Source organism: Propionispira raffinosivorans DSM 20765, assembly GCF_000381065.1.
Taxonomy (GTDB): Bacteria; Bacillota; Negativicutes; order Selenomonadales; family Selenomonadaceae; genus Propionispira; species Propionispira raffinosivorans.
Genome location: NZ_KB905855.1, coordinates 1 through 57,671 on the forward strand (window position 1 = coordinate 1; position 57,671 = coordinate 57,671).

Sequence of the window (57,671 nt, forward strand, 5' to 3'; positions counted from 1 at the left end):
ATTGCAGGCTGCAACTCGCCTGCATGAAGTCGGAATCGCTAGTAATCGCAGGTCAGCATACTGCGGTGAATACGTTCCCGGGTCTTGTACACACCGCCCGTCACACCACGAAAGTCATTCACACCCGAAGCCGGTGGGGTAACCGCAAGGAGCCAGCCGTCTAAGGTGGGGGCGATGATTGGGGTGAAGTCGTAACAAGGTAGCCGTATCGGAAGGTGCGGCTGGATCACCTCCTTTCTAAGGAGACACGAGACTTGAAATACAGTTTCAAAGACTACTTCGGTAGTCGGATGTCATTCTAGGTCGTACACATTTGGCCTTTCTACATTGTCTAGTTTTGAGGGAATGCCTTCGTTTGTTTAAGTATCTGCTATTAAGAATTGTTGCAGATTCCTAATAATAAAAGATATTTAAAAAACTTGTGGGTGTATAAAAATTCCCGTAAAAATCGCGTATGATGAGTGTCGCTTAGCAACAAAGCGAGTGTGAGTCGAGATATCGCGGTAGATGAATGGGCCTATAGCTCAGCTGGTTAGAGCGCACGCCTGATAAGCGTGAGGTCAATAGTTCAAGTCTATTTAGGCCCACCATTCAGATTAGCCGAATTCAATGAAATATATCGATAATTGAGTATAAAGGAACCTGTATAAACTGAAGAGTTTATACAGGTTCCTTTATTAGGCTTTATATTGCTTTGCTTGAATCCGTTTGATGCAGTAGAAAGGTACTATATGATGTGTTATAATGAATTCATATAAGTGTTGGTACTTACTAAGGAGAATTTCAAATTAATGAAAAATGTATATGACGAAATTCAATTATTTTATGATGAATGTATAGATTTTGATGGCATTATCGAACAGGCATCCATTGAAAAATATTTGCGCAAAAAAGCTTGGCGGGGAAATTCAGATGCGGATTTAAAGTGTATATGGAAAAATTTACAATGGTTTATTTATTATTTGGATTATATTGATCTGTATGATTTAAATGAACTTTCGGATTTGGATTATGCAAAATCATTGTTTTGGATTGCGGAAAACAATGATACAATGGTTCTTAATGAAGATAGCGTAAAAGATTTTTTTGCGATATTAGAAGACTTTTACCGTTATTTGTTAAAAGAAAAACAGATTTCACAACTTGAAAGTTTGCGTAATGGAAAAAAATATTTTTTTGTCGAAGAGCAATTCACGCTTCCCGAAATCAAATCAACGGATGAAGAGTTTTATGAAAATCTTCATACAACAAAAGAACTGTCCATGAAAGATGCAAATAAATTAAATGTTTTACTCGAAAAACTTTTAAATAAAATTGGACTTTATTACAAAAATGAAGAATTTTCTTTTGATTTTAACCGTGCTTTATCACTTTATTCCGGGCCGTTTAACGTAGTTCCCGACGAAGATGGGGAAGAATTTTGGCTTGGATTTTGGGATTATTATTTATTTGATTATCATTTAGTCAAGAATGACAGTACACCGCTGCGGTATTTTTATGAAAGCAAAAAAGATGTGTTGACGGCTGATGAAAAGCATATTCTTAATGATTTATTAAGAGCTAAGTTTACAGTTTTTTATATTAATCGTTTGGTGAATGAATCTGTTGTTGAATGCACAAACTTGTTGACGGACGAAAAAATTCAATTACCGACACCAGATTATGGATTACATGATTATAAAAAAGTAATCCTTTATGGTCATATTTATCTCGATGGTGTTGTTATGCTAAATTATATTACGAGTATACCAGCTAGTACTATTTTACGAAAACGGATTAAAGAAGAGATTATGCGGCAGCAATGCTTGTATAAATATCAAGATCCAGAAGTAAATATTGAACAGTTTTTTGAACGTCATGCGATTATGGTTCGCCACACGATTGATATTCTAGTTCATTTGGCTAAAGTAAATGTTGTTGCACCAGAGCTCCTGCTGCATCAATTTCCGACAATAAAGCAAGCAATTGAAAAGCCCGATGAATCGGTCACATTGCTTCTACAGTCATTGGCAAAACGTTATAAATTTAGTTTGCATGCTACTGATTTATTACTCAAGATGTGGGGCAGCTTTTTTAATAGTTTTAAATCAACAGATCGAGCGGAGTTTATAGCAGCTGGGATTTTTCTTTCGTTTGCGACGATCAATGGCGTAAATTTTATTAATAAAAAGAATTTTTTGAAAAAACTAGCTGTATCAGATAAAGAATTTTCTAATTCTTGTAAGAAGATTGCAGAAGCATTGCAGCTGCGTGTTTTTGATCCAAGATATTTAACGGAAGAAGGCTTTGTGCTTTCTTTATATGCATTTTAGGTAAGGGGGGATTTTCATGCGTTGTTCGAAATGTAATCGAGAAATGGATGAGACCGGTAAATGTTCCTATTGTGACTTAGCGGGAGATGATCCTGTAAGGGTAATGTCCCAAGAAGAACAAGCAACATATCATGGTGTTACGATTAATGATAAGGTCAATGAACAGGCGGAGCAGCCATATATGCATATTCATAATCCCTATCAAAAGGTTTATGTAAAAAATGTCAATATGGGACATTCAAATTGGGTAACAAAATTGGTTATAGCGCTGGTTGTAATGGCAATTGCTGCTTTTGTTTTGTTGGTAGCTTTACCGGTAGCTTTAATCGGTATAGGTATCGGTATTGTAGTTTGGCTGATATTGACGTTTATTCGTGGATATATGTAGTATATATCTATGCTATTGTTGACAAAAATATATGATTTTGTTATACTAAACAAAACTTCATAAAATAATTTTGATGATTAGGAATAGTACTCATAGGAAGATAAGTTCAGCGAGTCGGAGGCGGTGGGAGTTCGATACAAGTCGATATGAAGAATGGACCTAAGAAATGCAGCTTTGATCCGTTTTACGGGGTAAGGGCTGCCGGAAATATTCTGCCGTTATTTTAAGAATCGGGTATCAGACGTTTCGTTGATCTATAGGTCTCGTACTTTGACTGAGTTGGACTGATTTTTAGTCAACAAGGGTGGCATCGTGAGTATAGTAACCTCTCGTCCCTTTTATAGGGGGCGAGAGGTTTTTTAGTGTATTTAAGAATTTTAAGGGGCTGAAGGCAATGCAGGAAAAATCAATACGGTTTAGAGAAAAAGTAGATGGTAATTTACGGTGGCTGACAATAACCATATTATTGTTGGCAATTGGGGTGATTTTGCGGATGGTTTCGCCCAATATAGGTGGAATATCCTTAAACTGGAATATATTGATGTATACAATGGCGATTATGCTGTGTCGGCCAACGGTTGGACAAGGGTTGGGAATAGGGATTGTTTCAGGACTTGTCGCAACGATGTCATCAAAAGCGGCTTTACCCTATGCAAATCTCATCAGTGATCCGCTTGCGGCGTTTATTTGCGCCTATATTGCAAAAAATCATTTTTTTGATTTTAAATTTCGTAAAGTTAATATAGAACCGGCACTTTTAGTTTTTGTCACAACTTTTATTAGTGGTGGTACATTCGTTTTTATTACCAAAGTTGTTTTGGATCTACCCATTCCTGTTTTTTTATTTGTCATGCTGCCAACGGTCCTTATTGTTGCTTTGTTCGGCTTGGCCGTGGGCCAGATTTTATATCAGCCGGCTAATACAATTTTCAATTCGAATGTCAATGCCCAGCAAAAAGATAAATATAGTTTACGGAACATCCATCTTTTTGTTCCAAAAGGGTCTTTTTCTGTATTAACTGGTGTCAATGGGGCTGGTAAAACTTCTTTATTGCTCACGATTGCCGGAGCGCGGATGGATTATTTTGATGATATATATGATAGTGAAATTAGTATAAATAATATTAGTGTATTGAACACGAGACGGCGTGAACTCAATCGCAAAGTGGGGATGGTGATGGACGATTACGAGGGTCAGCTTGTTACCGAGACCATTGGCGATGAAATTGATTTTTCTCTTGAAAATGCAGGGATGCCTCCAGAAAAGATTATGAAACGGCGTGCGGAAGTACTGCAGATGGTAGGACTTAACGGGCTGGAAAAAAGAAATATTTCTTCTCTTTCTGGTGGGCAGAAACAACGCTTGGCTATTGCTGTTATGTTAGCGATGCATGCGGAAATTCTGATTTTAGATGAGCCGATTGCTGCGATTGATCCTGAAGGCGCCATTGAAATCTATCGCTTATTGAAGAAAATTAATAAGACATATCATACGACTATTTTAGTGGCGGAACATGATTTGAAATATGTTGCGGATTTAGCAGATCAGTTAATTGTTATGGATGCTGGAGAAATGAAATTTGCCGGGTCTGTTAATGATTGTTTAAATTATATGCATCAAGAGAAAATATACCCGGAAGCAATCCCGTTGCGGTGGAAGATTTATTTGGAAATGGGTGATACCACATGCTAAAATTAAAGGATATTGCGTTTTCTTATGATAGAAAACATAAGATATTGACGGATATTTCACTTACAATACGACAGGGGGAAATTATTGCCCTTGCCGGTCGTAATGGCAGCGGGAAGACGACGCTGACGCGTCTGATTATGGGACTTCTCAATGCCGAGGCGGGTAGTATTGAAATGAATGGACAGGATGTAACGAAATGCCAGGCGGCAGATATGGCGAAACATATTGGCTATGTATTTCAAAATCCAGATCGGCAGCTTTTTGCGAGTACGGTTCGGGAAGAAATTATATATGGACCTATGCAACTTGGTTTTACTAAAAAAGAAATTGAACTGCAGCTTGAGGTAGTCTTGCAGGCAACAGATTTAGCTGCTTTTGCTGAATGGGCGCCGCAGACTCTGCCACGTGGTATCAAACAGCGTTTGTCGATCGCATCAGCACTCGCTGCACAGCCGCAATTGCTAATTTTGGATGAACCGACAACGGGACAGGATTGCCGAGAACGGACCAAGCTGCTGCGTCTGATGCGAAAGCTGAACCTTGAAGGGCTGACGGTTTTGATTGTGAGTCATGATATGGATATCATCGCGGAACACGCAAAAACAATGATTGTTTTAGAAAATGGTAAAATAAAATTCAATGGTGCGCCAAAAGAATTGTTTGCAAATGAAAAAAAGACCGTGGAGTTAGGCCTTGAATTGCCGGAAGCGGTTCGAATCAGCCGCGATTTGGGGCTCGATATTTGTATGACTCCGGCAGATATTTATCAAAAAATGCAAGGGCGGAGGGATTTGCATGTTTAGCTTTGCAGCGTTTACGAAAATTGTTTTTGCAGTTTGTATTTCTCTTGTGGCTTTAATAACAAATAATATACATGCATTGCTGCTTTTTTTCGGTCTTGAATTACTGGCTGCGGTAGTGAGCGGGAAATTTAATCAAATTGGTAAAGCCGTCTTATTGCTTGTTTTATTTGCAGTTTTTTTATTTGCAGTTCAAATGATCGCGGGCAGTTCTTATACGGTTGCGTTGGTGTCAGCGTTGCGGATGTTAAATATGGCTGTTTCCATTTTGTTGATGCTTATAACAACGAAAACGCAGCAAATCACAGCCGCACTAGTAAAGCAGTGCTGTCTTCCTTATCAGTATGCTTTTATGGTTACGGCCGTTTTCCGTTTTGTGCCGGATTTACTGGAGGAAAGTAAAGCTGTGCGTGAAGCACAGGCTTGCCGCGGCTATAAAAATACAGGCAGTCCGCTAAAGCGTATTATTGGCTATATGGCAATTATCAAGCCCATGGTTTTTCGGGCGATTATGCGCAGTGAGAACATGGCGGTTAGTTTAGAAATGCGGGGTTTCTCGGAAAGCAAACAACGTACTTTTATGGCTGAAACGAAATTGCAGCTCATTGATTATATAGCAATTCTAGTTTTTATCGGTCTGTGCAGTAGTATTCTTCGATTTGCTTAGTTCTTCTATATGTTTTTGGAATGAAAAATAGCAGGCAGCTTTATCTAATAAAGCCGCCTGCTATTTTTTGCGAAATTAGTTCAGGAGTTCCTGCTTGAGTTTTTTATACTTTACGGTATAGTAAGGACCGTTTTGTGATTCGCGATGGTCAAAGCCATAGGCACGTCGGCTGATGGCCAAAATTGGTGGAGCCTGGATTCGCTTGGCGACAGCAATACCGGAATATAGATTCCACCAGCGCTCCAAATCCTCAATGAATTCCTGAGGGGTCGGGAAATATTTTTTAACTAAACCGGCTTTACACCCGATTTCTTTTTCCAGTCGGTTTTCTTTATACCACTGTAAAATATCCTCTGGCGTTGCTTTTTTCCAACGTTCGACAAAAGAGCGGAACAGATAGTCGTGATAAGGGTATTTGATAGGGTCGCCTTTTCCTTCATCGACTGCTTGGTTATGGGAAAGTTCGGCACTTGGTACGATATCGATTGTAGCTTGCGGAATTACTTCTTTATGAAAAACTTCTTGATTTAGATAATAAGCCAAAGCGTACACTTGGTTTTTCCATAAGTCAGCTAAAGCTGCCAGAAAACCAGATTGATCACCATATAAAGTCGAATATCCAACCGTCGTTTCGGCTTTATTGGCATTACAGGTGAAACCGCCGCCAAAACTAGCTGCCATGCCGGCTAAAATGCGGGCAGAACGGTCACGAGCCTGAATATTTTCGGCAACAAACGATGATACATGAAGATTGGATGCCGATGAATCTGCTAAATTGATAACAGGCGTTGTTTCAAATTGTTTAATGCTGTAATCAACGACTTCTTGAATCGGTAAAATTGCATAATTACAGCCAAGATTTTTGGCAAGTTTAGAGGATAAATCTTTGGTGGTGTTTGAATTGTAGATACTCGGCATATTAATCAATAACACGTTTTTCGGACCGAGGATATTTACATATAAAGCGGCAGCGACGGCTGAATCAATGCCGCCGGAGATGCCCAATACGACTTTTTCCATATGAATGTTTTGTAAAAATTTACGAATTCCATATGTTAGAGCTTCAAAAATAGCGGCCGTTTCTTGTTCCTCTTGAATGGAAATTGGCAGAGGCTGGCTATTTTTAGCTAAGTTAATACAGATAAGGCTTTCTTCATAAGGTTTTCCATAGGCAATTATATTGCCGTCTGCTGCATACACGGTACTGGATCCATCGAAGGTGTAAATTGTTTTGCCATTGTTTTGAATGCCTGTATTGTTAACGTATAGAAGAGGTATTTTGTTTTCTTTAGCTTGTTTGGCAAATACACGATTACGCTTGTTGTTTTTACCAAGGGTATAAGGGGATGATGAAATGTTGACAAAAAAATCAATATCATATTTTTTATGAAGAATTTCAAGTGGTGCCAGCTGGTAGTCATCGCTCCAGCCATCTTCACAAATCAGTGTGCCGACCTTTTGTATTTTCCCATTTATGTGAAGCTCAATAGGGGCCAGCAGATCTTCGGCAGGACAGTTTAATTCAGCTGCTAGTTTTTGCAGGCTGAAAAAATGTCTGGTATCGTCGAATTCACGATAGTTTGGCATAAGTGCTTTTATACCAAAATCATAAGGAAGTTTCGGATGGGGAAGAAGCTTACCCTGATATGCGGTAAAAAAAGCATTGTATTTTCGTACACGCCCGTCGTTGTTAAACTTTGCCCAATCCACGGCAATATTTCCAAACATAATATAGATCGTATCCGATGCTTGAATAATTTGTTGACCATGATATTCACAGTCTTTTAGAAAGGATGATTGTTCCCACGTGTCACCAAGTAGATAACCAGGAATGGACATTTCAGGGAAAATGATGAGATCTATATTTTTTTCTTTTGCCTCATGAATCATAGACAGCATTTTTTGTGTATTTAAGTCAGGACGGCCAGGTTTTACTTCAAACTGTCCCAAGGCTATGTTTAACATGGTGAACCCTCATTTCGTTTGCTTTTATGTATTTTAATTTACACTAACAATAAAGTATTATGCAATTCTATATAAAAATAAAGAATAGTGTAAAGAATGGTGTTTTTGAGGACGACAAAATAGTTAAAATCTATATTTTTAGCTTTCAATATATGGTATAATAATTACTAGTTTGCGGTATCGCCGCTAATAAATTTAATTCTAGACTTAGTGTGAGGCAGTAAAAATGAAAAAAACGAATGCAGCAAGAATTTTAGATACTTTGAAAATTAAATATGAAATTAAAGAATATGCCGTCGATATCAATGATTTAAGTGCAGTTCACGTTGCCAGCCAGGTTGGTATGCCCGTTGAAAAAATTTTTAAAACATTGGTCGTTCGTGGTGATAAAAACGGCGTTTTAATGGCCTGTATCCCCGGTGGTGGTGAACTTGACCTGAAAACGCTGGCGGTTGTCAGCGGCAATAAAAAAGTTGAAATGGTACATCTTAAGGAAGTACAAGGATTAACAGGTTATATTCGTGGCGGCTGTTCTCCCATTGGTGCAAAAAAAGAATATCCGGTATTTTTAGATGAAAGTGCAAAAAAATGGGATATCATTGCTATTAGTGCCGGTGTGCGCGGTGCACAATTTCTTTTAACTCCGGCGGATCTTATTCGCGCTGTTCAGGCGAATGTGCATCCGATTTCGCGTTAACAGTATTTATTTTAGCATAGTATGGATGGATTTTGAAATTTAATTTTGTAAAGTAGAAGATGGAGGTTTACATGAAATATAGAAGTACAAGAGGAAATGAGCAGATCTTAAAGTCCGCAGAGGCAATTATTGCTGGTATTGCCGAGGATGGTGGGTTATTCATACCAACGGAGCTGCCTAAAATAAGTCCTGATTTTTTAAAAAGTTTACTTTCTGCAACGTACCAGGAGTGTGCAGAGAAAATATTGGGTCAATTTTTGACAGATTATACACCAGCGGAGCTCAAACAATGTGTTGAAAAAGCATATGGAAATTCAAAATTCGATACAGATTTGATAGCGCCTTTGCAAAGCTTTGTCGATCATGAAAATATATTAGAACTTTGGCATGGTCCAACGAGTGCTTTTAAGGATATGGCTTTGCAGTTATTGCCGCAACTCATGTCAACCGCATTGGTGAAAACTGGCGAAAAGTCTGAAATTGTGATTTTGGTAGCAACATCCGGTGATACTGGCAAGGCGGCTTTGGAAGGCTTTAAAGATGTAGATCAAATTCGGATTATGGTTTTTTATCCAAAGGCAGGCGTTAGTAAAATACAGAGGCAGCAAATGGTTACGCAGACAGGTGAAAATGTTGCTGTGGCAGCCGTGACGGGGAATTTTGATGATGCGCAGACAGGCGTTAAACGAATCTTCAATGATGTAGACTTTAATAAAATGCTCAAAAATCAGGGCTTTCAGTTATCTTCAGCAAATTCGATCAATTGGGGCAGACTTGTACCGCAGATTGTCTATTATTTCAATTCCTATGCGCAAATGGTGTCTCACAATAAAATAAAATTCGGTGATTCAATTAATTTTGTTGTACCGACGGGGAACTTCGGAAATATTTTGGCGGGGTTTTATGCAAAGTGTATGGGACTGCCAATCAATAAACTCGTTTGTGCATCGAATGCGAATAATGTTTTGACAGATTTTTTGCGTACTGGTATTTACAATCGACAGCGAGATTTTTTTAAGACCATTACACCCTCGATGGATATTCTTATTTCTAGCAATCTAGAACGTCTTTTATATCATATTGGCGGAGGCGATTCAAAACAGATTTGCAGATGGATGAGTCAGCTTGCTGAAGTAGGAAGCTATAATGTTGGAGCTGATTATCTGGCAAAGATTCAATCTACTTTTTGGGCCGGCTGGGCAGATGATAAACAAACCGCAGCAAAAATAAAGGCTGTTTATCAGCAGCATAATTATATCGTAGATACGCATACGGCCGTCGCTTGGCAAGTATCTGATGCATACAAACAAATAACAGAGGATACGACTCCTACGGTAATTGTATCGACGGCAAGTCCATATAAATTCAATGATAGTGTTCTCGATGCTTTAGCAATTGATAAAAAAAATGCCGATGAATTTGACTTGCTTGATACATTGGCAAAATATAATTCGGCTCCGATTCCAATCGGTTTAGCGAATTTGCGAACGGCAAAAGTTTTGCATCAACAAATCTGTACAAAGGAAGATATGATAAATATTGTAAAAACAATTTTATAAGTAAATTGTATCATTCTAGAAATAGAGACCGTCTTGTGACGGGCTCTATTTTTATCTGCAAGAAAATAGAGAATATATTGAAAACTTGAAAAATTTAGCAGGGATTTACTTCTTAATGGAGAAAACTTAACTATATAATACATGTGAGTAATCGTATTATGACTATATTATTAGATATGAGGGGTTGACTGACATGGGAATTAGTTTATCAAGACAAAAATCAAGCCACGATCTTTTAGCTGGGGCGCGTAGAGTTTCGCATGATTTAAGCGTAGTCGAGTTAATCGAAGAAGCCGTTAAAAATCAGGAAGGGGTACTTTCCGACACAGGCGCGCTTTGTGTTACGACAGGGAAGCATACTGGACGTTCGCCAAAAGATAAATTTATTGTCGATACGCCAGCTGTTCATGAATTGATTAGCTGGACGAACAATACGCCTTGCAGTGAAGATACATTTAATCGTTTATATGCGAAGATGAAAAAGTATGGGGAAGATCATCAGCTTTATGTAACCGATGTTTATGCTGGTGCTGATTTGGAAAATCGTTTACAGGTTAAATTTATTAATGAATTAGCCTGGCAGCATTTATTCATTAAACAGCTGTTTATCAAACCGGAAAAGAAACCGAGTGAAAAAGAAGGCTTTACGGTTGTTTGTATGCCGGGTGTTATGGCAGATCCTGTTGAAGATAAAACCCATTCGGAAACTTTTATCATTTTAAATTTTGATAAAAAAATGGTGCTTATTGGTGGTGGTCGTTATGCTGGTGAAATGAAAAAATCAATTTTCTCGGTAATGAATTACATATTACCACAAAAAGGGATTTTATCGATGCATTGTTCGGCAAATGTAGGCAAAGATGGAAATTCAGCCCTTTTCTTTGGTTTGAGTGGTACAGGAAAGACTACTTTATCAGCAGATCCAAATCGTAATCTTATTGGTGATGATGAACATGGTTGGAGTGATGAGGGGATCTTCAATATTGAAGGTGGCTGTTATGCAAAATGTATTAAATTAACGGAAGACTCCGAACCAGAAATTTTCCGTGCGATAAAGTATGGTACAGTTTTGGAAAATGTTCATATTCAGGATAAAACAAGACATGCAGATTATTTTGATACACGCTATACGGAAAATACAAGAACGGCATATCCACTCGATTTTATTCCGAATGCTGTCCATCCAAGTATTGCAGAGCATCCGACAGCCATTATTTTCCTTACAGCAGATGCTTTTGGCGTGCTGCCACCAATTTCAAAACTTACGAAAGAGCAGGCTATGTATCATTTCTTATCAGGATATACGAGTAAAGTAGCTGGTACAGAACGCGGTATTACGGAACCTCAGGCAACTTTCTCTATTGGTTTTGGTGAACCGTTTTTACCATTGTCACCACTTAAATATGCAAGATTATTAGGTGAAAAAATCGATAAATTCAACACCCATGTATATCTACTAAATACTGGTTGGTCTGGTGGTCCCTATGGTGTAGGTCGCAGGATGGACTTGAAATATACAAGAGCTATGGTTACGGCTGCACTCGATGGTAAGCTGGATGATGTGGACTGGGAAATAGATCCGATCTTCCAAGTGGCTATCCCGGCATCTTGTCCGGATGTGCCAACAGAAATATTGAAACCATCGAATACTTGGAATAATAAGAAAGATTATAAGATCCAGGCAAAAAAACTAGCAAAACGCTTTGCCGAAAATGTTGAAAAATTTAAAGGTGCAATGCCGGATGATATATTAAATGCTGGACCTAAAGTAGAATAGAGGAAGAGTAAGATATAAAAAGACGATGCCGTCAATTCAGCATCGTCTTTTTATATCTTACTCTTATATTTGGGCGAAAAAAAAGACCCGAAGGTCTTTTAAATTTCAAAAATTAACGTCTGCCCTGGAAGCAATCGCGACAGTAAACAGGTTTTCCTTCAGTAGGTCTGAAAGGAACTTTAGTTTCTGTGCCACATTCGCTGCAGATAGCAGTGAACATTTCACGTTGTGGACGTGCATTACCATTTGATGCTTTTCTTGCTGCACGACACTGTGGGCAGCGAGCAGGTTTATTTTCAAAACCTTTTTCAGCATAAAATTCTTGTTCTGAAACTGTGAATGCGAATTCTGTTCCGCAATCTTTACATGTAAGTTGTTCGTCTTGGTAGGCCATTATATAACCAACCTCCTATTTTTTATTAGTCACCATAAATGTGCTGGTAAGTTGGTTGGGTAATTGAGCTACACAAGCCATCTAAAAGCAATTCATTGAGTTACTATAATTTAGTATAACGTAACAGGTATAAAATGTCAAGGAATTCTTTTAAATAAAATTGACTGCTTATTATTTAGTATCATTTTAGTAAAAATGTTTCGAGTTCATCGAGTCGTTTTGAAAATTTTTCTAGTGTGATTTCAAGCGGTTTTGGTGTCGTCATGTTAACACCGGCCTGACGTAATAAATTAATGGAGTAATCAGAGCCACCACTTTGTAGGTATTGTAAATAACGTTTTTGTGCAATAGGTCCTTCTGTTTGTAATTGCTCTGCTAAGGTTGTTGCCGCAGCATAACCTGTAGCATATTGGTAGACATAAAATGGACGGTAAAAATGTGGGATACGCGCCCATTCGATTTTAAGTTCAGGGTCGATTATGATATCATTACCATAATAAGCAGTATTGAGTGCTGTCCAGATCGTCTCAAGAGCATCTGCTGTAAGGGCTTCACCAATTTCTGCTTTTGCATGTGCGATTTTTTCGAATTCGGCAAAAAGTGCCTGACGATATACCGTTGTGCGGACTTGTTCTAAATATTGGTTAATAAAATAAATCCGTTTTTCTGGTTCTTTGACGATATGGAGCATATGATCCAAAAGTAGATTTTCATTGGTAGTAGAAGCGACTTCCGCACAAAAAATAGTGTATTCTGAGTTGATATAGTCTTGCTTTTGGCTGCTGTAAAAACTGTGCATGGCATGTCCGAGCTCGTGTGCCAGTGTAGAAACAGCATTATAACTGTCATCGTAATTTAGGAGAACAAATGGATGCAGACCGTACACTCCCCAAGAATAAGCACCATTGCGTTTCCCTTGATTTTCGTAAATATCGATCCAGCCGTTATTTACGCCATTTAATAAATCTTTGATATAGGTTTGTCCTAGTGGCTGTAAACTGTCAATGACGAGACTTAGACCGTCTTCATACGGAAATACAGTTTTTAGTTCAGGAACAATCGGTGTATACAAGTCATACATATGAATTTGATCCAGTTGCAAGACTTTTTTCTTTAATGCAACATAACGATGCATTTGGGCAAAGTTTTTGTGAATGGTATCAATTACGTTTGTATAGACACTAGCTGGAATGTTGTTGTTATCAAGGGCCGCTTCCAGTGTAGACTGGTATTTTCGCGTTTTTGCTTGAAACATAGTACTGTTTATATTGGCACTATATGTCGTGGCGAGCGTATTACGGAAAGATGAATACGTATTGAATAGATTTTTGAAAGCATCATGACGGACTTCACGATTGGTTGAACGAATCAATTGATTGTAGCGACCTTCCGTCAGGGGTGCTTTTTGACCGGATTCGGTTATTGTTTCAGGAAATTTAAGATCCGCATTTGTGAAAATAGTAAAAATATTCATGGCAGATTGGCGCAGCTCACTGGTTTTCGCGAATAATTCTTCTTCTATTGGAGATAATATATGACTTTTTTGTCGCAGCATATTCTTTATATAGAAAGAATATGCTGAAAGTTCGGGTCTGCTTCCAATTAGAGTAAGTAAGGTTTCGGCTGGTAGCGCTAAAAGTTCTGGTTCAATAAATGCCTGTGCGCTGGCGTCATCACTGAGTAGTGTCGTTACTTGAGCCGTCATTGCTTGATAAGCGGCATTGGTGGCATCCGTATCGCGATTCATACGAGCATAAGCAAATAAAGAGCTGAGTTTGATATCGACTTCATCGCGCAGCCTAAAGCATTGTAGTAAATCGTTAGCATTGTTGAGTTTACCTTTAAAAGCCTCAAAGTGTAGGATTTGTTCCTTTAGTTTTTCATAATCAGCTTGAAAAGCTTGATCATTTGGATAAATATCATGTAAGCTCCATTTGAATTTTGCTTCGATTTTATCGCGTGTTGCTACAGGTGCAGCAGATGTCGTATCGGTCGCAGACAAGTTCATTCGGTCGCTGAGTTTATATAGTAGATTCATAGGCTTCTCCTTTTATTATAGAAATCAAAATTTCAACTGTCATTAATTATATCACCAAATAGCTGGTAATATTATTTTTTTCTCAGTATAATTGTAGAAGTGACATTTGCAATCGTAAAATTAATGAGGTGAAAAATTGAAAGTTCTTTTAACGACGTTGAATGCAAAATATACACATTCTTCGTTAGCACTGAGGTATTTGAAAGACTATTGTCAAGATGTTTGTGAACTGGAATTGTTGGAATTTAGTATTAATAATCAGCTTTTAGATATGCTGGGACAGATTTATGAGACAAAACCAGATTGTATTGGCTTTGCTTGTTATATATGGAATATTGATCTTACGCAAAAACTGATTCAATTGGTGCATAAAACATTACCAAATTGTAAAATTATCTGCGGCGGTCCAGAGGTCTCATATGAGCCGCGTGAATTTATGCTGGGTATGCCTGAAGTGGATTATGTTATCCAAGGAGAAGGCGAAGTTACACTGCATACATTATTGGATCAATTAAAACATGGCGAAGTCTCAGAGGCTATAACGGCCGTTACGCGGCGTGATAGAAATGGTGATGTTTTGGAAGGACATGCTATTGTTGTGGATGATTTGAATACATTGCCTTTTCCGTATCATGATCAAGATATGAAAGCTTTAGCCGATAAAATTATTTACTATGAAAGTTCGCGCGGTTGTCCTTTTTCTTGTCAATATTGTTTGTCTTGTGCGACAAAAGGGGTTCGTTTTTTAGATATAGAGCGGGTGTTGGGGGAGTTACAATTTTTTATTCGACATAATGTACGGCAGGTTAAGTTTGTTGATCGTACTTTTAATGCAAAAAAGTCACACTTTATGCCTATTTTAGAATTTTTGGCACAAGCGGACTGTCAGACGAATTTTCATTTTGAAATTGCTGTAGATTATATGGACGCGGATGTTTTAGCGGTGCTCAAACAAATGCCTGTCAGGCGAGTGCAGCTTGAAATTGGTATTCAGTCGACAAATGAAATTACCCTAAAACAAGTTTGTCGTGTGAACCATTGGGATGATATTGTGCATAATATTACAACAATACTTGGTTTTCACAATATGCATTTGCATGTTGATTTGATTATTGGTTTACCAAATGAAGACCTGGTGTCTTTTGCTCGTTCTTTTAACGAAGTCTATGCATTAAAACCGGATATGCTGCAAATTGGATTCTTGAAAATGCTTAAAGGTGCAGGTATTACTGCCATGGCAAAAGAACATGGTTATGTATTTATGAATATGGCACCATATCAGGTCTTGTCCAATACGTATATGTCCTATGGAGAAATCCGTATGCTGCATACATTTGAAGATGTTTTTGAACGGTATTATAATGCGGGTCGGTTTCGAAATACGATCCAGTATGTTATTTCAATGCTAGGCGGAGACGCTTTTGCTTTTTATGAAAAATTGACCTGCTATTGGGAAAAGAGACAATTCCATCTGATTGCTCATACAACAAAGTCACTGTATCAATATCTGTATGATTTTTGTCAGACTCTGGATTTTTTGTCGATTCAACCTATAGAGCAGCTTTTATTGTTTGATGCATTGCTAGCAGATCATGGATCGATAAGACCTTTGTTTTTGCCCTGGAATCAGGATACGTATCAAGAAGAAACTTCTGCTTTTTGGCGTGGCGATGAGGCCCAAAACTATATTTTAGAATATGCTTTTACAAATTGGCGTGATTTGAAGAAAAAATACCATATTGAAGTGTTTGCGATTGATATAATAATGTTGATCAATTCAGGAAAAGTAATTCAAGAGCCAACTGCAGTGTTATTTCGTTTTGCTGAAGGCGAGACTTCTTATCAAAAAATTGTATTGTAAATTGAGGAGATTGATTGTAGCACATGGTATATAATGTTTATTCCGATTATTTAAAAGATCGTTATGGTGAAAAAGTTTATAAGCTGCCGATTGGTCTTCCTGTAACTTGTCCCAATCGGGATGGTGCTTGTGGTATCGATGGCTGTACATTTTGTGGGGAAATCGGTGCAGGTTATGAAAATTTACCGGCTGACATGACGGTAACGCAGCAAATTGATATTAATAAAGCCCATATTATTCCAAAATATAAAGCGAAAAAATTCATCCCTTATTTTCAGAATTTCAGTAATACGTATTTGCCGGTAGAAGAGCTGAAAAACTATGTAGAAGAAGCTTGTCAGGATGATGTAGTGGCGATTTATATTGCGACACGTCCAGATTGTATCCATGATACGTATTTGGCGATGCTACAAAAAATAAAAGAAGAAAGACATGTTGATATTTGTCTGGAACTTGGGCTGCAGAGCGTTAATTATCATTCGCTGCAAAAAATCAATCGTGGGCATACGGTGGCTGAATTTATTGATGCAAGCCTTCGGATCAAAAACTATGGACTGGACACTTGTGCACACTTGATTTTAAATCTGCCGTGGGATGATAAACTGGATGTGATTGAAGCGGCCAAAATACTTTCGGCCCTTAAAATCGATCAGGTTAAACTGCATGCTTTATATATTGTTAAAGGCACTAAAATGGCGGAGCAATATCAAGCAGGGCTATTGAATTTAATTTCCTGTGAAGAATATCAAGAACGCGTAATTACTTTTTTGGAATATCTGGATAAGAATATTGTTATTCAGCGGATCATTGGCCGAGCCCCAGAGGCGAATACACTTTTTAGTAATTGGCATACTGGCTGGTGGAAAATCCGTGATACGATTATCAAGACCATGGAAGATCGCGGCATTTCACAAGGGCAGTGCTGTACTTATTTAAATGGGGCAGCTGTGCGAAAATTTATATAAGAATGGAAAAACGGCGGAATACATTGTAGCTATACGATGTATTCCGCCGTTTTTGTGTAAAATAAAAGACCAGGAAAAGTCCCGGTCCTTTATTGAAATTTATGAATTAAGCTTTGCCGTTAGAACCAAGTACGTTTACGATTTTAGCTTTTACTAATTCTTTAACGTAGGCTCTAGCAGGAGATAAATATTGTCTTGGGTCGAAATGGTCTGGGTGAGCAAATAAATGTTCACGAATACCAGCAGTTAATGCAAGACGTAAGTCGGAATCAATATTGATTTTGCAGACAGCCATTTTAGCAGCCTGACGCAACATATCTTCTGGAATACCAATTGCATCAGCCATTTTACCACCATTTTTATTGATGATATCGACATATTTAGGAATAACAGAAGAAGCACCATGTAAAACGATTGGGAAATTAGGAAGACGTTTTTCAACTTCTTCTAATATATCAAAACGTAATTTTGGTTTCTGACCAGGTTTGAACTTAAAAGCGCCATGGCTTGTACCAATAGCAATTGCTAAGGAATCTACACCAGTGCTTTTAACAAATTCTTCAACTTGTTCAGGTTGTGTGTACGAAGCATTTTCAGCAGATACATTGACATCATCTTCGATACCTGCTAATTGACCAAGTTCACCTTCGACTGTTACATTGTGTTTATGAGCATATTCAACAACACGTTTTGTTAATTCAATGTTGTCTTTGAAGCTGTGATGGGAACCATCAATCATAACGGAACTAAATCCGCCATCGATACAAGATTTGCAAGTTTCAAAATCTGCACCATGGTCTAAATGAAGAGCGATAGGAAGATTGGTATCTTCTAAAGCGGCTTCAACCAATTTTACCAGATAAATATGTTTTGCATATTTTCTTGCTCCAGCGGAGACCTGTAAAATGATAGGAGCGTTTTCTTCTTTAGCTGCTTCTGTGATTGCTTGGACAATTTCCATGTTGTTAACATTGAAAGCACCAATCGCATAACCGCCTTTGTATGCTTTTTCGAACATTTCTTTTGTTGAAACTAATGGCATTTTATTACCCCCTAAGTAAAATATATATATATTACTAACAAATTCATTATACCACATTCTTGGGAATTTGTAGTGCATACTTAACTTAAGATACCGTAAAATCAAATTATTTTCAATAGAAAATCAAATAAGTTCTTGAAAAAATTACAAATAATAGAAAATAAGCTATAATGTAGATATAATACGCTGCATATCAAGTGGAATATCACAAACGACAGTGATGTTTTTGTGTGTAACAGGATGAATAAAAGTTAATTTACTGGCATGTAAAGCCTGATGATTAATTAAGTCAAGTGAACCGCCATAAAGATCATCCCCGATAATTGAATGACCGATGTATGCAAGATGTACGCGGATTTGATGGGTTCGTCCAGTTTCAAGTTCTACTTTTAGCAAAGAATAGGTACCATTTGTTTGGAGAATTTTATAATGGGTTCGAGCAATCTGACCGGAGGCTGTGACCATGCGTTCAATGATGCTGGTTGGTTTTCTACCGATTGGTGCATTAATCAGACCCGAATCGTTGGCTGGTCTGCCTGCAACAATGGTTTGATATGTCCGTTTAAATAGTTTGGTACTGCCAGTGGAAAGTAAATGCTGAATTTGCGGCATTTTGGCAATCAAAACAAGGCCGGAAGTATTTTTATCAAGTCGATGCACCGGATGGTACATTAGCTGTAGGTTGTTTTGTTTATAATAGTATAAAATAGCATTAGCAAGTGTGGTTTGACGTTCTTTTGTTGTTGGGTGAACAAGCTGACCGGCTGGTTTATTTACAATGAGGAGATAGTCGTCTTCATAACAAATTTCTAAGGGCAGCGGGGTTGGCTCAATGGTTGAATGCTGGGCTAAGGTATAGCAGATTTCGTCATCTGGCGAGACAGTCGCCAAACCAGGGTTCTCTTTTTTATGGTTGATGTAGAATTCATCATTTTGTTTAATTTTTCGCCATAAATTTAGCGATATACCTTCTTTTTGACGTAAAAATTCTTTAGCAGATTGTGGCGCTGTGGTATGTGGTACAATAAATGTTGTCATAAGTTCTCCTTATAATTCAGGTATTAACACTTTTCTTTTTTTGGTATTTCTATTATACTTAGAGTTACTATTATGTACAATGAGTTGGATTACATATCCAGTAATGATATTGTGATAGATAAGCTTTGTAATAGGAGATGTTTTTAGTATTATGGAATTCACACAGTACATGGGAACCATGGCGATTGGATTTATCGTATGGTTGTTTATGGCACCTAAATTAAACAATCCCAAATGCGGTGAACTTTTTTTAGCGTATATGGTGACGTTGATGTGTTGTTTAGTCGGTACAGCCGAAGTTATTGTATCAAAGCCGATTGCGTTTTTCTTTACGATTGGTGGTGCTTTGGCGTTTTTTGTAGTTGTAGTTGTTCGTATGTTTCAAATTACAATCAAATTTGATAAAAATTAAAATAAGAATATGAGTTGGAGTGTGAGTATACATGGCAAAAGATTGTTCCTTTGATATTGTATCACAAACAGATTTACAAGAAGTAGATAATGCAGTAAATCAGGCAATGAAAGAAATCAAACAACGTTTTGATTTTCGAGGTACTAAGTCCAATATTATACGTGAAGAATCGGTACTCAAAATTACGAGTGATGATGATTTTAAACTGGAAAATGTAATTGATATTTTGAAGGGAAAGGCCGTTAAACGTAATATTTCACCGAAGAGTTTTGAATATGGAAAAGTGGAAGCAGCCGCGCAAGGTACGGTTCGTCAAAATGTAACGCTTAAAAGCGGAATTGATAAAGATAATTCGAAAAAAATCATTACATTGATCAAAGAATCTAAATTAAAAGTACAAACGCAAATTCAAGATGATCAGATTCGAGTATCGGGTAAAAATCGTGATGATTTACAACAGGTCATTGCCAAACTTAGACAGTTAGAACTTGAAATTGATCTACAGTTCATTAATTTTAGGTAAGAATACATAAAATTAGAGGAGTTATCACAAAAGTAGTGATAACTCCTTTATTTTTTACTATATATCATAAATTTAAGCAAACATATCGGCTAATAGACCGAGTGATGTTGGCGCACTGGTGAAGCTTGTAATATCAGGAAATGGAACAAAATTCTCAACATTGCTTACTGCGAGAGCCGTTTTGAAATAAGCTTGATTTCCTAAACCTTGGTTACCACTGAAAACAGCTTTAATTGCGGAAGGGTTATTTTGTGCTGCCGTGGTTAAGGCTGTTTCATCGACTGTCATTTTACCATTCGTATCAACTGAAATACCAATAGCTGCTAATGAGCTTTTTGCGCTTTTAGTGCTGCTGGCAAAAGAATCAGCAAAACTGGACATGGTAGAGGAGGCACGGGCATTATCTTTAAATAAAGTGGTTGTCTTATTATAATCGTTAGCAAAAGTCTTGATACTGTCCGTAATATCAGAGGCGGATGACGCAGGATTTTCCAATACCGATGTCAAATTCGTTGAAGAGTTTTTAAGATTTGTACTGGTTGAGGCAAAGGAAGAATAAAACTTTTCGGATGTTGCGGTATATTTTTTCATTGTTGCTAAGATTTGTGATTGGCTGGATGAGCTATCAGCGAAAACATTGCTCCAGAGTTTGTCACTTGCCGAAGCTGAACTAGTTGATGTATTCAAGAGATCGCTGGTACCATCATTTGAACTGGTCATGGAGCTGAATGTCTTATTTTTTGCCGCAGTTGTATAATTTAAATATGCAAATTGACCCATTGCAGTTGCTGAATTTACATTCATGAAACTTACCTCCTTGTAAAACAATAAATCCTTACTTATTATATCGTTATTTTCTCTGTGAAACTTAAGTTTTTGACGAAAAAAATACTGATTTTACGAGAAAAAAGCAGCATGATTTGCTGAACTTAAGTTTGGCAAATTGTGCTGCTTTTTATTTTATAACAATGTATTTACTGCTGGTTTTTGTTAAGAGTCAACTCTACAGCTTTAAATGAAAGACTTAAAATAATGGCTACGACCGTAGCAAGTGCCATTCCTTTTAAGGTAACAGTACCGATGGTTACACTGGCCGTACTTACACCTAAGCCGAGAACAACGGATGTTAAAATTAAATTGCTTGGTTTATTGTAGTCAACTTTTGATTCAACAAGGATACGGATACCAGATGCTGCAATTACACCAAACAGCAGTAATGAGACACCACCCATGACTGGTACGGGGATACTTTGAATCGCTGCGGCAAGTTTGCCGAAGCAAGACAACAAAATTGCGAAAACTGCTGCACCACCGATGACCCAAGTGCTGTAAACCTTGGTGATAGCAAGGACGCCGATGTTTTCGCCATACGTTGTATTTGGTGTGGAACCAAATAAGCCAGAAAAAATCGTTGAGATACCATTTCCTAGTAAAGAACGGTCTAGACCGGGATCTCTTGTGAGATCTTTGCCGATAATATTTCCGGTTACAATGAGATGACCAATATGTTCAGCAATTACGACCAATGAGGCAGGTAAGATGATGGCCATGGCATTGATGTTAAAGATTGGTGTATAAAATGTAGGTAATGCAAACCAAGCGGCATCATTGACAAGTTTCCAGTCCACTAGTCCCATACAAAAAGCTAAGACGTAACCGCTGATTACACCAATAAGGATTGGAATGATTGCCAAAAAACCGCGAAAGGCTACAGAGCCAAAGATGGTAACTAAAAGAGTGAAAATCGAAACAGTAATAGCAGTTGTGTCGGGAATTTCTGTGGTCAGACCAGCCATTGCAGCGGCAGTTGGCATGAGTTCAAGTCCGATGACAGCAACGATGGCACCCATGGCAGCAGGAGGAAAGACAATATCAATCCAGCTCGTGCCAATGACCTTGATACTTAGACCAACGATGCAAAATACAATGCCGACGGCTATGAAACCACCTAAGGCTGATTCATACCCATATTGTGATAGTACTAAAAATACGGGTGAAATAAATGCAAAACTAGACCCAAGATAAGCAGGTACTTTCCCTTTACAGATGAATAAATAAAATAAAGTGCCGATACCGTTGAATAAAAGAATCGTAGCCGGATTTACCTTGAATAAGATTGGGACAAGAACGGTTGATCCAAACATAGCAAATAAATGTTGTAAACTTAATGGAATGGTTTCTAATAGAGGTAATTTTTGGTCGACTTTAATCATACGAGTTTTCATTTGAAATATCTCCTTTGATATTTTTATTTTGGCAAAAAAAAATCTCTTACGTAAAATTTACGAAGAGATTAGAAAGGCGGTATATCACATGAATATCGTGCAATATATACCTTTTTAACCTCTCTGGGCTAATTTAAAGGCCAATTTTTATCTAATGTATCATAAATTAAAGAAAAAGTCCAGCCGCATTTATTTGTATACAATATTATATGAAAAAATATTAAATTTAAACTGTACATAAGTGTTGTTTATCAGTTATAATATAATCTACTTGAGCATATTTAAAATATTTTTGTAATAAAATGTCCTCGTAGCAAAAGAATTTGTATTTTTTACGAGTGATAAAGAAAATGCACTGTTTAATTAAGTTTAGGGGGATAACAATGGCTTTAATTGTTAAAAAATTTGGTGGAAGCTCAGTGGGCAGCGTAGAAAAAATAATGGCAGTGGCCAAACGTATCATAGATGAGAAAAAAGCGGGGGATAAGGTTGTCATGGTTGTGTCTGCGATGGGCGATACAACGGATGATTTGATTGCTTTGGCAAAAGGAATCAACAAAGATCCTTATCAATATTCGCGTGAAATGGATATGCTTTTGACAACAGGTGAGCAAGTATCTATTTCACTTTTGACCATGGCGTTTAAAACGCTAGGGCATAAAGCGGTTTCGCTGACTGGCCCGCTTGCTGGGATGAAAACAAATTCGGTACATACCAAAGGAAAACTCGTGGACATCAAACCAACACGGGTACATGAAGAACTGGATAAGGGGAATATCGTTGTCGTAGCCGGTTTTCAGGGGTGCGATGAACTAGGCGATCCTGTCACATTAGGCCGAGGCGGTTCTGACACTTCCGCAGTGGCTTTGGCGGGAGCGCTCAAGGCAGATAGCTGTGAGATTTTCACAGATGTTGATGGTGTATATTCGGCCGATCCGCGAATTGTGAAAGACGCACGCAAAATGAAAGAAATCACATATTATGAAATGTTAGAGATGGCTCGTTTGGGAGCGGGGGTTATGCAGCCGCGTTCCGTTGAGATGGGAAAATATTTTAATATACCAATTCATGTTCGTTCTACTTTTACAACGAAAACGGGAACGATGATCAGGGAGGAATATACAATGGAAGAAAAAGATTTTGTAATTAGAGGCGTGGCTCATGATGAAAAAGTGGCGAAGATTGCAGTTTTAGGTGTTCCTAATAACCCTGGAATCGCTTACTCAATTTTTTCGGCCCTTGCAGAAGCAAGCGTAGACGTTGATATGATTGTCCAAAGCATTCGTAACATTGAAAAAAATGTAACCGATATGGTTTTTACGGTGGCTAGTTCTGATTTGTCACAGGCGAAGAAGATTGTCGATCGTGTTGCTGATCAATTACAGGCAATTGCTGTTTTGGTTGAAGAAGATGTAGCGAAAGTGTCGATTGTGGGTGCTGGTATGCTTGGCAACCCTGGAATTGCTGCACGGATGTTTGGTGCACTTTCTAAGGCAGCTGTTAACATTGAAGTCATTAGTACATCGGAAATCAGTATATCTTGTCTGATTAAGGGTGCACAATTAAAAGAAGCAGTGAATGCAATTCATGCTGAATTTTTCCCGCAAAAATAATTTTTGAAGTTTATGCTAGCATATAGAGTATGCTAGCATTTCTCTTTCTCAAGAATCATTCTAAATACGATGTATTTTTGTATACAGGAATATTTTTGAAGGTAAATAATAAACGATGAAGAATATAAATAGTTTGTGGCTTGATAATCAGGCTGCGTCACATTTAAGGGGGAAATATAAATCATGATTACAAGTATGGCAGCATCACATTCAGTAGGGAAAATTGCGAAAGACGCAATTTTTGGCGCCAGTGGTGCAGCAAATAAAGCCAGCCAGCAGTATGGCAGTGAAAAAATAACCAATGCAACCATTGGTGCAATTATGGATGATAAAGAGATACTCGCTTGTATACCTACAGTAGAGAAAGTGCTGAGGGCACTGCCAATGAAAGATATCATCGCCTATGCACCAATATCTGGTCTGCCAGCGTATTTAGATGCTGCGATTGATTTGACGTTTGCGGACTCGAAACCAGAAGGCTATTTTGCCGCAGTGGCTACAGCCGGCGGAACAGGTGCGATTCATCATACCATCTGGAATTATTCTGAAATTGGCGATACGGTTTTGACTTCTGATTGGTACTGGGGCCCTTATAATATGCTTTGTAATGAAGCAAAACGTAAATTAGATACATATACTTTATTTGATGAAAAACATAATTTTAATATTACATCGTTTGAAACAAAAGTTGATGCTATACTAGCTAAACAAGATTCGATATTGATCATTATTAATACGCCAGCTCATAATCCAACTGGTTATAGTTTGTCTGAGGCGGATTGGACGAATGTTCTGGATGTTTGTAAAAAACAAGCGAAAAATATTAATAAAAAAATTACGTTATTAGTTGATATTGCTTATATAGATTATGCTGGTGAAAAAAATGAAACGCGGCAATTCATGAAGCAGTTTAGCCATTTACCAGTCAATATGTTGAGTGTTTTTGCTTTTAGTATGTCAAAGGGTTATACGATGTATGGACAGCGTACGGGGGCAATGATTGGTCTTTCCTCCAGTAAAGAAATTGTTACGGAATTTGCTAGTATCAATCAGTATACAAGTCGGGCAACTTGGTCTAATATCAATCGTGGTGCAATGACATTGCTCACAACAATCAATCAGGACCAAGTACTTTTAAAACAGTTTGAAGCAGAACGGGAAGCTTATTATCAAATGATTCGTGCGAGAGCTGATGTATTTATGAAAGAGTCAGCGCAGTGCGGACTCAAAGCACTTCCATATAAGGCCGGGTTCTTCTTGTCGATTCCAGCTGCTGATCCAGTGGCTGTATGTGATAAGCTGCATGATGATTTGATTTTTGCTGTACCTTTGAAAATGGGCGTTAGAATTGCGGTTTGTGCAATTCCTTTGGCTAAAATGACCGGAATAGCCGAAAAAACTTTAAAAGCTATGGATTTTGTTAAAAATAAATAAACGTATTATCATAAAGACCTAAGTATGTTCATTCATATACTTAGGTCTTTTTGTTGAGGAATAGATAATTTTATTTTCTGTATTTTTTCAGGTGCAATAAAGCAGATTTTCGTTTTCTTTTAATTTCGTCCTAATACTTATTTTACAGAAAATTTACATAGTTTTAACAAACTTTATTTGTCAATTTGCATGTATTTTACTTATTGTGAAAATTTATAAATGATGATATAGTTAGACAGTGTGGTCAGACAAAATTTTTTGGAGTTCGGGAGGCATATATGTTTAATTTCAAGCACAAGGATACGGATTTTTTTGACTTATTTGTTGATAGTGCGGAGTACTTCTATAAAGGGGCATTACTGATGAATGAAGTAATGTTGGATTATAGTAAAGCTGAGGCGAAAATGGACGAAATTATTAATCTTGAACATGAAGCTGACGAAATCAATGATAAAATCATTGATAAATTAAATCAGACGTTCATAACACCAATTGATCGGGAAGATATTTTTGCTTTGGCAAATGGACTGGATGATGGTGTGGATTTTCTGCAAGGAACGTTGCAGCGTATGGTAATGTACAGAACTGGTCAATCTAAAGAGGGCGCAATTGCGTTATCAAGACTTTTAATTGAGTGCACAGAAGAATTGATTAAGGCATTTACTTTATTGAAAAATATTAGATCAAACCAGCATCGCATTCTTGAATGTACACGCAAAATCGGTAAGCTGGAAAGTGAAGGCGATCGTTTATATCGTAAAGAAGTGGCGTATTTGTTTGAATGTATTAAAGATCCAATTGAAATTATAAAATGGAAAGAAATCTTAGAATACCTGGAAAATACATTAGATCATTGTGAAGATGTGTCAGATATGATACGAGGCGTGGTAATGAAATATGCATGAGTTACAATACCTGATTTTTACAGTCATTATTTTAGCATTGGTTTTTGATTTCATCAACGGATTTCATGATACAGCAAATGCTATAGCAACGTCTGTTTCTACACGGGCCATTCCGCCGCGTGTAGCTATTATCATGGCAGCAGTTTTGAACTTTGTGGGTGCTTTATATAGTACTGGTGTTGCAAAGACTATCGGTGGGGATATCGTTAAATCTGCAGCACATGTTGATGAGAAAATTATTATTGCTGCACTTTGCGGGGCAATTGTTTGGAATCTTGTAACTTGGTGGTTTGCTATACCAAGTAGTTCTTCTCATGCCTTAGTAGGGGGGATTATTGGAGCGGTTCTTGTTTCTACTGGAGCGGATGGACTTAATTTTTACGGTATTGGTAAGATTGTAATCTCCTTGGTTGCATCACCGCTTATTGCAATTATTACAGGCTGTGGCGTCATGTCGTTATTATATATGATTTTTGGTGGATTTTCTCCATCAATGCTTAACAATAGATTTAAAAAAATGCAAATTTTGTCGGCAGCGATGATGTCATTTTCACATGGATCAAATGATGCACAGAAGGCAATGGGGATTATTACTTTGGCACTTTTAAGCGGGGGCTATATTCAAGAATTCGAAGTGCCTTTCTACATAAAGATTTTAGCGGCTACCTCGATGGCTTGTGGTACAGCTGTGGGCGGTTGGAAAATCATCAAAACCATTGGTGGTAAGATTTTTAAATTAGAACCAATTACTGGTTTTGCAGCTGATTTGAATTCGGCAATTGTTATTTTTGGTGCAACATTATTACATTTGCCTGTAAGTACAACTCACGTAGTATCTGGATCAATTATGGGTGTTGGTACGGCAAAGCGCATTCGAGCAGTTCGCTGGGGTGTGGCAAGGCAAATGCTGACTGCCTGGATATTGACAATTCCTTGTACAGCTTTGATGAGTGCAGTCGCCTATCAAATTGCCCGCCTTATATTTGAATAAAATAGTTTTTCATAAGTCTAAAAAAGTGTACAATAAAAAGTAGCTTTTTTAGACTTTTTTTTAGAGAGGAGAGCAATCATGCAAGAAATTATTGATGAAATAAAGAGAACTGATAAAATATATTCGGAAACCATGAAATTGGAAGAAATTAGTAGATATTTTCAACAGTTTCATCAGGCCCCCATTGTGGCTGCGAAAATTGATAATATCTTAAAAGCGTTACAATCACCAATTGGACAATATCAATCGCTTGTTTTTGTCGATATGACATCGGAAGATGGGATAAAGGTATATCGGCGTTCGGTTATGTTTTTGTTGATTATAGCAATTCATGAATTATTTGAAGATGCTGATCTGATTGTAGAACATTCAATTAATAAAGGTTTATATTGCGAAGTGCATGGGAATAAATTTTTAAACGAGCGTGATATTGAAACAATTGAACAACGTATGCGAAAGATCGTTGCTGAAAAACGAGAAATCAATAAAAAAACACTTTCCAAAGCAGACGCTGTTCGTTTATTTAAACAAACAGGACAGATTGAGAAAGCGAATTTAATTGCCTCGCTGCAACAAGAAACTGTAAGTATTTATTGCTGTGGAGAATTTTATGATTATTTGTATGGACCGATGCTGCCGTCTACTGCATCGTTAGATTTGTTTGCGATAGATTACTATAAGCCGGGATTGATTGTTCGAACACCAGAGCGGGATGATCCAACGCAGGTATCAGAGCTGCTTGAACAGTCGAAACTGGCCGCTGTTTTTTCGGAAGCACAAAATTGGGCTAAAATTTTACATTGCGATTACGTTTCCGATTTAAATCGATATAACAAAAATAAAATGATGGGTGATATTATTCGCATTTCGGAAGCACTGCACGAAAAGAAAATTGGGCAAATAGCGGATTTTATTACAGGAAATATACAAAAAATTCGTCTGATTTTAATTGCAGGACCCTCATCATCGGGTAAAACGACCTTTGCGCAGCGATTGCGCATACAATTGCGTGTGAATGGAATTGAGCCTATTTCTATATCCTTGGATGATTATTTTCTTGATCGGAATTTTACGCCACGTAACGAAAAAGGCGAATATGATTTTGAGGCCTTGGGAGCTTTAGATGTGGAGCTTTTCAATCAGCATTTATTAAAACTTTTAGCAGGTGATACGGTTGAAATACCCCATTATAATTTTGTTACGGGTAAACGGGAATGGCATAACCATCTTTTACAGGTAGGGGAAACACAGCCAATTATTCTTGAAGGTATCCATGGGTTAAATGAAGAGTTAACAAAATCAATTGAGCGTGCCGCGAAGTTCAAGATTTACATAAGTGCTCTCACACAGATGGCAATTGATGGACATAATCGTATTCCGACCACCGATGCAAGACTTATCAGACGAATGGTGAGGGATCATCAGTCACGGGGAGCTTATGCCTTAAAAACTATAAAACAGTGGCCTGATGTACGTGCCGGTGAGGAGAAAAACATCTTCCCGTATCAGGAGGAAGCTGATGTCATGTTTAATTCGGCATTAATCTATGAGCTGAGTATACTTAAAAAATATGCGACACCATTATTGGAAAAAGTAAGCCATGATGTGCCAGAATATAGTGAAGCTATCCGTTTGCTGGATTTTCTCGAATACTTTAATGATATTTATGCCGAAGAAGATATTCCAAATAATTCCATTTTGCGTGAGTTTATTGGAAAATCATGTTTTTCAGTTGGCTGAATTTTATGTAGATAGAAAAGACAGAATCAACAATGCAGATTTTGCAGTTGATTCTGTCTTTTTTTATACGAAACAACAAAAGAGATTGTGCTCGAAGGCACAATCTCTTTTGTATTTCAGGGAAGCTTAACGATGTGCTTTAAAGAATTCTAAAGCAACTTCAGGGAATAGAGCATAAGAGAGGACATCTTCCTGCGAAGCATTTGGATATCCTTTTTCAGCTAATTCTTTTTTGAGAAGTTCCATTTGTGGTGCAATATCATCAGCAGGACGACCCGTGATAATCGTTTCGCCTTTTAATACTTCTTCACGAAGCATATCTGAAATAGGTGCTGGTGTACGACCATATTTACCACGAGCAAGATCCTTGAATTCACGAGGAACCATTGCATAACGTTTACCCATCATGACGTTAAATGTTGCCATAGTACCAACGATTTGACTCGATGGTGTAACGAGTGGCGGATAACCAAGATCAGCACGAACACGTGGCATTTCATCAAGCAGTTCCTGATATTTATCTTCCATACCTTGTTCTTTTAACTGATTTGCAAGATTTGAAAGCATACCACCAGGAATCTGGAAGTCAAGTACATTAGGATCTACGTCGAAATGATTTTTGAGCTTAAATTCATTCAGAACTTTTTGTTTTACAACGGAAAAATGTTTTGCAATTTCACTGAGTGCTTTACGATCGATGCCTGTATCGTATTCCGTTCCTTCTAATGTAGCAATCATTGTTTCTGTACATGGCTGTGAAGTCCCGAGAGCAAAAGGTGATAATGCACAGTCAATGATATCTACGCCAGCTTCAATGGCTTTTAAATATGTCATACTGCCAAAACCACTTGTATAATGCGTATGTAATTCAATAGGAACTTTTACAGCAGCTTTTAGTTTTTTTACAAGATCTTCGGCTACGAATGGTTTCAATAAACCAGACATATCTTTGATACAGATAGAATGAACATGCATAGCTTCTAATTCTTTGGCAAGTTCAACGAATAAATCATTGCTGTGATATTGGCTGATTGTATATACAAGAGTACCCTGTACATGTGCACCGGCTTCAATCCCAGCTTCAATAGCAACTTTCAAGTTACGTGTATCATTTAAAGCATCAAAAATACGAAGCACTTTAACACCATGTTCAACAGCTTTTTTTACGAAAGCTTTAACAACATCGTCAGCATATGGATTGTAACCAAGTAAGTTTTGACCTCTTAATAACATTTGAATTGGCGTATTTAAATGTTTTTTTAACGTATCTAAACGTTCCCATGGATCTTCACCTAAAAAACGAAGACAGGTATCAAATGTAGCACCGCCCCATGCTTCAATTGCATTGTAGCCGGCTTTGTCAAGAGCTTCTAACTGTGGAATCATATCTTCAATCCGCATGCGAGTTGCAGTTAAAGATTGTTGACCGTCACGTAAGACAGTTTCAGTAATTTTTACAGGTCTTTTAGCCATAATAAAATACACTCCTCTTAGATTATAGTAACATAAGTATTACAATATAGCCTTAAAAAGTAAGTTTGAATATGGAATTTAGCTTACATCATGTGGCAGTTATTGCTGAACACAGTAAAGTTCAAAGTATATTCAAATTTACATCACAAGTACAGTATAGGTACTAAAATAAACCTTGTCAATGATAAAACGTGATTTTTTTAACATAATTTTTTAAGCGATTATAGTTGAAGTTTATAATATAATTAAGATAAATAGTTAGAATCTTCACTTAAACATAAAAAAGAACCAAGCATGCTGAAAAGATCATTATTTCATGTCTGGTTCTTTCATTATAAGTGCAGTAGATTTTTTATTCTATATAAACCTATTAAAGAAAGTACATCCAGTCTATTAGTCTGCCAGGAATGGGATATAGGGCATCGTTTGCTTCCTACGTAACGCCACTCAACCCTATATCTCATTCCTGACGATTGCCATATGAAATGTTTAATGCCAGATATATAGCTGGATTGTTAATGTTGATATTGTGTTTTTGTGTCATTGGTCAGGATTTTGGGATCGTCTTTCTCTTTGATAATGGTAAAGGCATGTTTGGGATCATCGACGATTTCAATCTGTTCAAGACTTTGCTTTAACCGACCGCGAATTGTATCTAAATAAATGCGGCGTAATTGTGATTGTTCCATCGTTTCTTCAGGACTCAAACCGCTGTCTTTTTTCTTTTTTGCCAGGATGTTGATTCTTTGAATTAATTGAGCCGTAATCAAAATATATTCTCCTTATAGTGCTTTGTTTATAAAATTAATAGCATTCTTTTTTTACGAGTTCATGGTAGGCATTTAATAGTTTTAAAGTGATTTTTCCAGGCAGACCATTACCGATATGTTTATTATCAATTGCAATAACAGGGGTCACTTCCAGGCTGGTACTGGTTATGAATGCTTCATGGGCAGTTAGAGCAAAGTCAGGTGAAAAAGCTTTTTCAATCATGGTAATTCCAAGCTTTTTTGCACATTCTTCAAATAAAATAGAACGTGTAACTCCTTTTAAAATTAAATTACTGAGGGGGTGTGTCCAAACAATATCATCTTTGACCACGAAGAAATTACTACTAGAGCCTTCCGTGACCAGATTGCTGCCCTTGCGTACCTGCACCGCTTCCTGACAATTTTTTTCATGGGCTTCTTGTTTTGCTAAAACGTTGCCAAGTAAGTTGATTGTTTTAATATCACAGCGAAGCCAACGGATATCTTCGGTGAAAATGGCATGCACGCCGGATTTTTGCCAGTCCGTATGAACAGATCCTTCACGAATGCTCATGCTGAGATGGGGTACAATCTTATCGGGAAAGTAATGAGTGCGCGGTGCAGTTGTTCTGGTTATTTGGAAGTAAATACAGCCGTCTGTAATGCCGCTTTTTTTAATAATATCTTCGTGGATAGCGGTAAGTTCTGCATTTGTGTAGGTAACCGGAATTTTAAGTTCACGCAGTGAACGTATGCAGCGATCAAGATGGCGATCAAGCGCGAAACATTTTCCATTATATACTTTAGTGGCTTCGTATATTCCATCACCAAATTGATAGCCACGATCTTCTAGTGATATTTTCTTTTCATTGAGATCAATAAATTCTCCATCAAAAAAACCTAGTTCTTTCATCAAATTAATAGCTCCTTTAAATTTATGATAAACGTATAAGTTTAATTATAGACTATAAAACAGTTTATTTGTAGATACAATACAGAAAAATAACTGAAATTAAAAAAATACTGGTTTTTTAGATTGAAATCATATCTTTTATATAGCATACGTGCATATTTTATGGAAAAATCTTGGCTTTTTACACGAGTCCGTATATAATTGATAATATGCTATTTTGTGTACCTGTATTGGGTCTTGTTTTACAAAATAGATAAAAATAAATAGAAATAAGGAGAGTTTGTAAATGAAACTTGTAGTAACGATTGTGGGAAGAGATCGTGTTGGGATTATTGCTATGGTAAGCAATATCTTAGCTGAAAATAATGTGAACATTTTAAATATCAACCAAAATATTATGGATGGATTTTTTAATATGGTTATGGTTGTTGAGATGACAGATAGTAAAATAAAATTGCAGGAATTGCAAAAAATTCTAAATGAAAAAGGTAATGAAATCAATCTTGAAATTAAAGCACAGCATCAAGATATTTTTGATGTTATGCATAAAATCTAAGTTGAAAAGAATTTATTTGGAGGCAGTTAAGTGATAACTATACATGATATATTAGAAACAAATCGAATGATCACAGAAAATAAATTGGATGTTCGCACGATTACAATGGGAATCAGTCTTCGTGATTGCGCACATCCCAATATACAGCAGTTTTGCCAAAATATTTATGATAAAATTACGACATCCGCTGAATTTTTGGTAAAAACCGGTGAAGAGATTGAAGCGGAATATGGTATTCCAATCATTAACAAACGTGTGTCTGTCACACCAATTGCTATTGTAGCAGAAGCTTGTAAGACAGATACATATGTTCCTGTTGCCGAAGCAATGGATCGTGCAGCTAAGGCAATCGGTATTAATTTTATCGGCGGATTTTCAGCTCTCGTTGAAAAAGGGTATACAAAAGGCGATCATATTTTAATCAATTCGATACCACAGGCATTGGCTACAACGGATCTTGTTTGTGCTTCGGTCAATTTGGGCTCGACAAAAGCTGGGATCAATATGGATTGTGTACGCGAAATGGGTGAAATTGTTAAACGCACAGCTGAACTCACACGTGATCGGGCAGCTATTGGTTGTGCGAAACTGGTTATCTTTTCGAATGCACCAGGGGACAATCCATTTATGGCGGGTGCTTTCCATGGTGTCAGTGAAGCTGAAAAAGTCATTAGCGTTGGTGTTAGTGGTCCGGGCGTAGTAAAACGGGCGTTGGAAGATATTAAAGGTGGAGATTTCAGTGAAGTCGCCGAAACAATCAAGAAGACAGCCTTTAAAATTACACGAGTTGGACAATTAGTGGCGCGTGAAGCTTCGAAACGTTTAGGGGTACCATTTGGTATTATCGATTTATCACTAGCACCTACTCCGGCAGTTGGTGATAGCGTTGCTCATATTCTAGAGGAAATGGGAATCGAAAGTTGTGGTGCACCTGGTACGACGGCAGCCCTGGCTCTTTTGAATGATGCTGTCAAAAAAGGCGGACTCATGGCTTCTTCTCATGTTGGCGGTCTTAGCGGTGCCTTCATTCCAGTCAGTGAAGATGCTGGTATGATTGACGCGATTACTTGCGGTAGTCTGTCGCTTGAAAAATTGGAAGCCATGACATGCGTATGCTCAGTCGGTCTTGATATGATTGCTATTGCAGGTGATACATCGGCGGCAACTATTTCAGGAATTATTGCTGATGAAGCAGCCATTGGCATGATTAATAATAAAACAACTGCTGTTCGGGTGATTCCGGTTCCTGGCAAAAAAGTCGGCGATAGTGTAGAGTTCGGCGGCCTTTTGGGTCATAGTCCAATTATTCCGGTTAAAAGCCAGTTTAGTTCAGAAGCGTTTATTGCTCGTGGTGGACGCATTCCAGCACCTATACGCAGCTTAACGAACTAATTATTTTATAGTAAATTTTGTAGGAGCTGTCTCACAAAGAACAGCTCCTTTTTTGATGAGGTGCATTTATGCGTATAACAAAAAAAATTAAAGAACAGATGATTCAAATTTTAGAAACCACTTATATTGATGTAAAACCGGCACTTGTTTTTAGCAATCCTTTCGAACTGTTGATTGCAGTTATTTTATCAGCCCAGTGTACGGATGTGAGAGTGAACATTACGACTAAACGGCTTTTTGCTAAAGCAAATACACCTGCTTCTATTTTGGAAATGGGTCTTAGTACGCTGGAAGATGAAATTCGCGATTGTGGGCTTTATCATAATAAAGCAAAAAATATCCTGGGAACTTGTCAAAAACTTTGTGAGGGTTACGGCGGAGTAGTTCCCGAATCTTTTGATGAACTTTTAAAATTGCCTGGTGTGGGGCGAAAGACAGCAAATGTTGTGACCAGTATTGCATTTCAGCGTCCGGCAATTGCAGTTGATACACATGTTTTTCGGGTAGCAAACCGCTTGAAACTAGGGGTTGGTGAGACTCCTTTTGCGGTAGAACAAGCCCTAATGAAGATTATTCCCAAAGAAAAATGGTCAGCAGCCCATCATTGGCTGATTTGGCATGGGCGTAAACTGTGCAAATCAAGAGCTCCTTTGTGTGGACAATGCCCTTTGCATGAAATTTGTCCAAGCAGCACTATTGCATAAATACATGAATAAAGAGTATAATTATACTTGAAGGGGTTGGTTATAATGCTTTATCGCAAACCTACATTCAACGATGTAGAGTCTATATATGATTTAGTGAATACATATGCAAATGATGGCGTTATGTTGGCACGGTCCAGGAATACGTTATATGAAACGCTGCGGGATATGATTGTGGCAGAAGAAAATAGTGAAATTGTTGGAGTTGGAGGACTTCATATTATTTGGAATGAATTGGCTGAGATTCGGACAATGGCCGTTATGGATAAAGTTACCCGGCAGGGAATCGGTAAAAAAATTGTGGAAATGTTGATGGAAGAGGCGAAAATACTGGGTGTTAAGACATTATTTACGCTTACTTATAAACCTGGTTTTTTTGCCAAGATTGATTTTAAGGAAATCACAAAAGAAGAATTACCACATAAGGTTTGGAAAGAATGTATAGATTGTCCCAAATTTCCAAATTGTGACGAGATTGCAATGATGCGGGTGTTATAGGGATTCGGTAAAACTTTTGTTTTTGTGTAGTGGACTAGATTTGGTTTATATTACGATGTGTCTCATTATTTTGTTTTACTGTTGACAAATATATTTTAAATTGTTATAGTAACAGTACATTAAGAATAAATGTGACGATCAAGACAAGTATAACAGTGATGTTTTTCAGAGAGCTGGGGGGCGGTGTAACCTAGTAAACAGACTGTTAGAAATACACTTGGAAGCAGCAAGCTGAACGATTTTCTAGTAGGCTGAGCCGGAATGCCACCGTTATCATAGGCTAGAGTATGTTAGTACTCGAACTGAGTGGCTTGCTTTTTTTATAGCAAGCAGGGTGGTACCACGGGTTATATGCTCGTCCCTGTTGCGGGGGCGGGCTTTTTTTGTCTTTATTTTTAAGAGTATTATATTTGCAGGAGGTTGATTTTATGATTATTGTGATGAGTCCAGAGGCTACTGAAGTGAATATTAAGAAGGTACAGGATAAAATTGTCAGTGTAGGTCTAAAGTGTCATCTTTCACAAGGAGCATCGAGAATGATTATTGGCGTTATTGGTGATAAAAAAATTATTTCAGGATTACAGATGAAAGCGTTTGACGGGGTAGAAAAAACGGTGGCAATCACAGAAAAATATAAATTGGTAAGTCGCGAATTTAAACACGAAGATACGATTGTAAATATTGATGGCGTACTTGTTGGCGGTGATCATTTAGGGATTATGGCCGGACCTTGTGCAGTAGAAAGTATGGAACAGCTTCAAGAATCCGCACAAGCTGTTAAGGCGGCAGGCGCACAATTCTTGCGGGGGGGTGCCTTTAAACCGCGGACATCACCATATGATTTCCAAGGTTTTGCTGAAAAGGGACTGCAAATGCTTAAAACTGTTGGCGAAAAAACAGGGCTGAAGATTGTTACTGAAATTGTCGATGTCAATGCGATTGATATGCATTGTGCTTATGCTGATGTATTACAGGTTGGAGCTCGTAATATGCAAAACTTTGAACTTTTGAAAGTAGTGGGAAAATCCAAAAAACCTGTGCTTTTAAAACGTGGAATGTCAGCAACCATCAGTGAATGGCTTAATGCGGCAGAATATATTCTCAGTGAAGGCAATTACAATGTTATTTTGTGTGAACGCGGTATTCGGACTTATGAAACTTTTACACGCAATACGCTTGATTTAAGTGCAGTTGCTGCTGTAAAAGAATTGTCTCACTTGCCGATCATTGTAGATCCAAGCCATGGTACTGGTCGCTGGCAGATGGTTCGCCCGATGGCGAGAGCGGCCATTGCAGCAGGGGCAGATGGTCTTATGATTGAAGTACACCCACATCCAGAAGTTGCTCTGAGTGATGGTGATCAGTCGTTGACACCAGAGAATTTTGATGTCGTAATGAAGGAAGTTTCTCAAATTGCTGCGATGATGGGGAAAAAATGAAATGAATAAATTGAATCTCGCAATTATCGGTGTAGGTTTAATTGGTGGATCTTTGGGTTTGGCATTAAAAGAGAAGTTGCAGGATCAGATTTATATTAGAGGTTTATCACGGACTGAACATTCGATGAAACTCGCCCTTCAATGCGGGGCGGTTGATATGGTGTCCGATAATATTGAAGCAGTGGTAAAAGATGCAGATATTGTATTTATGAGTACACCTGTATTGCAAATTGTACCTATGATCGAAAAAATTTTACCTTTTTTAAAACCAGGAACGATTATTACAGATGCGGGAAGTACAAAACAATATATCTGGAATCATTTGAAAAATATTCTTCCAAATGAGATTTATTATGTGGCAGGTCATCCGATGACGGGAAAAGAGCGTAGTGGTGTAGAAGCTGCAGATTCACAGCTTTTCCTTAAAAAATGTTATGTGATTGTAAAAGATACAGGAGCACCACAAGCGGCTATTACGAAGATTTGTGATTTATTAGCGCTTACGGGAGCGAATATCACGACCGTTGATATAGCTATGCACGATCGCTGCGCATCGGTGATCAGCCATGTACCTCATGTAACGGCTGCTGCTTTAGTTACTTTACTAAACCGCAGTCAGGGAGACATGGAATCGTGTATCAAGCTCGCCGGAGGCGGTTTTAAAGATACGACGAGGATTGCTTCATCGAATTCTGATATGTGGGCCGATATTTGTATGTCTAACCCCGAACCGATTATTGCAAACTTACAGGAATTGAAGAGAATTATTGACGAAGTGATTGTTGATATTGATACACGTGATCGGCAGAAAGTTTATGATTATTTTGCTGCTGCTAAAAACCGCCGTGATACAATTTTGGATCAAACACAGGATTTATTTGAAATATGATATAAAAAAAGATGATTTCATAAAGCGGAAATCATCTTTTTTTATTGCATGAATACAAATTAAAAAAATTCGGTTAAAAAAAGTAAAGAGATGCCTATTATAATACGTGGTAATTCATTGTATCTCAAGGAAGAATGCATTATAATTGATTTTGAAAAGAGTCGAAAGGGGTTATGTTCGTGGTCAAAGTATATGTAGAAGATATTGTAGGTAAGTTAGAAAAAATAGATATGTGGAAAATCTATTTGAATATAAAGACTGGTTCCTTCGTTGAGTTTCAAGATGATTATAATGGGGCAGAGGATATTTTTGCGGATGATACACATATAGACGAAGCTGCTCTGGAAAATGTATTTGCAATTGAGGACAATTGGGAAGAATATGTGCCACTGCCATCACCGTATGATATGGATGAACATACGATTATGAAAAGCTTTACTGAGCAGCTAGATGATCAAGATAGTCGAATGGATCTTTTGGGGGCACTGTCGGGAAATGGTGCTTTACAGCGATTTAAAAATACCGTGCGGGATTTTGGGTTAAGCGAAGAATGGCAAAACTATCGTAATCATGCTTTGCGGCAGATTGCGGAAATTTGGTGCGAAGAAAACCAGATTCCATATCAATATAAAATAAAAACGGAAGAATAAATATATGCCATATAAAATACTTAATTCAACTTAAATATATTCGTTTTAGAAGGTTTTTTTTTGATTGTTGGGGCGGAGATTGTAATTATTTTAAAATTTTGTTAAAATATAAGAAGATTACTTTATTACATACGATAAAGTAACTTAAGTTATAAAACAAAAGGTGGTTTTAGTTTGTCAAATCCAGCATTTCGTGTGATGGAAAGAGAAAGTAGTGTTTCTTATGAAGAAACAGCAACATTAAACGGGACAATCAAGAAAACAATTGGTCTATTTGGAGTGACAATTGTTTCTGCAATAGCGACTGGAATGTTTTTGCCAAGTGTGGTTTCATCGTTGTATCCAGTTATGATTATGGCAATGATCGTAGCAGCAATTCTTGCTGTCGTGACTTGTTTTAAGCCGAATATTGCAGAGTATACAACTCCGGGGTATGCTGTTTTTGAAGGTGTAACACTCGGGGTGATATCACTTGCTTTTGAACATATGTATGCTGGTATTGTTGCGATTGCTGTTGCAACTACGTTTGCTGTTATGGGCGTAATGTTATTTTTATGGCAGCAGAAAATTATTGTTGTGACTGAAAAAGTCAGATCAATTATTATCAGTTTAACAATGGGAGTGGCAGCACTTTATATCATCAATATGATTGCTTCGATGTTTTGGACATCCTTCTTACCGCGCAGCGGTGTGGTTGGCATTGGTATTGCTGTTGTTATTGCAGCTGTGGCAGCCTTTAATTTTCTGTTAGATTTTGATAACATTGAGCAGTCCGTAAAGCAGGGCATGCCGAAATACATGGAATATTTCAATGCGTTTAGTTTGCTGCTTACCTTAGTATGGCTCTATCTTGAAATCCTGCGTATCATTCAAATGGTCATGTCTTTGGGAAAGGATGACTGACAAATATAAAAAAATGTCGACACCATATGGTGTCGACATTTTTTTATGCCTTTTTTAATGGCGGAAAAGATCTTTATGGGCATTGACGATCTGTGCCATGAGCTGTTTCCCTTTGATATCGGGATGCAGTCCATCTGTAGCATATTGTGTTGCCATAAAGCCTTGATTATCATAAAAATAAGGTTCGAGGTCAATATAATAAGGTTGTTTGCGAATAAATGCATTGACTTGGGCCATGTCTTCACGCCAGTCATCCGCTGTTTCTGTATTAAATGCCTGCATTATATTCGTTGGGTTAATAGGCATTAGTGTCAGAAAAATAGGGCGAATATCGTTGGCTTCACATTTCATACGGATCGTTATGATATCGTGAATTATGGTGCTGGCAGGGGTTCCGGCACGAATGCTGTTGGACCCACATAAGATGATTAAATTCCTGGGGCGATACGGCAGCACATCTGTATCAAAACGTTCAGCAGTCGTGGTTGATGTGTCACCGCTGCGCCCGAGGTTTAGCGCAGGGAAATCAAGATAAGACTGATAACTGTATTCTAGATTTGCCGGTGAATAAGAGAGTGCTCCGCCGCCGTGGGTGATACTGTCACCAAAGGTAGCATAATCAACACGCAGTGGAGATTTTGCTACGGTAAACTGTTCTGAGTCTGAATAAACACCAATGGTATTCCCGTTTGAGTCAAGTGCTCTTACGCGCCAATAATAAAGTCCTGGAGCCATACGAGGGTACTCATCATAACAGTCAGAAGCATCTTCCGCTATTTTACTCCAGATTCGGTGCGAAGAAGGTTCGGTGTTATTTTCTTCCTCTGGCGGTGTATTTAAAAGTTCGACTTCATATTTTGATATATTATGGAGTGGAATCCAATTATAGACAGGATAAAGTGGTTGCGCGAAGTCAGGCATACGGTCAAAGTTATTAATGATAGGTTTTTGAACGAGCGGTACATGAATGTCCATATGGATTTCCTCTGCATTCGAAAAAACGCCGACAGGATTCCCGACAAAATCTAAAGCACGGACTCGCCAAAAAAGTTTTTTGTACGCGAATTCTTTCAGGTCGGCTTGCCAGCCGTTAGTGAAGACCGATCGTGTGCTAAACAGGCTGTACTGGCTGGATAAAACGATACCGTTTGGGTTTTCGGGTGGGTGAGATAATAGTTCTAGTTCATAATAAACACCACCAGGTACCGTATGCCAAATTAAAAATGGCATTGTATTTGCCGGGTTTGTTATATCATAATGAGAAATCAAAGCTGGCACAAAAGGGGCATCATCAAAAGATTGTGTAGTAATTATTTTGGAGGGTTTTCCTACGGTTTTGAACATCCCATGACCTGATATGCGATAGTAGGTTGGTACACCAGTCGAAGGTGTTTTAAAGCTGTTTTTAAAGGTATATTCTTTTTTTAATAGATGATATTGTTCGTGGTCGATGGATGGATCTGGATTTTTTGTTAATATTTCGACCTCATAATAACAAGGATAAGGAAGGCGCTGCCAAGCTAATGTGCCGCTTTCACCATCTTCATTTATTAAAACTTCAGGTTGTAATTCTTTGAGTGAAAGTACGTCGGTTGATTCGGTAAAAAAGATGCAAAGCAAGGTCATATATAAAATTGTACACGAAAAAGCAATAAATTTATTCATAAGGACTCCTCTAAATATGTTACTATAATGTAAGAATGATAAACATTAGTATAACACGTTTTTCTATAGTAGAAATGAAAACTATAAATTTAAATCGTTTCATTCTATAAATAGCAAGGAGATAGGTGATATTTATGAAAACACAAACAGGTTTATTGATTGTCCATACAGGAAATGGAAAAGGTAAGACTACGGCAGCTTTAGGGCTGGCTGTGCGAGCCTGGGGACAAGGCTTGAAGATCTTGATTTTACAGTTTATAAAAGGGGGCTGGAAGTATGGTGAATTAAAAGCGTTGGAAAAATTTTCGCCGGAGCTTGAAATTCGTCCAATGGGTCAAGGCTTTACACAAAAAGCGGATAACGAGGAAAAAGAACAGCATCGTGCTGCAGCTCAAGCTACTTTAGCTGAAGCAAAAACTGCCATCCAATCAGGTGAATGGAACATGGTTATTCTTGATGAAATCAATTATGCTGTGAAGTTTGAACTGATTGGTATTGATGATGTACTTGCTTTGCTTGACTGTAAACCAGAGTCATTGCATCTTGTCCTTACCGGACGCGATGCGAGACAAGAAATTATGGATCGAGCGGATTTAGTGACAGAGATGAAAGAAATAAAACATCCTTATCAACAAGGTATAAAAGCACAAGCTGGTATTGAGTTTTGATAATATAATATTATGTAAAACTTCACAATTTCTTGCAGGATTCTTTTTCTTTTTATTGAATAGAATATATTTAAGGTATAATTGTAACTTTATATGTATAGATTATATCAATATGTATACTCCGAGAAGACAAATCGGATTTTAAGAACAGGTGGGATTTTTAACTATGAAAAGTGATATTGTAAAAAAAGGTCCAACGCGCTCAGCGCATAGATCTTTGTTCTATGCCATGGGGTATGGTCCAGAAGATTTAGATAAACCGCTGATTGGGGTTGTGAATTCATTTAATGAAATCATTCCAGGACACATCCATTTGCGCACGATAGCCGAAGCTGTAAAGCTTGGTGTGGCAGCAGCTGGCGGTACGGCATTGGAGTTTCCTTCCATTGCTGTTTGTGATGGTATTGCGATGGGGCATGAAGGTATGAAGTTTTCGCTGGCGAGCCGGGAACTGATTGCTGATTCAATTGAAGCTGTTGCTACGGCTCATGGCTTTGATGGCTTAGTTATGATTCCAAACTGTGATAAAGTCGTACCGGGAATGCTTATGGCAGCGGCGAGACTTAATATTCCTGCTGTGGTAGTTAGCGGGGGGCCTATGCTCGCAGGAAGACATCATGGCAAAGATGTGAGTGTAAGCAGCACATTTGAAGCTGCTGGTAAGTTTACAGCCGGCAAAATGACAGCGGATGAAATGGAAGACTTAGAAAAGCATGCCTGTCCGAGTTGTGGTTCTTGTGCTGGTTTATTTACGGCGAATACAATGAATTCTTTGACGGAAGTTTTAGGTATGGGACTTCCTGGTAATGGGACGATTCCAGCAGCTTATTTTGGTGAACGAAGACTGCTAGCAAAACGGGCCGGGCAGGTTATATTGGATCTTGTAAAAAAAGATATTAAACCGCGTGATATTTTAACAAAAAAAGCGTTTGAAAATGCCATTACCGTAGATATGGGGATTGGTGGTTCATCAAATACAGTGCTGCATTTGATTGCGATAGCTTATGAAGCTGGGATTACTTTACTTCCACCGGTTTTTGATGAAATTAGTGCTAGAACACCTTATATAACAAAACTCAGTCCTAGCGGCAGTCATCATATGCAAGACTTGAATGAAGCGGGCGGTTTATCAGCGGTTATGCATGAATTAGCAAAGAAAAATTTATTACATCTCGATGCACTTACCGTTACGGGAACCTTAGGCGATCGCATTGATCATGCTGAAATTGAACGCCCTGATGTTATTAAATCAGTGGATGCGCCTTATCGTAAAACTGGCGGTATTGCAATTTTAAAAGGAAACTTAGCACCGGATTATGCAGTGGTAAAGGCAAGTGCTGTAACCGAGGATATGCTTGTTTTTAAAGGTAGTGCGAAAGTTTATAATTCTGAAGAAGCCGCAATTGAAGCAATTGTGGGCGGTGAAATCAAGGATGGTCATGTTGTAGTAATTCGTTATGAAGGTCCGGAGGGCGGCCCAGGAATGCGCGAAATGCTTAATCCAACAGCGATTATAACCGGAATGGGGCTTAAAGTAGCTCTCCTTACCGATGGCCGTTTCAGTGGGGCAACGCGGGGCGCCTGTATAGGCCATGTTTCGCCGGAAGCTATGGCTGGTGGTCCGATTGCACTCATTCAAGATGGTGATACAATTGATATCGACATTCCAAACCGTAAACTTGATCTGGTTATCAGTGATGCTGAAATGGAAAAGCGTAAACAAAATTGGGTTAAACCAGAAGCGAAAATTAAAACAGGTTATTTATCTCGCTATGCACGTCTTACAACATCGGCGAGTATGGGAGCTGTTCTTAAATAATATAAAAATCAAGGAAAACTGCCACGAAATGCAAAATCTATTTCGTGGCAGTTTTTTATTGTTTTTCAATTGACAATTAGGTTATAATATATAAGTTATTATATATGAATATAAACTTTGTTTGATAAATAAAAATTTAGAGGTGTCTTGTAAGTGCATATTGTTTTAATTGAACCAGAAATTCCTGGGAATACAGGAAATATTGCTCGCCTTTGTGCAGCAACGAATCTTGAGTTGCATTTAGTAAAACCACTTGGCTTTTCAACGGATGATAAATATTTGAAAAGAGCCGGGTTGGATTATTGGAATCTAGTCACGATTCATTATCATGAGAATTTTGCGGAAGTTCTTGATTTGTATAAAGATCATACATTTTATTATAATACAACAAAAGCACCGCATTCCTATACTGAAGCTAAATTTGGGCCAAAAGATATGCTGGTTTTTGGTAAGGAAACAGCGGGGATTCCGGAAACAATATTAAAAGAAAACTGGGAACAGTGTATTCGAATTCCGATGGTTAAAGATGCACGTTCGCTCAATTTATCAAATTCTGTGGCGATTGTGGCCTATGAAGCGCTGCGTCAGCAGAATTTTGATCATTTAAAACAAATGGGTTTCGATCATTTAGACTAATTTTAGATAAGGAATGACTTTATTTTGCAAAATAAGAATGCATTTATAGCAGAGCTAAAAAAGATATTATCGGAGCCACAAGTTATGCTTGATGAACCGATGAAAAATCATACGACCTTTAAAATTGGCGGCCCGGCAGATTGTCTTATTTTTCCATCATCCTTAGAAGAAGTTATGATGGTGTTCAAACTTATCCGAACCTTTGAAATGCCTGTTACTGTGATTGGAAACGGATCTAATGTTTTGGTCCTTGATAAGGGTGTCCGTGGTGTAGTCGTGAAGTTCAATTCGAATCTTTCTTATATCAGGCAGGGAAAAAATCATATTTTTGCCGGTGCGGGTGCGTTATTGAAAGATGTTTCTTTTTACGCGGCAGAACATGGCTTAACTGGTATGGAATTTGCAGTAGGAATTCCTGGAAGCATTGGTGGCGCAGTATTTATGAATGCCGGTGCTTATGATGGTGAAATCAAAAGTATTGTACATGCTATTACAGCTGTGAGTTTGGCTGGTGATATGATCCATTATTCGAAAGCTGAATTGCAATTTGGCTATCGGCATAGTATTTTTCAGGATAATCAGCAAATGATTTGTGAGGTAGAGTTTGCTCTGGCTGAAGGGCGGCTAAATGAAATCAATGATAAGATGGGGGAGTTGACGAAACGCCGCGAAAGCAAGCAGCCACTTGAAATGCCAAGTGCTGGCAGCACATTTAAGCGACCACAGGGATATTTTGCGGGAACCTTGATTGAGCAGAGCGGTCTTAAAGGGTTTAAAGTCGGTGGAGCTCAGATTTCATTGAAACATGCGGGCTTTGTCGTGAATGCAGGGGGGGCGACGGCCAAAGATGTTCTGGATTTGATTAAAGAAGTCCAGGATCGTGTTTTTGAAAAACACGGCGTAAAATTATATCCTGAAGTTCGCATGATTGGTGAACAATAAAGTGCAAAAAGAGAGTTGAATCTGTAGAAAACCATCAAGACAACCTATATAAGTTGAAAAATTTATATAGGTTATTTGGTATACAAAAATAAAATCTTACGTATGATTTTATTTTTGTATACCAAAGGAGAAGGGATCTGAACATATGTTGAAAATAGGTATTCTCATTTATCAAAATGTTGCTGAAATGGATTTTGTTGGTCCATTTGAAGTGCTCAGTGATGTGAATAAAATACAAGTAAATAGCACAGAAGTATATCTTATAGCACAGTCAAAAGATATTATCAAAGCCTTTAATGGCATGATGATTTTACCTGCATATGATTTTTCATCGGTTCCTGATTTAGATGTATTGGTGGTTCCTGGTGGGAAAGGGCGAATGACAGAAATGCATAATCCTCTTATGCGCGAATTTATTCTTCGGCAGGAAAAATGTGCAAAATATATCACTTCCGTCTGTACCGGTGCTTTTATTTTGGCAGAGGCAGGCTTGTTAAATGGGAAAAAGGCCACAACGTTTCATCATGCTTTAAAAGAATTGGATGTTTATCCTGAAATTAGCATAGAAACGAAAAAAGTAGTTGATGCTGGTCGGATTATCACCGCAGCGGGAGTTACTTCAGGGTTGGAACTGGGTTTTTATTTGTTAAAAATATTGTTTGATGAGCAACTGGCAAAAGAAGTGGCGAGCTTTATGGAGTATGAGGTTGATGTGGATAAACTATAGATTTATCTGTCATAAAATTTCCCATGTATTGTCTGGTTCGTATGACAATACATGGGAATTATTTGATAAATATGCTATAATAAATTAGACGAAATACATATTGAGGGGATGGGGTTTTTATGAGATTACAATTTTTAGGCGCCGCTCGTACAGTGACAGGATCTTGTTTTTTGTTAGAGGCAGCTGGCAAAAAAATATTAATTGATTGTGGTTTATTTCAAGGTTCGAAAACAATACGTGCCCTTAATTATCAGAATTTTCATTTTACACCATCTGAGATTGATTGTGTATTATTGACCCATGCACATGTAGATCATTGTGGGCTGATCCCTAAATTATGTAAAAAAGGTTTTAAAGGACCAATTTATGCAACGAAAGTAAGTTGTGAGTTAGCGCAGATCATGCTGCCAGATAGTGCTCATATTCAGGAATTTGATGTGGAAGTCATGAATCGCAAAGGAAAACGGGCGGGCAGGGCTCCTATAGAACCGATTTATACCGTCAATGATGCGATGGCCTCTTTAAAGTATTTTTCTGCTGTGAATTATGGAGAATGTTTGCAAATTTCAGCAGATATCAAGGTCGTTTATAAGGATGCAGGTCATATTATTGGCTCATCGTTTATTGAAATTTATGTGACAGAAAATAATAAAACAACTAAAATTTTATTTTCCGGTGATTTGGGGCAGCCCAATCAGCCAATTATAAAAAATCCAACCATTATTAAGGGAACGGATTACCTGGTTATGGAGTCGACGTATGGTGATAGAGTCCATCAGGTTTATGACAAAGAACAGGCATTAGCAGAAATAATTAATGATACCATTGCCAGGGGTGGTAATGTAATCATCCCATCTTTTGCTGTGGGCCGCACGCAGACCATGTTATATTATTTGTATAAACTATGGAAAGACCATAAAATCAAGGATATTCCAGTGATTGTTGATAGTCCATTAGCAGCAGCTGCAACGCGGATTTTTGCTCATAACACCCAGGATTTTGACGAAGAAATGGTAGAATTATTAAAAGAAAACGGAAAAATTCCGCAAATGCCGCAGCTGCGAATTTGTGAAAGTGCTGAAGAATCAAAAGCAATCAACAGCCAAGAAGGCTCTGCTATTATTATCTCCGCCAGCGGCATGGCGGATGCGGGAAGGGTACTGCATCATCTAAAACATAATTTATGGCGGGACGAATCAAGTGTCTTATTTGTGGGCTATCAAGCAGAGGGCAGTATGGGTCGCAGACTGTTAGATGGAATTCGTCGTGTTAAAATTATGGGAGAAGAAGTCACAGTAAAGGCTAAGATCTATAACATGGAAGGCTTTTCTGCTCATGCAGATCGCAACCAGATTTTGGATTGGCTGGCAAATTTCACGGAACCGAAGCCGGTTAATATTTTTATCGTACATGGTGAATCGCTGGCAGCGGGGGCATTGAAAGAAGCAATCCAAGAACGGTTTGATGAAAATAGTTATATACCACATTATGGCGATATAGCAATTATCAATGGACGCGATTACGAGATTGAACCGACGAAGATTATTGAAGAAGTAGCAGTAAAAGATCTGGAAGAATTCTTAACTTTGATTGATGCGGATTATCGCCAATTGAGGCAAAAACTATTGCGCACTGTATTTAAAGAACCAGAAAAACTCCAAGGTATTACAAAAAACATAAACAAAGGCTGGAATTATTTCAAAAAGCTCTTTAATGATATTAATTGAGGCATTTTAGTAAGCTGTAAAGCAAAGAGAAAGTTTAATTTGTGAAGTTAAACTTTCTCTTATGTTTTTCTGAAAAAAAGGTTTTTTCTGAATTTGTTGTAAAAAGAATTGACAGCAGGTCGTTTGTATAATAAGATTAAATGTATGCAAACACAAAAAGAATGCATGAAAGACAGCATTCTTTTTTCTTTTTGATTTTTATTAGGAGGCCAGAAATATATAATGAGTATTAGAGCAGATTTAAGAAACGTAGCAATCATAGCCCATGTCGATCATGGTAAGACGACACTGGTGGATGCAATGCTAAGACAGAGCCATATTTTTCGTGCAAATGAACAGGTTACCGATCGTGTCATGGACTCGAATGATTTAGAACGTGAACGTGGAATCACAATTTTGTCCAAAAACACAGCAGTTATGTATAAAGATATTAAAATTAATATTGTTGATACCCCGGGGCATGCTGATTTTGGCGGAGAAGTAGAACGTGTACTAAATATGGTTGATGGTGTTTTACTTTTAGTTGATGCGTTTGAAGGTCCAATGCCGCAGACAAAGTATGTACTTCGTAAAGCATTGGAACAAGGCTTGAAACCAATTGTTGTCATTAATAAAATTGATCGTCCAGATCAACGTGTTGAAGATGTATATGATGAAGTTCTTGAATTATTTATGGAACTTGGCGCTGATGATGATCAGCTTGATTTCCCAGTTGTTTATGCAGCAGCCCGCGCTGGTATTGCAAAAATGAACATGGAAGATGAAAGCGATAATCTCAGTCCATTAATGGATTTGCTGGTTAAAGAAATTCCAGCTCCAAAGGGCGAATTGGATGGTCCATTACAGATTATGGTTACAACACTGGATGCGGATGAATATGTTGGTCGTGTTGCGATTGGTCGTATTATTCGTGGTAAAGCTTTTGCGAATCAAAATGTCATCTTAATTAATGGCGATGTGGAAACAAAAGCAAAAATTGGTAAATTATTTGTATATCAGGGATTGAATCGTGTTGAAGTAAAAGATGCTGGTCTTGGTGATATTGTTGCTGTTACTGGTTTAGGTGATATCAGCATTGGGCATACAATTGCTGATGCTGAAAATCCAGAAGCATTACCAACAATTAATATCGATGAGCCAACTCTTTCCATGACATTTGCGGTAAATACAAGCCCATTTGCTGGTAAAGAAGGACAGTTTGTAACGTCGCGTCATGTACGTGATCGTCTCTTTAAAGAAGTAGAAACAAATGTAAGTTTACGTGTTGAAGAAACAGATAGTGCAGATACATTTAAAGTTTCTGGACGTGGAGAATTACATTTATCTATTTTGATTGAAACAATGCGTCGTGAAGGCTTTGAATTACAAGTTGGTAAACCAGAAGTTGTATATCGTCAAATCAACGGACAACTTTGTGAACCATTGGAAAATCTTACAATTGAAGTTCCTCAGCAGTTCATGGGGACGGTTATGGAATCGTTAGGAACAAGAAAAGCTGAATTGGCTAATATGTCTGAAGTGGCTGGATATCTCCGTATGGAATTTGTTATTCCGGCTCGTGGTCTTATTGGGTTCCGTTCAGAATTCTTAACGAATACCAAAGGAAATGGTATCATGAACCATGTATTCCATGGTTATGTTCCATTCAAGGGTGAAATCCCAGGTCGTGCTCGTGGATCACTTGTTGCTTTTGAACATGGTGAAACAACAAGTTATGGTATATTTACATTGCAGGATCGTGGTGTTATGTTTATTTCTCCGAATCAGCCGGTATATGAAGGCATGATTATCGGTGAAAATACACGTGACGTTGATATGGATGTAAATCCATGCAAGAAAAAGAATGTTTCGAACATGCGTACAAGCTCTTCGGATGAAGCGATTCGTTTAGTACCGCCTCGTCTTTTAAGCTTGGAACAGGCTTTGGAATATATTAATAAAGATGAATTAGTAGAAGTAACACCAGAAGCAGTTCGTTTGCGTAAAACTGTTTTAAATAAAGCACAGCGCGGTCGCGATCGTAAAAGTGTAAAATAATTCTTTGAAAAATAAAATCCTGCAAATTTTAATCATTTATTGATTTCTTGCAGGATTTTATTTATTTGTGTCGAATTGTAAGCAAGATATCATATTTTCAATAAATTTAAAACTGGAGGCGAAAATTTATGTCTGGTTTTGTTAATAAATTAGCAAATATCTTGATGCCGATTGAAGAAATTGAAGAAGTGGAAGAAGCCGCAGAAACAGCTGCAGTAGAAAACACCATTCGTGAAAAAAAAGTTGTGAATGGTAATGACCTATATGGCAATGATGAGTACAAAAGTTCGTTTACCCGTCCACAATTGACAGTGCATACCAATAAAGTTCCAGAACTCAATATTTTGGTGTATGTTCCTGAGTCTTTTGATAAGGCAAATGTCATTGCGGATGCTTTGAAAAAAGATGAAGCTGTTATTGTAAATTATGAAAAAGTCGATGGTGATGAACAAAGACGACTTTGTGATTTTATTAATGGTGTATGTTATGTTTTAAATGGTGCAGTGAAACGTATTTCTGCAGAAATGGTCTTATATGTTCCAGAAAATGTAGATATTGCTCAAGAAGTTTGTGCAAAAACTGTACGTGGTTTTGCTAAATAATATTCTATTTTAAATTTAGGTAAAATGGTGGTTATGTGTGTGTTATACGTAACTGCCATATTTTAATTTATTCAAGACAATTTATATTGTATTTATATACTTTTTACTAAAAAGTGGTAAAATAATATTGGCGAGCAAAAAATAGTAATGGAGGATTAATATGCAAAAAGATCAGGATATATTGGAAGCGGTCTTGGCTGAGTTTCAAGAAATTGCTAAAATTCCTCGTAAGTCAGGGCATGAAGAAAAAATCAGTCAATATTTATTTGACGTTATCAAGGCAATGGGTCTGAAGGTAGAACAGGATAAAAAATTTAATATTATTGCTGAAAAACCTGCAACCGAAGGTTTTGAAAATATGCCAGTCACGATATTACAAGGGCATATGGATATGGTTTGTGTTGCTGCTGAAGGCGTGAATTTTGATCCTTTAAAAGATTCTATTCAAGTAAGACGAAATGCTCAATATTTATATGCTGAAGGTACAAGCCTTGGAGCAGATGACGGTATTGGTGTTGCTGAAATCTTATATATCTTAAAAGCAGAGTTTGCACATGGTCCGCTTCGAGCTATTATTACTGTGGATGAAGAGCAGGGGATGAGTGGCTCTATTGCACTTGATCCCAAATATCTTGCTGCTAAATATTTAATTAATTGTGATTCGGAAAATTATGATGTTGTTACCGTCAGCAGTGCTGGCAGTGTAAATATAGATTTTTTGCGCCGACCGGTATGGCGGGACCCGCTCTACAAAGCCGCCTATCAGATAACGGTAAAAGGTTTGCTGGGTGGACATTCGGGTGAAGCAATTAATTGTGGACGAGCAAATGCAATTCAAACGTTAGCGTTGATTTTGCAGAAAATGCAGGGTATGGGAATTGATTTTGAGCTAGCTGACTTTACTGGTGGTATGGCGCGTAATGCGATTCCTGCCAAAGCCAGCGCTGTGATTCTAATTAAGCCAGATAATACTAAGAAAATGGATCAGCTTTTACAGGATTTTAAAATTGATTTTCAGCACATTTACGGCAATGTGGAAAAGACGTTGAAGATTGATCTTACGATAATTGATCAACCAAAAGATGTCTTATCAAAAGAAGACCAAGACAATCTGATTCGTTTACTATGTGTGCTTCATACGGGTGTATATTCGATGTCGCAATCAATTCCAAACCTTGTTGAAGCTTCGGCTAATCTGGGGATTGTGGAAACAAAACAAAATGCAATTAATGTACAATTTTTTCCGCGCAGTGCAATTGACAGCAAGGTCAGCGAATTTAAACAATTGGCTCAAGTGATTTCAGAATTGACTGGATTTCATCTTACATTTGGCTCACAATCACCAGGCTGGGCTGAAAAGTTAGAAAGCAAATTGGTGCCGCTAATGACTTCGGTTTTTGAAGAGCAAAATAAACAACCGATGAAAGTTGAAATAATCCATGCTGGGCTGGAATGTGGATGGTTCTTTCAAAAAAATTCTGATCTGGATATGGTTTCAATTGGTGTTACTGCTATTGGGATTCATAGTCCTGAAGAAAAAATCGAATTAGCTACGGTAGCACCACAGGTTAAATTGATTATGGAAACGTTAACGCGTCTTAAAAACGTATAATAAAAAATGAATCCTCGGCATATCTTATTAAAGACATGCCGGGGATTCATTTTTTATTATTTTATTTTCGAAAATACAGCTTCAAGGTTGTTTAACATCGTATTGATATTTTCTTCAGTAATGATCAGTGGCGGCTGAAAAGCAAGGACGTTGCGTTCAATACCATTTTTCCCAATAATAAAACCACGATCTTTCATTTCTTCTAGAATGAAATCAAGTTCAGTAGAAGCTGGTGATTTATCAGGGTGAACAAGTTCGGCACCTAGCATTAAACCAATACCACGAATATCACCTATCAAAGGATATTTCTTTTGTAAAAGTTCTAACCCACTTCGTAGTTGCGCGCCACGCGCTAAGGCTTTGCTGCATAAATCATGGGTTTGTATATATTCAATTGTAGCCAATGCAGCGGTTGATGAAACAGGATTGCCGCCTAGTGTGGAAGCTCCCGGTTTGGTATATGTATCCGCAATTTTAGTTGAAGCAATAAAGGCACTGATCGGCGTTCCATTGCCTAATGCTTTTGCCATGGTCATAATATCTGGGACGACATCATAATTTTCAATGGCGAACATTTTGCCGGTTCTGCCAAATCCAGTCTGTACTTCATCCGTAATCATTAAAATATTATATTGATTAAGTATTTCTTTTACCCGTTTAAAATACCCTTTTGGTGGAGTCACGATGCCGGCGTTGCCTTGAATCGGTTCAGCAATATAGGCGGCAACATTGCCGGATGTCGCATATTTAATTACATCTTCGACCGCGTTGGCACAGGCGAGATCACAGTTTGGATATTTTTTATCGAGAGGGCAGCGATAACAATAGGCATTCGGGGCGAAATGAATACCTCCGACTGGATTTGGATCTGTGCGCCACATACTGATACCAGTCATACTCATCGTGAGTTTCGTTCTGCCGTGTAAACCGTTGCGTAAAGCGATAAATTCACTGTTTTTTGTATAAATTGAAGCGAGCAGTGCAGCACCTTCGTTGGCTTCTGTTCCAGTGGAGCAGAAAAAGGATTTTTGTAGATTTCCTGGAGTCACTTCAGCAAGCTGCTCAGCCAGATTCACAAAGTTTTCTGTAAGATATACATTACAAACATGTTGAAGTGACTGTACTTGCGCACATATTTTATTGGTGATTTCAGGATTGCAGTGGCCACAGTTGATTACGGAAATGCCAGCAAAACAATCTAGGTATTCCTTGCCGGTGTGATCATATAGATATTGCATAGAACCACGGACAAATTGTTTTGGTTCTTTATAAAAATGAGCTAGGCACGGCATTATATATTTTTTCTTTTTTTCGAGAATGCCTTCAGGTCCGATATATTGTGTCATAAAAATAGGAACTCCTTTATCGATAAATCTAAAATGGTGCTTTTGTTAACGTGAAATGCGATATCGATAGGCACCGCTGCCGAGTTCGCGTGGACTAACTTTTTTTATCGCGTCAAGCACTTTTGGATCATATTGATAAGCTGTCGTTTCTGTTTTGATTTTATCAAGTTCACTGCGGTAGGTTTTTGTTAAAAGTCCGGCCAGTTCCGCTGTATAATGCTGTGCTTCGATACGGTACGATGTGACACCTTGTAATTTTGTCAAATACGGCAGCAGGCAAAGATCCTTTGCAAATAATATATGGTTGCGCCCATATTGATCAATGCGGATCGGATGTACTTCTTTAGCCGTGTCCAATAGAGCATAATGACGATCACAAAATTCCGGATTTTCTAATGGATTAAAGCCAAGTGACATCGCGGGTAAATTATGATCGCAGATCATGGATTCAGTTGCTCCGTGGACAATTACTTCAATGGGTAATTGGGATGCTGCCAGCATATCACAAACTTGTGGGTAGGAGGCTTCAAGGGAAGCGACTGCCATAACAGCACCATTGTCTTTGAGAAATTTTACGCTTAGGTGATTAAATGTATTAAAGGAAAAATCAGCTTGCACTGGAAGATTTGTAAGGCGCTTTGCCAAGCTTAATGAACCAAGGTTGCTTACCATGATTCCGGCTGGCTTTATTTTGTTGAGCTCGATGAAAAATTGTTCAAGTTCAGCACATTCTCGGCGCATCGTTGTACGAGGGGTATCTATAATAATTTTTGCGTTGTAAGAATTCGCCATATTAATGGCTTCTTTAATTTCGGCAAGTGTCCATACTTTAACTGGTTTAAAACTTTCTCCGCCAATATAGACTACATTGGCTCCATTTTGACAGACAGCTTTAACGGAAGCTAGATCAGCGACACGAACTGCTAGTTGCTGTTTTTTCGGTTGACTTAAAAGAATTGGTTTTATTTTATCAACGATTGGTGCGCTGAGGCCGGCTTCTTTCACAGCTTGGCTGAAAAATCGCGGTTCTCTTCGGCCAGAAAAACCTATATCTTTTGCCGTCGGCTGCCCAAGGGCAAACGTTGTTGTAAAATCACGGGATCGATTTTCATACAAATCTTTCCAAGCTGCTTCATCTGTTGTATAGCCACAAGGATCGGCGATATAGCTATCAATTGCCTGACGATAAGTTTTTACAATTCCTTCCACAAAAGCGGCTGTGCGCATACGACCTTCAATTTTAAAAGAATATACACCAGCTTGAATCAATTCAGGAATGTTTCGATACATACACATATCATTTAAAGCGAGTTTATATGGACCCGGTGAATCGGTATCCAGTATCTCGCCCGTATTTTCATCAATTAATTTATAAGCCCAGCGGCATGGTTTTAAGCAGCGGCCGCGATTGCCGCTTTGGCCAAATACGACTCCCGAGTGGATGCATTGACCGCTTTCGGATATACACATATCGCCATGCATAAAGTATTCGACTTCAATTCCAGTTCGTTCTTTAAAGAGGCTCAGTTCAGATAAAGTCATTTCACGTCCAACAACAATACGGGTAATACCATATTCTTTGAGTTTATTAATCGCGTGTTCATTGTGTGTATTCATCATAACGGAGGTGTGAAGTGGAATTGTGATACCGAGTTCTCTTACTAATTCAAGGACCGCAAGGTCTTGTACGAGTAAAGCATCTGGTTTAATGGTCTCTAAATATTGCAGATACTCACGCATTGGTTCAATTTCCTGATCACTCAACAGGTTATTGATTGTAATGTAGAGATGTACATCATGTTGATGTGCATAAGCTATCGCTTTTTTTAGCATTTCATTGTCAAAGTTTGTATCGGTACGATGCATACGCATATTAAAATGTTTACCACCTAGGTAAACTGCGTCAGCGCCAGCTTTGACTGCGGCTTCTAAGACTTCCCAATTGCCAACAGGGGCTAGAAGTTCTACGGATTTACGTGTTAATAACAAAATGGTTCAACTCCTTGAATTATATCAACTATGCAATTTATGCATAAATTTCTTTCGCTTTTTTCTGTAGTTCGGCAGTAAGTTCAATTCCAAGATTATCAGCAACGAACGAATTTAATAAAATCTCTGGTGTTTTGGTAATACCGACGGGGATATCTTGGATTGACTTCTTGTCGATGAGGATGGATTTGGCCTGGTGAGCGCATTCGAGACCAAGTGCTGTGTGGTTGGCAACAAGTGCACCTAGTGCACCCATTACTACATTGGGTGCATGTGAAGCAATGATTGGGATTTCCAGCATGTCTGCATAATAGGCAATACTGGAGAAGTTTTCTTCAATAATGCGGCCAATTGGTAAAAATAAAGCATCCAAATCAGATGGTAAAATTTCTTCCAATAAAGAAATTTCATCGGCTGTTTGTATGGCGATTTTTTCAATGGTTAATAGATTCGCAGCGGCCGCACAAAAATTATTTGTTTCGATGAGCGTGTTGCCATCGGCTGTATGGTATAAAACACCAATTTTTTTTGCTGTCGGTAATAGCTCTTGGATAAGCGCAATTTTGTCTTGTGATTGTACCATGCCGCTCATTCCGGTGATATTAGCACTAGGTGCTTGCATACTATCAACCAGTTTTACACTTATTGGATCAAATACAGGTGTGAAGAGTATCGGAATTTCACCGGTTATCATTTGCGCGGCTTTGGCAGATGGTGTAGAACAAGCAAAAATTAAATCAACGCTTGAATCGACAAGTTTTTGTGCAAGTCCGGGCAGTATTTCAACCTTACCATCGGCATTAAGATATGTAAACTTGGCCTGAATACCTAAGTTTTGCAGTCCTTGCTTGAAGCCACGAACGGCATCGTCAAGATTTTGTGTTAATTGTAAAATTCCAATATGAAACAAAATATACACCTCTTTAGATAAATTTAACTTATATATCTTCCACATCAATATATATAATACCTTCAAATTTTATTTGAAAAGATAGAAAAAAGTATGTGCTGCGAATCTGATAATAAAGGATTTCGGAAAATAATGTCGAAATTTGCCTAGATACGTTTCTAAAAATTCAAGATCGAAAGAGTCGTTTTCGTTTGAAAGTATGAGGTAATTGTGTGATGGAAAATAAAAAAGAGTTTGTACACCTTCATGTACATACGGAATTTAGTTTGCTCGATGGTGCAAGTCGTATCGGCGAACTTGTCAAAAGGACAAAAGAATTGGGCATGCCGGCAATTGCTATTACAGATCATGGCTCTATGTATGGTGTTATTGATTTTTATAAAGCTGCCCAAAAAGAAGGTATCAAACCTATTATTGGCTGTGAAGTGTATTTGGCCCCCGCATCGCGTTTTGATGCATTTGAAGTGGATGGGACGCGTTACTTTCATATGATATTGCTGGCAGAGAACAATGAAGGTTATCGCAATCTGATTAAATTGGTATCGTTGGCGAATACGGAGGGGATGTATTATAAGCCACGTGTTGATAAGGAAATTCTGCGTAAATACAGTAAAGGAATTATTTGTCTGAGTGCTTGTATTGCCGGTGAAATTCCACAGGCGCTTATTAAAGACAATCCGCAGCATGCTGAGGAGTTGGTGCAAGAATATATTGATATTTTCGGTAAAGATAATTTTTTTATTGAGATACAAGACCATGGGATTCCCGAAGAAAAAAAAGCGAATGTTGGATTGGCCGAACTTGCGAAAAAATTTAATCTTGGTCTTGTGGCGACGAATGATTTACATTATACGAATAAAAGTGATAGTGCTTTTCATGATGTTTTGCTTTGTATTCAAATGAATAAAACGGTCGATGATGAAATGCGCATGAAATTTTTCAGTGATGAATTTTATTTAAAATCACCAGAAGAAATGGGTCTGCTTTTTGATTCTTATGAAGGTGCTTTATCAAATACGGTAAAAATAGCAGAACGCTGCAATGTTGATTTTGAATTTGGTCATTTGCATTTACCAAATTTTCCATTGCCGGAGGGCATGACGGATGAACGGTATTTGCGCCAATTATGTGAAGATCATATTTTACAGCGTTATAAGGAAGAAACAACACAAATACGCGAACGATTGGAATATGAATTATCGATTATTAAGCGGATGGGGTATGACAGTTACTTTTTAATTGTTTGGGATTTCATTAAATATGCACGTGAACATAAAATAGCAGTGGGCCCAGGCCGTGGTTCCGCCGCCGGCAGTATTGTGGCATATCTTTTGGCCATTACCGATATTGATCCGCTCAAATATGATTTGCTGTTTGAACGTTTTTTAAATCCAGAACGTGTAACAATGCCGGATATTGATATTGATTTTTGTTATATTAGACGGGAAGAAGTCATTGAGTATGTAAAACGGCAGTACGGGGCCGATCATGTGGCACAGATCATAACGTTTGGTACAATGGCTGCCAAAGGGGCAATTCGCGATGTTGGGCGTGCTCTTAATATGACCTATGGTGAAGTGGATCGTATCGCGAAAATGATTCCGACAGAGCTTGGAATTACACTTGATAAAGCTTTGAAAATGAATGCAGAACTAAAGGCGGCTTATACCGAAGAAGAGCCGGTGAAACGTCTTATTGATTTTGCTCGTGATGTAGAAGGTTTAGCACGGCACTCTTCAACACATGCTGCTGGTATTGTAATTGCTCGTGATCCACTTACGGAATA

The 57,671-nt window shown here is 38.0% G+C and carries 49 protein-coding genes, 1 tRNA gene, 1 rRNA gene and 2 other annotated features (1 of these 53 running past the window's edge); of the genes, 37 read left to right on the plus strand and 14 right to left on the minus strand.

The annotated features are described in order from the left end of the window. From F606_RS0112855 to F606_RS0112885, 7 genes are all read left to right on the plus strand, one after another. Positions 1–237 (plus strand): 16S ribosomal RNA (locus F606_RS0112855); the annotation flags it as partial. A 276-nt stretch (positions 238–513) separates the two neighbouring features. Further along, positions 514–590, plus strand: a tRNA-Ile gene (locus tag F606_RS0112860). 201 nt (positions 591–791) lie between these two features. Continuing rightward, entirely contained in the window at positions 792–2,312 is a 1,521-nt protein-coding gene (locus F606_RS0112865) for a hypothetical protein (RefSeq protein WP_019554300.1), read from the plus strand. A gap of 16 nt (positions 2,313–2,328) precedes the next feature. Further along, complete coding sequence (locus F606_RS0112870) at positions 2,329–2,700, plus strand: hypothetical protein (RefSeq protein ID WP_019554301.1); 372 nt, start codon at positions 2,329–2,331, stop codon at positions 2,698–2,700. Positions 2,701–2,764: 64 nt separating this feature from the next. Further along, positions 2,765–3,040: a binding site (T-box leader), on the plus strand. 54 nt (positions 3,041–3,094) lie between these two features. Beyond that, a complete protein-coding gene (locus tag F606_RS0112875) occupies positions 3,095–4,393 on the plus strand; it encodes an ABC transporter ATP-binding protein (RefSeq protein ID WP_019554302.1) in 1,299 nt (432 codons plus the stop codon). Next, complete coding sequence (locus F606_RS0112880) at positions 4,387–5,196, plus strand: energy-coupling factor ABC transporter ATP-binding protein (protein WP_019554303.1); 810 nt, start codon at positions 4,387–4,389, stop codon at positions 5,194–5,196. The genes F606_RS0112875 and F606_RS0112880 overlap by 7 nt, the downstream gene beginning before the upstream one ends. After that, entirely contained in the window at positions 5,189–5,860 is a 672-nt protein-coding gene (locus tag F606_RS0112885; RefSeq protein ID WP_019554304.1) for an energy-coupling factor transporter transmembrane component T family protein, read from the plus strand. The genes F606_RS0112880 and F606_RS0112885 overlap by 8 nt, the downstream gene beginning before the upstream one ends. 75 nt (positions 5,861–5,935) lie before the next feature. Here the strand turns inward: F606_RS0112885 and nadE are convergent, their stop codons facing one another. Continuing rightward, complete coding sequence (gene nadE / locus F606_RS0112890) at positions 5,936–7,825, minus strand: NAD(+) synthase (protein WP_019554305.1); 1,890 nt, start codon at positions 7,823–7,825, stop codon at positions 5,936–5,938. 226 nt (positions 7,826–8,051) lie between these two features. Between nadE and ybaK the strand changes: the two genes are divergently transcribed. The 3 genes from ybaK (at position 8,052) to pckA (ending at position 11,858) form a co-directional block, all read left to right on the plus strand. Beyond that, the gene (gene ybaK, locus F606_RS0112895; protein WP_019554306.1) at positions 8,052–8,522 is read left to right on the plus strand and encodes a Cys-tRNA(Pro) deacylase; all 471 of its coding nucleotides are present in this window, start codon (positions 8,052–8,054) and stop codon (positions 8,520–8,522) included. A gap of 71 nt (positions 8,523–8,593) precedes the next feature. Next, entirely contained in the window at positions 8,594–10,081 is a 1,488-nt protein-coding gene (gene thrC, locus F606_RS0112900; RefSeq protein WP_019554307.1) for a threonine synthase, read from the plus strand. Positions 10,082–10,274: 193 nt separating this feature from the next. Further along, a complete protein-coding gene (pckA, locus tag F606_RS0112905) occupies positions 10,275–11,858 on the plus strand; it encodes a phosphoenolpyruvate carboxykinase (ATP) (RefSeq protein ID WP_019554308.1) in 1,584 nt (527 codons plus the stop codon). Between the two features lie 112 nt (positions 11,859–11,970). Here pckA and F606_RS0112910 read toward each other — a convergent pair whose 3' ends face one another. Further along, on the minus strand, positions 11,971–12,252 hold the full coding sequence (locus F606_RS0112910) for a zinc-ribbon domain containing protein (RefSeq protein WP_019554309.1): 282 nt from the start codon (positions 12,250–12,252) through the stop codon (positions 11,971–11,973). Positions 12,253–12,433: 181 nt separating this feature from the next. After that, complete coding sequence (gene pepF, locus F606_RS0112915) at positions 12,434–14,290, minus strand: oligoendopeptidase F (protein ID WP_019554310.1); 1,857 nt, start codon at positions 14,288–14,290, stop codon at positions 12,434–12,436. Positions 14,291–14,426: 136 nt separating this feature from the next. Between pepF and F606_RS0112920 the strand changes: the two genes are divergently transcribed. Both F606_RS0112920 and F606_RS0112925 read left to right on the plus strand, forming a co-directional pair. Continuing rightward, positions 14,427–16,151: a B12-binding domain-containing radical SAM protein gene (locus F606_RS0112920; RefSeq protein ID WP_019554311.1), complete on the plus strand. Its 1,725-nt coding sequence runs from the start codon at positions 14,427–14,429 to the stop codon at positions 16,149–16,151. Between the two features lie 23 nt (positions 16,152–16,174). Continuing rightward, the gene (locus F606_RS0112925) at positions 16,175–17,116 is read left to right on the plus strand and encodes a tRNA modification radical SAM protein MnmL/YtqA (protein WP_019554312.1); all 942 of its coding nucleotides are present in this window, start codon (positions 16,175–16,177) and stop codon (positions 17,114–17,116) included. Positions 17,117–17,222: 106 nt separating this feature from the next. Here F606_RS0112925 and fba read toward each other — a convergent pair whose 3' ends face one another. Further along, the gene (fba, locus tag F606_RS0112930; RefSeq protein ID WP_019554313.1) at positions 17,223–18,158 is read right to left on the minus strand and encodes a class II fructose-1,6-bisphosphate aldolase; all 936 of its coding nucleotides are present in this window, start codon (positions 18,156–18,158) and stop codon (positions 17,223–17,225) included. A gap of 165 nt (positions 18,159–18,323) precedes the next feature. After that, entirely contained in the window at positions 18,324–19,196 is an 873-nt protein-coding gene (locus F606_RS0112935; protein WP_019554314.1) for an RluA family pseudouridine synthase, read from the minus strand. Positions 19,197–19,347: 151 nt separating this feature from the next. On the opposite strand from F606_RS0112935, the gene F606_RS0112940 reads away from it, so the two are divergent. Continuing rightward, entirely contained in the window at positions 19,348–19,608 is a 261-nt protein-coding gene (locus F606_RS0112940; protein ID WP_019554315.1) for a hypothetical protein, read from the plus strand. 31 nt (positions 19,609–19,639) lie between these two features. Next, positions 19,640–20,131: a YajQ family cyclic di-GMP-binding protein gene (locus F606_RS0112945; protein ID WP_019554316.1), complete on the plus strand. Its 492-nt coding sequence runs from the start codon at positions 19,640–19,642 to the stop codon at positions 20,129–20,131. 72 nt (positions 20,132–20,203) lie between these two features. On the opposite strand, the gene fliD is transcribed toward F606_RS0112945, so the two are convergent. Together fliD and uraA are read right to left on the minus strand one after the other, a co-directional pair. After that, positions 20,204–20,935 (minus strand): flagellar filament capping protein FliD, encoded by a 732-nt coding sequence (fliD, locus tag F606_RS0112950; protein WP_019554317.1) that lies wholly within the window; start codon positions 20,933–20,935, stop codon positions 20,204–20,206. A gap of 170 nt (positions 20,936–21,105) precedes the next feature. Continuing rightward, positions 21,106–22,356 (minus strand): uracil permease, encoded by a 1,251-nt coding sequence (uraA, locus tag F606_RS0112955; RefSeq protein WP_019554318.1) that lies wholly within the window; start codon positions 22,354–22,356, stop codon positions 21,106–21,108. Positions 22,357–22,739: 383 nt separating this feature from the next. Between uraA and F606_RS0112960 the strand changes: the two genes are divergently transcribed. The 5 genes from F606_RS0112960 to F606_RS0112980 all read left to right on the plus strand — a co-directional run bounded on the left by F606_RS0112960 (position 22,740) and on the right by F606_RS0112980 (position 29,039). Continuing rightward, on the plus strand, positions 22,740–23,969 hold the full coding sequence (locus F606_RS0112960; RefSeq protein WP_019554319.1) for an aspartate kinase: 1,230 nt from the start codon (positions 22,740–22,742) through the stop codon (positions 23,967–23,969). 183 nt (positions 23,970–24,152) lie between these two features. Next, on the plus strand, positions 24,153–25,403 hold the full coding sequence (locus F606_RS0112965; protein WP_019554320.1) for an aminotransferase class I/II-fold pyridoxal phosphate-dependent enzyme: 1,251 nt from the start codon (positions 24,153–24,155) through the stop codon (positions 25,401–25,403). Between the two features lie 278 nt (positions 25,404–25,681). After that, positions 25,682–26,308, plus strand: a complete 627-nt coding sequence (locus F606_RS0112970; protein ID WP_019554321.1) for a DUF47 domain-containing protein — start codon at positions 25,682–25,684, stop codon at positions 26,306–26,308. Then, positions 26,301–27,299 carry an inorganic phosphate transporter gene (locus F606_RS0112975; RefSeq protein WP_019554322.1) on the plus strand — a complete coding sequence of 333 codons (999 nt, stop codon included), beginning with the start codon at positions 26,301–26,303 and terminating at the stop codon, positions 27,297–27,299. Before F606_RS0112970 ends, F606_RS0112975 begins: the two co-directional genes overlap by 8 nt. A 78-nt stretch (positions 27,300–27,377) precedes the next feature. Next, complete coding sequence (locus F606_RS0112980) at positions 27,378–29,039, plus strand: nucleoside kinase (RefSeq protein WP_019554323.1); 1,662 nt, start codon at positions 27,378–27,380, stop codon at positions 29,037–29,039. A 126-nt stretch (positions 29,040–29,165) separates the two neighbouring features. Here F606_RS0112980 and F606_RS0112985 read toward each other — a convergent pair whose 3' ends face one another. The 3 genes from F606_RS0112985 to dat all read right to left on the minus strand — a co-directional run bounded on the left by F606_RS0112985 (position 29,166) and on the right by dat (position 32,174). Beyond that, complete coding sequence (locus tag F606_RS0112985; protein WP_019554324.1) at positions 29,166–30,512, minus strand: pyruvate carboxylase subunit B; 1,347 nt, start codon at positions 30,510–30,512, stop codon at positions 29,166–29,168. 515 nt (positions 30,513–31,027) lie between these two features. Beyond that, positions 31,028–31,282: a DUF896 domain-containing protein gene (locus F606_RS0112990; RefSeq protein ID WP_019554325.1), complete on the minus strand. Its 255-nt coding sequence runs from the start codon at positions 31,280–31,282 to the stop codon at positions 31,028–31,030. Between the two features lie 34 nt (positions 31,283–31,316). Next, positions 31,317–32,174, minus strand: a complete 858-nt coding sequence (dat, locus tag F606_RS0112995; RefSeq protein ID WP_019554326.1) for a D-amino-acid transaminase — start codon at positions 32,172–32,174, stop codon at positions 31,317–31,319. A 286-nt stretch (positions 32,175–32,460) separates the two neighbouring features. On the opposite strand from dat, the gene F606_RS0113000 reads away from it, so the two are divergent. The 8 genes from F606_RS0113000 to F606_RS0113035 all read left to right on the plus strand — a co-directional run bounded on the left by F606_RS0113000 (position 32,461) and on the right by F606_RS0113035 (position 39,205). Then, the gene (locus F606_RS0113000; RefSeq protein WP_019554327.1) at positions 32,461–32,730 is read left to right on the plus strand and encodes an ACT domain-containing protein; all 270 of its coding nucleotides are present in this window, start codon (positions 32,461–32,463) and stop codon (positions 32,728–32,730) included. A 30-nt stretch (positions 32,731–32,760) separates the two neighbouring features. Further along, a complete protein-coding gene (locus F606_RS0113005) occupies positions 32,761–34,122 on the plus strand; it encodes a PFL family protein (protein WP_019554328.1) in 1,362 nt (453 codons plus the stop codon). Positions 34,123–34,190: 68 nt separating this feature from the next. Beyond that, positions 34,191–34,826 (plus strand): endonuclease III, encoded by a 636-nt coding sequence (nth, locus tag F606_RS0113010; RefSeq protein WP_019554329.1) that lies wholly within the window; start codon positions 34,191–34,193, stop codon positions 34,824–34,826. 45 nt (positions 34,827–34,871) lie between these two features. Beyond that, positions 34,872–35,324 carry an N-acetyltransferase gene (locus F606_RS0113015; RefSeq protein ID WP_019554330.1) on the plus strand — a complete coding sequence of 151 codons (453 nt, stop codon included), beginning with the start codon at positions 34,872–34,874 and terminating at the stop codon, positions 35,322–35,324. Positions 35,325–35,449: 125 nt separating this feature from the next. Further along, positions 35,450–35,690: a binding site (T-box leader), on the plus strand. Between the two features lie 62 nt (positions 35,691–35,752). Beyond that, positions 35,753–36,763, plus strand: coding sequence for a 3-deoxy-7-phosphoheptulonate synthase (gene aroF, locus F606_RS0113020; protein WP_019554331.1), 1,011 nt, complete (start codon positions 35,753–35,755; stop codon positions 36,761–36,763). A gap of 1 nt (position 36,764) precedes the next feature. Beyond that, positions 36,765–37,652 carry a prephenate dehydrogenase gene (locus F606_RS0113025; protein ID WP_019554332.1) on the plus strand — a complete coding sequence of 296 codons (888 nt, stop codon included), beginning with the start codon at positions 36,765–36,767 and terminating at the stop codon, positions 37,650–37,652. 179 nt (positions 37,653–37,831) lie between these two features. Then, positions 37,832–38,302: a UPF0158 family protein gene (locus F606_RS0113030; protein ID WP_019554333.1), complete on the plus strand. Its 471-nt coding sequence runs from the start codon at positions 37,832–37,834 to the stop codon at positions 38,300–38,302. Positions 38,303–38,476: 174 nt separating this feature from the next. Next, positions 38,477–39,205 (plus strand): Bax inhibitor-1/YccA family protein, encoded by a 729-nt coding sequence (locus tag F606_RS0113035; RefSeq protein WP_019554334.1) that lies wholly within the window; start codon positions 38,477–38,479, stop codon positions 39,203–39,205. A 54-nt stretch (positions 39,206–39,259) separates the two neighbouring features. On the opposite strand, the gene F606_RS0113040 is transcribed toward F606_RS0113035, so the two are convergent. Then, complete coding sequence (locus F606_RS0113040; RefSeq protein WP_019554335.1) at positions 39,260–40,870, minus strand: SGNH/GDSL hydrolase family protein; 1,611 nt, start codon at positions 40,868–40,870, stop codon at positions 39,260–39,262. A gap of 134 nt (positions 40,871–41,004) precedes the next feature. Between F606_RS0113040 and cobO the strand changes: the two genes are divergently transcribed. From cobO to pepD, 9 genes are all read left to right on the plus strand, one after another. Then, positions 41,005–41,538 carry a cob(I)yrinic acid a,c-diamide adenosyltransferase gene (cobO, locus tag F606_RS0113045; protein WP_019554336.1) on the plus strand — a complete coding sequence of 178 codons (534 nt, stop codon included), beginning with the start codon at positions 41,005–41,007 and terminating at the stop codon, positions 41,536–41,538. Between the two features lie 166 nt (positions 41,539–41,704). Further along, positions 41,705–43,357 (plus strand): dihydroxy-acid dehydratase, encoded by a 1,653-nt coding sequence (ilvD, locus tag F606_RS0113050; RefSeq protein ID WP_019554337.1) that lies wholly within the window; start codon positions 41,705–41,707, stop codon positions 43,355–43,357. A gap of 153 nt (positions 43,358–43,510) precedes the next feature. Next, positions 43,511–43,993 (plus strand): tRNA (uridine(34)/cytosine(34)/5-carboxymethylaminomethyluridine(34)-2'-O)-methyltransferase TrmL, encoded by a 483-nt coding sequence (gene trmL, locus F606_RS0113055; RefSeq protein ID WP_019554338.1) that lies wholly within the window; start codon positions 43,511–43,513, stop codon positions 43,991–43,993. 84 nt (positions 43,994–44,077) lie between these two features. After that, positions 44,078–44,935 carry a UDP-N-acetylmuramate dehydrogenase gene (murB, locus tag F606_RS0113060; RefSeq protein ID WP_083924038.1) on the plus strand — a complete coding sequence of 286 codons (858 nt, stop codon included), beginning with the start codon at positions 44,078–44,080 and terminating at the stop codon, positions 44,933–44,935. 145 nt (positions 44,936–45,080) lie between these two features. After that, positions 45,081–45,662, plus strand: coding sequence for a DJ-1/PfpI family protein (locus F606_RS0113065; RefSeq protein WP_019554340.1), 582 nt, complete (start codon positions 45,081–45,083; stop codon positions 45,660–45,662). Positions 45,663–45,781: 119 nt separating this feature from the next. After that, positions 45,782–47,389, plus strand: a complete 1,608-nt coding sequence (locus tag F606_RS0113070) for an MBL fold metallo-hydrolase RNA specificity domain-containing protein (RefSeq protein ID WP_019554341.1) — start codon at positions 45,782–45,784, stop codon at positions 47,387–47,389. 222 nt (positions 47,390–47,611) lie between these two features. Then, positions 47,612–49,426: a translational GTPase TypA gene (typA, locus tag F606_RS0113075; protein WP_019554342.1), complete on the plus strand. Its 1,815-nt coding sequence runs from the start codon at positions 47,612–47,614 to the stop codon at positions 49,424–49,426. A gap of 128 nt (positions 49,427–49,554) precedes the next feature. Continuing rightward, complete coding sequence (locus tag F606_RS0113080; RefSeq protein WP_019554343.1) at positions 49,555–50,028, plus strand: cell division protein SepF; 474 nt, start codon at positions 49,555–49,557, stop codon at positions 50,026–50,028. 160 nt (positions 50,029–50,188) lie between these two features. After that, complete coding sequence (gene pepD / locus F606_RS0113085; protein ID WP_019554344.1) at positions 50,189–51,640, plus strand: beta-Ala-His dipeptidase; 1,452 nt, start codon at positions 50,189–50,191, stop codon at positions 51,638–51,640. Positions 51,641–51,696: 56 nt separating this feature from the next. On the opposite strand, the gene F606_RS0113090 is transcribed toward pepD, so the two are convergent. The 3 genes from F606_RS0113090 to F606_RS0113100 are packed head-to-tail and all read right to left on the minus strand — an operon-like array spanning position 51,697 to position 55,885. Next, a complete protein-coding gene (locus F606_RS0113090; protein ID WP_019554345.1) occupies positions 51,697–52,986 on the minus strand; it encodes an aspartate aminotransferase family protein in 1,290 nt (429 codons plus the stop codon). A 45-nt stretch (positions 52,987–53,031) separates the two neighbouring features. Then, a complete protein-coding gene (locus F606_RS0113095) occupies positions 53,032–54,975 on the minus strand; it encodes a peptidase U32 family protein (protein ID WP_019554346.1) in 1,944 nt (647 codons plus the stop codon). 37 nt (positions 54,976–55,012) lie between these two features. Then, positions 55,013–55,885, minus strand: coding sequence for an ABC transporter substrate-binding protein (locus F606_RS0113100; RefSeq protein ID WP_019554347.1), 873 nt, complete (start codon positions 55,883–55,885; stop codon positions 55,013–55,015). A 215-nt stretch (positions 55,886–56,100) separates the two neighbouring features. Here F606_RS0113100 and F606_RS0113105 point away from each other — a divergent pair, with 215 nt between their 5' ends. Next, on the plus strand, positions 56,101–57,671 hold the beginning of the coding sequence (locus F606_RS0113105) for a DNA polymerase III subunit alpha (RefSeq protein WP_019554348.1). Its footprint extends 1,834 nt past the window's final position; the window shows 1,571 of its 3,405 coding nt (coding positions 1–1,571); its start codon is at positions 56,101–56,103; its stop codon lies off the right edge, out of view.

Bases quoted from the DNA above. Each gene is read 5' to 3' on its own strand.
- F606_RS0113040 (WP_019554335.1), bottom strand. From the start codon at position 40,870: ATGAATAAATTTATTGCTTTTTCGTGTACAATTTTATATATGACCTTG.
- F606_RS0112965 (WP_019554320.1), top strand. From the start codon at position 24,153: ATGATTACAAGTATGGCAGCATCACATTCAGTAGGGAAAATTGCGAAA.
- ybaK (WP_019554306.1), top strand. From the start codon at position 8,052: ATGAAAAAAACGAATGCAGCAAGAATTTTAGATACTTTGAAAATTAAA.
- F606_RS0113025 (WP_019554332.1), top strand. From the start codon at position 36,765: ATGAATAAATTGAATCTCGCAATTATCGGTGTAGGTTTAATTGGTGGA.
- pepD (WP_019554344.1), top strand. From the start codon at position 50,189: ATGCAAAAAGATCAGGATATATTGGAAGCGGTCTTGGCTGAGTTTCAA.
- fba (WP_019554313.1), bottom strand. From the start codon at position 18,158: ATGCCATTAGTTTCAACAAAAGAAATGTTCGAAAAAGCATACAAAGGC.
- murB (WP_083924038.1), top strand. From the start codon at position 44,078: ATGCTTGATGAACCGATGAAAAATCATACGACCTTTAAAATTGGCGGC.
- F606_RS0112875 (WP_019554302.1), top strand. From the start codon at position 3,095: ATGCAGGAAAAATCAATACGGTTTAGAGAAAAAGTAGATGGTAATTTA.
- F606_RS0113015 (WP_019554330.1), top strand. From the start codon at position 34,872: ATGCTTTATCGCAAACCTACATTCAACGATGTAGAGTCTATATATGAT.
- F606_RS0113000 (WP_019554327.1), top strand. From the start codon at position 32,461: ATGAAACTTGTAGTAACGATTGTGGGAAGAGATCGTGTTGGGATTATT.
- aroF (WP_019554331.1), top strand. From the start codon at position 35,753: ATGATTATTGTGATGAGTCCAGAGGCTACTGAAGTGAATATTAAGAAG.
- F606_RS0113065 (WP_019554340.1), top strand. From the start codon at position 45,081: ATGTTGAAAATAGGTATTCTCATTTATCAAAATGTTGCTGAAATGGAT.
- cobO (WP_019554336.1), top strand. From the start codon at position 41,005: ATGAAAACACAAACAGGTTTATTGATTGTCCATACAGGAAATGGAAAA.
- F606_RS0112940 (WP_019554315.1), top strand. From the start codon at position 19,348: ATGGAATTCACACAGTACATGGGAACCATGGCGATTGGATTTATCGTA.
- F606_RS0112880 (WP_019554303.1), top strand. From the start codon at position 4,387: ATGCTAAAATTAAAGGATATTGCGTTTTCTTATGATAGAAAACATAAG.
- pckA (WP_019554308.1), top strand. From the start codon at position 10,275: ATGGGAATTAGTTTATCAAGACAAAAATCAAGCCACGATCTTTTAGCT.
- F606_RS0113070 (WP_019554341.1), top strand. From the start codon at position 45,782: ATGAGATTACAATTTTTAGGCGCCGCTCGTACAGTGACAGGATCTTGT.
- fliD (WP_019554317.1), bottom strand. From the start codon at position 20,935: ATGAATGTAAATTCAGCAACTGCAATGGGTCAATTTGCATATTTAAAT.
- uraA (WP_019554318.1), bottom strand. From the start codon at position 22,356: ATGAAAACTCGTATGATTAAAGTCGACCAAAAATTACCTCTATTAGAA.
- F606_RS0112960 (WP_019554319.1), top strand. From the start codon at position 22,740: ATGGCTTTAATTGTTAAAAAATTTGGTGGAAGCTCAGTGGGCAGCGTA.
- ilvD (WP_019554337.1), top strand. From the start codon at position 41,705: ATGAAAAGTGATATTGTAAAAAAAGGTCCAACGCGCTCAGCGCATAGA.
- F606_RS0112925 (WP_019554312.1), top strand. From the start codon at position 16,175: ATGGTATATAATGTTTATTCCGATTATTTAAAAGATCGTTATGGTGAA.
- F606_RS0112985 (WP_019554324.1), bottom strand. From the start codon at position 30,512: ATGGCTAAAAGACCTGTAAAAATTACTGAAACTGTCTTACGTGACGGT.
- nth (WP_019554329.1), top strand. From the start codon at position 34,191: ATGCGTATAACAAAAAAAATTAAAGAACAGATGATTCAAATTTTAGAA.
- F606_RS0112945 (WP_019554316.1), top strand. From the start codon at position 19,640: ATGGCAAAAGATTGTTCCTTTGATATTGTATCACAAACAGATTTACAA.
- F606_RS0112970 (WP_019554321.1), top strand. From the start codon at position 25,682: ATGTTTAATTTCAAGCACAAGGATACGGATTTTTTTGACTTATTTGTT.
- F606_RS0112980 (WP_019554323.1), top strand. From the start codon at position 27,378: ATGCAAGAAATTATTGATGAAATAAAGAGAACTGATAAAATATATTCG.
- thrC (WP_019554307.1), top strand. From the start codon at position 8,594: ATGAAATATAGAAGTACAAGAGGAAATGAGCAGATCTTAAAGTCCGCA.
- F606_RS0112885 (WP_019554304.1), top strand. From the start codon at position 5,189: ATGTTTAGCTTTGCAGCGTTTACGAAAATTGTTTTTGCAGTTTGTATT.
- F606_RS0112870 (WP_019554301.1), top strand. From the start codon at position 2,329: ATGCGTTGTTCGAAATGTAATCGAGAAATGGATGAGACCGGTAAATGT.
- pepF (WP_019554310.1), bottom strand. From the start codon at position 14,290: ATGAATCTACTATATAAACTCAGCGACCGAATGAACTTGTCTGCGACC.
- F606_RS0112865 (WP_019554300.1), top strand. From the start codon at position 792: ATGAAAAATGTATATGACGAAATTCAATTATTTTATGATGAATGTATA.
- typA (WP_019554342.1), top strand. From the start codon at position 47,612: ATGAGTATTAGAGCAGATTTAAGAAACGTAGCAATCATAGCCCATGTC.
- nadE (WP_019554305.1), bottom strand. From the start codon at position 7,825: ATGTTAAACATAGCCTTGGGACAGTTTGAAGTAAAACCTGGCCGTCCT.
- dat (WP_019554326.1), bottom strand. From the start codon at position 32,174: ATGAAAGAACTAGGTTTTTTTGATGGAGAATTTATTGATCTCAATGAA.
- F606_RS0112910 (WP_019554309.1), bottom strand. From the start codon at position 12,252: ATGGCCTACCAAGACGAACAACTTACATGTAAAGATTGCGGAACAGAA.
- F606_RS0112975 (WP_019554322.1), top strand. From the start codon at position 26,301: ATGCATGAGTTACAATACCTGATTTTTACAGTCATTATTTTAGCATTG.
- F606_RS0112935 (WP_019554314.1), bottom strand. From the start codon at position 19,196: ATGACAACATTTATTGTACCACATACCACAGCGCCACAATCTGCTAAA.
- F606_RS0113080 (WP_019554343.1), top strand. From the start codon at position 49,555: ATGTCTGGTTTTGTTAATAAATTAGCAAATATCTTGATGCCGATTGAA.
- F606_RS0113090 (WP_019554345.1), bottom strand. From the start codon at position 52,986: ATGACACAATATATCGGACCTGAAGGCATTCTCGAAAAAAAGAAAAAA.